Origin of the sequence: Streptosporangium sp. NPDC000396 (genome assembly GCF_042898655.1) — a bacterium.
Classification (GTDB): Bacteria; Actinomycetota; Actinomycetes; order Streptosporangiales; family Streptosporangiaceae; genus Streptosporangium.
In genome coordinates this window covers 279,690-323,174 of sequence record NZ_JBIAZA010000009.1, presented here as the reverse complement: position 1 = coordinate 323,174, position 43,485 = coordinate 279,690, and the positions used below count along the sequence as shown (strand labels likewise).

Below are 43,485 nucleotides of genomic sequence, written 5' to 3'. Positions count from 1 at the left end.
GATGGTACTGCACCGGGGACGGTGTGGGAGAGTAGGTCGCCGCCGGACAATCATTGTGGGAAAGGCCATCCTTCGGGGTGGCCTTTCCTGCGTTTTGGGGGGTGTTCCGGGGAACCGGGACACCCCCCTTTTTTTCGGGGATTATGCGGTCAGCACCTTGCTTATGCGCTCGACGCCCTCGCGCACGACGTCGGGACTGACGGTGTGACAGAGACGGAACCAGCCGGGACGGTGACTGTGAAACACCTTCCCCGGCAACATGTTGACCCGGCCGGTGCGGAACAGGCGTTGCCACAGTGCACGCTCCGCCGCGAACGAGTCGTTGTCGAGCCACGGGCGCAGGTCGGTCCAGATCGAGAAGCCCGCCTCGGCGGTCTCGAACGCGATACCGGCTTCGGTGAGCATGCCCGCGGCGGTGGTGTAGGACGAGGCGAGCCTGGACCGGCTGGTGGTGAGGAACGCGTCGACCCAGGCCTCGTCGGAGAGCATGTCGTGCAGGAGCCACTGCGTGTCGGTGGAGACCGGGGCGAAGTAGGCGAGTTCCCTGGCGGCGGTGCGTACTGCGGAGTGACGCGTGTGCAGCACCCCGACCTTGAATCCCGGCACGCCGAAGTCCTTGGCGAATCCCCAGATCACATGGACGCGCTCAGGATCGATGACGTCGGGGGAGAGACCGAGGGCGCTTGTGAACCGGGTGGTGGAGAAGACGGAGTTGGCGTAGATCTCGTCGGCGACGAGATCAAGACCGAGCCGGGCGCACACCTCGGCGATCTGGCGTAGTTCCACCTCTCGGTAGACCCGGCCGAGGGGGTTGTGCGGTGAGGTGAGGGCCAGGGCCCGTACGGTACGGCCGGCGGCGCGGGCGCGGAGCACGGCCTCCGCTATCTCCGGGGCGCCCGGAGCCAGTTCGTCTTCGGCACATGGGCGAACCGGCAGCAGGGTCGCCCGCGACCGGCCGGTGAGGTCGGTGTCGAACGCCCCGTAGTACGGCACCGGCACGGCGATCGTCTCGCCTGGGTCGCACAGCACCGACGCGATGATGTCGAGTGCCGCCGTCGCTCCTCCCACGACGATGACGTTTTCCGGGTCGACCGCCACGCCTCCGGTCCGGCCGAGGAACGCGGCCACCGCCTCGCGCAGGCCGGGTGTGCCGAACAGCGGCGCGTAGCGGGTGTCGGCGGACGAGACCGGCCGGGGAGCTCGCAGCCGGGGTGCGACCAGGTCCCACACCAGCCGGTTCTCGGCCGTGCCGATGTTGACGTAGCCGCCGGGGTTGCGCCGGAAGTCGTAGGGGTCGGCTTCGGCGGCGAAATGGGCTTCGGAGATGACGGGTGTGCCCGCGACCAGTCTGGCAGCCTGCCGGGATACCATCAGTGACCCCCCGTTTCTGGTTCGAACAGCCCCGGAGCGAGGCCGAGTCCCATCGATGCGTCGATGACCGCGCCGTGCAAGATCGTGGCCTGATTCCCGCACAGCCATTGGATCACTTCGGCGACCTCATGTGCCTGGATCATGCGTCCTTTGGGCAGCCGGGCCTCGAAGGCCTGACGCGCCGGGCCGTTCAGGCCGTTCAGGACGCTGGCTTCCAGCATGGGGGTCTCCACCGCGCCCGGACACAGGCCGAACACCTCCACGGGGGAGTGGGCCAGCTCCACCGCGAGCTGACGGGTGAAGTGGACCACGCTCGCCTTGCTCATGCCGTCGGCGGGGTCGAAGTACGGGAACGGAGCGATCCCGCCCCCGACGCTGGAGACGTTGATCACCTTGCCGTAGCCCTGCTTCAGCATTCCCGGCAGGATTTGCTGGGTCAACCAGAGCGGGCCCAGGCTGTTGATGCGCAACATCGCCGCGGCCCGCTGGTGGGCGGGTCCCCGCTCGTGCTCCTCGACGGTCTTGGAACCGACCGCGGCGTTGTTGACCAGGATGTCGGCGGTGCCGGGCAGGGCGGTGAGCAACTGCTCGTGGCTGTCCCAGTCACCCTGGTCGAACTGGAAGGCGCACGCCTCCACGCCCTCGGCGGCCAGTTCGTCGACGATCGCCTTGGCCCGCTGCTCGCCGGTGGCGTAGGTGAACCAGACGGTGTCCCCGCCACGTGCGAAACGCAGGACGGTCTCCCGGCCGATTCCGCTGGATCCGCCGGTGACGAGGACATTTCTCCTGCGCGGGGTGACGTTCATAACTGGCTCCGTACTTCCCACAACTCGGGATAGAAGTGGCGGTGCTGCCGCGCTCGCAGGTAACCGAGTCCGCCACCGCCGGTGCCCGCCTTGGTGCCGATCTGCCGCTCCACCATGAGGGCGTGCCGGGAACGCCACAGCGACCACGCCTGGTCGTGGTCGATGAGGCTCTCTGCCAGATCCCACAGCTCGCGGTGGGCGGAGGCGCCCTTCGCGATGGTGAGAAGCGCGTCGCGGCGGCGCCCTTCGTCGGTGACGGTGAAGCCGGCCCCGGCCAGGACCGTGAGAAACGCCTCCCAGAGGCAGGGCTCGCCCAGGCGGCATCGCAGCCTCTCCTGGTCGGCGTCCGCCAGTCCGGGTATCCCCCCGGCGTACCTCGCGTCCTTCCAGCCCGACAGGAACTCGATCTCGCGGAACTGGGTCGACTGGAATCCCGACGCGGTGCCCAGCTCGGAACGGAACTCCAGGAAGCCGGTCGGATGGAGGGTGTCGAGGAGGTCGATCTGGCTGACCATGAGTTGCTCGGCCACCCGGCACCGGGCGAGCAGCAGCCGGGGCCGGTGCACCTCTCCCGCCAGCATCGCGTCGCGAGCCGCGGTGAGCTCATGGAGCAGCAGTTTGAACCAGAGCTCGTGCACCTGGTGGGCGATGATGAACAGCAGTTCGTCATGTGCGTCCAGCGGCGACACCGGCTGCTGCGCGTCGAGCAGGTCCGGCAGCCGGAGGTAGCCGCCGTAGGACATCCCGTCCTGTGCCTCCACGGCTCGTCCGTCAGTCATCGGAGATCAGCCCCTTATCCGCGAAGGACTCTCGTGCTCCCGGGACGTCCAGCACACCGGCCGACCTGCACATCCTCACCGTCGCGCTCGCGCTCTGCCGGATGTCCCGCGCACCGCCGTAGGCGTCGGCGATGACCGTCTCGACGTCGGCCGGGGTCAGGCCCGCCAGGCTCAGCGAGCGGCGGACCGGATGGACGTCCCACAGCAGGCAGTCCTCGATGAGGGCGGGCAGGACCGGCGCTGCGCGGTCGCGCAGCCCGCTGTCCAGCGCCGACCACAGGTCATGGAAGAAGCGGGAGAAGAACCGGTGGTGCCGTCCCTCGTCGCGGGCGTGGTCGCGGGCGATGTCCCGGACGGTGGTGACCACGGTGGTGTCATTGGGCAGTTCGTTGAGAACGCCCGTGATCAGGGTCTCGAAGACGACGACCTGAAGGAGCTGTGCCAGGACCGGCTCGCCGGGCAGGAGCCGGCCCGCGGTGGCGTCCAGCCGGTCGGCGAACCCGCCGAAGTCCCAGTCGGGCGCCGCGATCGCGGTGGCCGCCTCGACCTGCCGCACGAGGTCGAGGCTGTAGAGGGAGTGGTATCCCTCGTCGCAGTAGACCTTGAACGCGTCGAGCCGCGTCGCCGGGGACACGTCGATGCCGATCCGGTTGTTGGCGATGCGTTCCGCCCCCCGGTTGACCACTCGGGTCTCCAGGTGGGTGGTGGCCAGCAGGAACTGGTAAAGGTGACGCACGCGTAGCTCTTCCAGCGTCCGAGGTGCCAGGTCGCGGACGAGCGGGTGATCCAGATATGGGACGAGGTTCCCCGGGAAGTAGACCTTTCCCTGCTCGGTCTCGTCCTGCAGCATCCGACGTGCACCTCCGCGCACGCCGGCCCTGTCGTACCAGTCGGCAAACGGATCAGTGCCCATCGTTCTCCTGAGAGTTCCGGCGTCAGGCAGCCGGGCGGTGCCGCCCTTCGTCGCTTTCATTCAACGGGCGTGTGCCATCACCGCTCAATCGAACTTTTGGTAACCCGTCCTATTACTTTTGGGACATAACCGACGCATGGGAGCGGTTCGCGTCGCAGGCGGTTCTTCCCGTGGACGGATACGGCTCGCGCCCGACGGGCCTCCGTGAGCCACCGGGCGCGAGCCGTACGGGGATGTGGTCAGTGGGTGAAGTCGAGGTCCTTGATGCGGGGGTCGCCCTCGTCGGCGAGGTAGTGGTCGGGGTGGGTGAGGTCGGCGCCGTCGACCAGCTTGGCGGCGCGGGCGATGATCGTGCCGAGCGCGGAGACGACCAGGTTGACGGCCAGGGCGAGGACGCCGGCGTAGATGGTCATCTTGGTGTCCAGGCCCAGCTTCTCCAGGGGGAACGCCGACCCGGCGAAGTGCAGCTTGCCGGTGACGGGGTTGCCGATGTTGTAGAGCAGCAGCATCCCGGCGGTCATTCCGGCGACCCAGCCGGCGATCAGGCCGCCCCGGTGGAACCAGCGGGTGTAGAGGCCCAGCGCCACCGCCGGGAGCGTCTGCAGGATGATGACGCCGCCGATGAGCTGCAGATCGATGGAGAATCCGGTGTCCAGGAACAGGATGCACAGGACCGCGCCGACCTTGACGAGCAGCGAGGTGATCTTCGAGACGCGGGCCTCGTCGGCGTCGCTGGCACCCGGCTTCAGGTACTCCCGGTAGATGTTACGGGTGAACAGGTTCGCCGCGGCGATCGACATGATCGCGGCGGGGACCAGCGCGCCGATGCCGACCGCGGCGTAGGCGAACCCGGTGAACCAGTCGGGGAACATCTGGTCGAACAGCTGCGGCACGATCGTGTTGTTGTCGGGCTTGCCCTCGGTCACGATCGGCTTCACCTTGGCCGCGATGGCCATGTAGCCGAGCAGCGCGATCAGGCCGAGCAGCAGGCTGTAGGCCGGGAGCGCGGACATGTTCCGCTTGATCACATCACGGTTCCTGGAGGCCAGGATGCCGGTGACGCTGTGCGGGTAGAGGAACAGCGCCAGCGCCGAGCCGAAGGCCAGCGTGATGTACTGGAGCTGGTTGTTGCCGTTGAGCAGGATGCCGTCACCCGGTGCGGGGGTGGCGGCGAACTTCGCCTGGGCCGCGTCGAAGATCGAACCCCAGCCGCCCAGCTTGGCGGGGATGACGATGACCGCGGCCAGGATCACGACGTAGATCAGGGTGTCCTTGATGAAGGCGATCAGCGCCGGGGCGCGCAGGCCCGACTGGTAGGTGTAGGCGGCCAGGATCGCGAACGCGATGATGATCGGCAGATGGCCGCTCACGCCCATCGACTTCAGCACCGCTTCGATGCCGACGAGCTGGAGCGCGATGTAGGGCATGGTCGCGACGATGCCGGTGATCGCCACCAGCAGCGCCAGCGTGGGCGAGCCGAACCGGGCCCGCACGAAGTCGGCCGGGGTCACGAAGCCGTGCACGTGGGAGACCGACCAGAGCCGGATCAGCACCAGGAACACCATCGGATAGATCACGACGGTGTACGGCACGGCGAAGAAACCCATCGCACCCGCGCCCCACAGCAGGGCGGGCACCGCCACGAAGGTGTAGGCGGTGTAAAGGTCACCGCCGACCAGGAACCAGGTGATCCACGGACCGAAGCTCCGGCCGCCCAGCCCCCACTCGTCCAGGCTGGCCAGGGTTTGCGGTCGCCGCCAGCGCGCAGCCGCGAAGCCCATGCCGCTGACGATCAGGAACAGCACGGAAAAGACGATGATCTCTGTCAGGTGCTCGCTCACCGGGTCACCGCTTCCGCTTCGTCATCTGGTAAACGATCGTGGTGCATATGACACCGACCGCGATGAAGGCGAGCTGGAGCCAGTAGAACCGAGGAAAACCGAAGAGCCGAGGCTCGTCGAAGTTAAAAAGGAAGGGCAGCAAAGGCAGGATGATCGGTATGATCAACAACCAGTTCCACGGGCTGCGATCGCTCCGGTCCTTGTCGGGAGTGGTCAACACGGTCTCCTCGAAGTGGAGAGGGGCAGCCGAGGTCGGCTGACCCCTTCAGCTGACCGGCAGCGTAATTACGCGACCATTTCATTGTGGTCACCGAGCGCCGAGTGGATCGGTTGACGCGACGAACGGTAGGTCAGCCTCTTCCGCCGAAGTCGTCTGCGATGTCACGGGTGCCGTAGCCTTCGGGCGCCGCCACTTCGACGACAGGTTCGGGCCGGTCGTCGAATTCCAGGCGCAGTGCTCTTGACATCGTCGCGTGCATCTCATAGAGGCACGTGATGTAGGTGAGCTCCAGAATCTGCTGATCGGACAGGTGTGCCCGCAGGACCGCGAAGACCTCGTCGTGCACCCGGCCGCCGTCGAGCACCAGGCCGTCGGTGTAGGCGAGGACGGCGCGCTCCAGCTCGTTGAAGTGCGGGCTGACCTGCCAGTGCGCGACCGCCTGGACCTTCTCGTCCGGCACCCCGATCGCCCGCATCTGCTTGCAGTGCTGGGAGAAGACGAACTGGCTCCCGCGCGCCCACCCGGCCCGTGACTGGCCCAGCTCGCGCAGCACCGGGTCGAGCCTGGCCTCCTGATACAGCTGGAAGCCCTTCACGCAGTGCTTGAAGATGGCCGGATCCAGCGCGAAAACCGTCCACCAGTCGCCGGGGGAACCGGTCGCGGTGCCGGGGTCGGCCACCGGGTCCCGGTCCGGGCCGAACAACCGGTCGTAGAAGAACAAGGTCAGGGGGTCGGTCACCTCGGCGCGGGGGACCTGACGCAGCCGCGGCATCACACGGTCCTGTCGGCGGCGGTTCTGGGTTCGTGACGGACGTCCTCGGGCAGTCCGAGATCCCGGGTCCAGGCGGCGAACTCCACCAGGATCCCGTCCGGGTCCTTGAAGTAGATCGACCGGACGAACACCCCCTCCTGCATCTCGGGCGCGATGCCGAACTCGCTGTCGTCGTGGTTGAGGATCACCCCGACGTCCACGCCCTTGGCGATGAGCTTGTCGCGATATTCCTCGATCTTCTCCGGCGCGACGTCGAAGGCGACGTGGTTCATCGAACCGACCGCCGACAGCAGTTCGCCCCGGTCGGGCAGGTTCTTCGGCGCGGAGACGCCGGGGACGGGATCGGGCGCGTCGGGGAACCAGAAGAACGCCAGCGCGTTGCCGCCGCCGCAGTCGAAGAAGAAATGCTGGCCCCAGCCCAGCGGCAGCTCGATCGTCTTGATCAGGGGCATGCCCAGGACGCCGGAGTAGAAGTCGACCGTCCGCTTCATGTCGGAGCACACCAGCGCGAGATGGTTGACCCCGCGAAGCTCGAATTCGGTGTTGTCGCCCATGCTCTCCCCATTCATCTAAGTAATGAATTACTTATCACGCGGGAGCCGGAGGGAAACATGACCCGAAACGTCTGGATGAGATCAGCTGATGTCGATGCCTCGTTTCCACTCGGGCGTCGTCAGGATCCGCCTCGGGTGTCGTCAGGATCCGCCGCACATCGGCTTCCCCGGTCTCCACCCGTCCGATCTCCGCCAGATTGATCGCTTGGAACAGCGCCACCAGGGCCACCAGGGCTGCCAGGTCGCCTGTCGTCGCGGCGCGCATACGCATGCCCGGACTGTTTCAGGAGAGGACGAGTCGCGGCGACATCATTTCCAGTCGATGGCTGACGGGTGGCCGGAAGAGGCAGTCGATCTTCATCGACGACCGGTGCCGCGCGTGTGTACGGCGAGTCGCCGGGCCAGCGCCGTCAGCAGGCCCTTGACCTCGGTGGCGTCGTAGGCCGTCCGGTCGAAGGGGCCGAGGAGTACGGGGCCGTCGGCGGGGTCGTCGGGGAGGCGGCCGTGGCTGCCGCGTACCGGGGCCGGATCGAGGGGCACCACCGGCATCGTTTGACGCGCTTCCCGGGATGAATCCCGGGGATTCCGCCTGTGCCGCATGGTGTCATGCGGCACTTCGGTGGCTTCCTGCTTCATCGGCCGTGCCCCGTACCCGGCGCTTGCGCACTGGGCGTGGGGTCTTGCCAGCCTCCACAGGCGTTTTGGGTCTCCGCTTCCCGCCCATCTCAGGTTCGGGTTTCCGTCCAGCGGCGACCTGCCGCCTCCCGGCGGCCAGGATGTTGATCGCGGCGTTCACATCCCGGTCATGGGTCACCCCACAGACGCACGCCCACTCCCGGACGTTCAGCGGCATCACCTCTGCCAGATTCCCGCACGCCGAGCAGAGCTTGGAGGAGGGATAGAACCGGTCGATCCGCACGAAGGTGCGACCGTACAGTTTCGCCTTGTACTCCAACATGCCCACGAACGCCGACCAGCCCGCATCATGCACGCTCTTGGCCAGCCTCGTGCGGGCCAGCCCCTTGACCGCCAAGTCCTCCACATAGATCGCTTGGTTCTCGCGAACTATCCGCATGGAGGTCTGATGGTGGAACTCCCGGCGCGCATCGGCGACCTTCGCATGCTGAAGGGCCACCCTCACCCGGGCTTTGACCCGGTTGCTGGATCCCTTCTCCTTGCGCGACAACACCTTCTGAAGGCGCTTGAGTTTCTTCTCGGCCCGGCGCAGAAACCGGGGCGAGCCGATCTTCCGGCCATCGGCCAGCACCGCGAAATGCCCCAACCCCAGATCGATACCGGTCTCAGCCTCGACCCGGGGCAAGGGCCGTTCGGTGACTTCGACCACGAACGAGGCGAAGTACCGGCCCGCCGCGTCTTTGATCACCGTCACGCTGGACGGATCGGACGGCAGGGGGCGTGACCAGCGGACCGCGATGTCACCGATCTTCGGCAGAGTCAGTTTCTCCCCGGCCTTGAACCGGGCGTTCTTGGTGAACCGGATCGTTTGCCGGCTGTCCTTACGGGACCGGAACCGAGGCGCGGAGATCTTCGGTCCCTTACGTTTCCCGGACAGACTGGCGAAAAAGTTACGGTAGGCCATGGCGGCGTCCGCGAGAGCCTGCTGGAGCACCACCGCCGACACCTCGCCCAGCCACGCCCGATCGGGACGTTGTCTGGCCTCGGTGATGATCTGCTTGGACAAGTCGCCATCGGTGATGAACGGCAGCCCGTCCGTGTGTGCCTGGCGGCGCAGCGCGAGCGCGTCGTTGAACACCACCCGTGCGCACCCGAACGCTCGCGCCAGCGCGATGCGCTGGGCGGGGGTCGGGTCCAGGCGGAAGGAGTAACGAAGCCGCACGGCCGCATCCTACAGTTGGGCTATGGCCGGATACAGTGATATCAGAACCGGAAGACACTGTGTTTTCCTGCTCCACGCACACTTGGTTTTCGTGACGAAGTTCCGGCACGAGGTGTTCACCGGCACCCACCTGACCCGTATGGAAGAGATCATGAGATCCGTGTGCGTCGACTTCGAAACCGAACTCCGCGAGTTCAACGGCGAGGACGACCACGTCCATCTCCTGGTGAACTTCCCCCCCCAAGATCGCCTTGTCTAAGCTGGTCAACAGCCTCAAGGGCGTGTCCTCCCGGCGGATGCGGCAAGAGTTCCCCGAACTGGCCGCGCACTACTACCGGGCCAGCAAGCTGTGGTCGGGCTCCTATTTCGCCGGGTCCGTGGGTGGTGCACCGTTGTCGGTCGTGCGTCAGTACATCGAGCAGCAGAATCGACCGGTCTGAGCCGAGGGGACGCCGGTCCGCCTGGCGGCGAATCGGCTGTTGTTGCCCCGCTGCGCGGGCTGGTCGGCTTCACCCCCGGCCTGAAGGCCCGGAGCACCGCCAGCGAACCCGGTAGCAGTCGGGCGACTTGCGGCCGTCGGCGTGATAGGCCGGCCGCGGTGTGACGAGCAGATCGGTGGCGGCGCCCATGGCGTACCACCAGCACACGTGGGCGGTGCGCAGGCCGGGCGCCGCGTCCCAGAGCTGGCCGCCCTGGATGAGCGCGTTGTGCTGGCGCCACAGGAGCACCTCGCCGAGGTCCCTGAAGTACCAGCCGTTGCCGACGATCCCGTGATCGCGGGGCATCGTCCCGGTCAGCAGGGTGGCCTGCATGGAGCAGGTGACGGCGGGGAGGACGGGCCGCAGCGCCGCCGCCTGGCCCACCTTCGCCACGTTGGGCATGTGGGCCAGCAGCCGCGGGGTCAGGCCGACCACGTTGATCACGACCAGGGGTGGCATCACAGCTCCTTGAGTCCGAGGGCGGTCAGCTCCTGCCGCATCCAGCCGAGTTCGGCGGCGATGCCCTCGGCCACGTCGACGGGCATGCCGGGGAGCCGGAAGCGCATCGTCAGCCCCGCCTGATCGTGTTGCCCGCGTAGTCCGGCTCGGCCGACGGCGTGCCGAGGTCGAGCCGCCCGCTCTGCCCGTAGAAGGCGATCGGGTTGCGCCAGAGCACCTCGTCCACGTCGGCGGAGGTGAACCCGGCCGCGAGCATCGTGTCGCCGACCTCGCGGGTTTTCAGCGGATCGCTGCGGCCCCAGTCGGCGGCCGAGTTCACCAGCGTTCTCGCCGTGCCGTACTCCTTGAGGATCGCCACCATCCGGTCCGGATCCATCTTGGTGTCGGGGTAGATCGAAAATCCCATCCAGCAGCCGGACTCCGCGACCATGCCGACGGTCAGCTCGTTGAGGTGGTCGACGAGCACGCGCTCGGGTGCCGTCCCCGCGGCCCGGACGACGTCGAGCGTGCGGCGGGTGCCCGCGGTCTTGTCGCGGTGCGGCGTGTGGACCAGGACGGGCAGGCCGCTCTCGGCGGCCATGGCGAGCTGCGCCTCGAAGACCCGCTCCTCGGCGGGGGTCATCGAGTCGTAGCCGATCTCGCCGATCGCGACCACGGAGTCCTTGAGCAGATAGCGCGGCAGCTCGGCGAGCACCTCCGCGCATCCGGGGTCGTTCGCCTCCTTGGGGTTGAGCGCGAGCGCGCAGTGGTGCCGGATGCCGTACTGGGCGGCCCGGTACGGTTCCCAGCCGAGGAGCCCGTCGAAGTAGTCCAGAAAGCTGCCGACGCTGGTGCGCGGCTGGCCCAGCCAGAAGGAGGGCTCGACCACCGCTCGCACCCCGGCGGCGTGCATGCGCTCGTAGTCGTCGGTGGTCCGTGACGTCATGTGGATGTGGGGGTCGAAGATGCGCATCAGAGCCTTTCCAGCACGTCCTGCGGAACCGGGCGTCCCGCCGCCCGCCGCTCGGCGGCGTGGTCGGCGAGCATCCTGGCGAGTTCGGCGTCGAAGCGGCGGTCGAGCCCGGTCACGGACGCGAGCGGGATCGACATGAAGACGCACTTGAGCACGCCCTGGCGGAAGGCGTGGTCGCCCAGCCACCGCGAGCCGTAGGGCCCGAGCGCGGCGGCGACCAGCCTGGCGTCGTTGGTGCGCAGCGCGTCCTCGACCAGCGGCACGGCGGAGGGCCCGAGGGACAGCTCGGGCAGCGCGAGGAGGATCGCCAGCCGCTCGCCCGTGTCGCCGCGCCGGTAGAGCGCGCCGACCACGGCGTGGTCGCCCCGCAGCGCCGCCAGCAGCGCGCGCCGCGCCCCCGGGCCGCCCAGCCGTTCGGCCTGGGGAAACAGCCGGTACACCGACTCGCGATCGTCTTCCACCTGCCGTACGGCTCGCGCGGTCCACTCACGCTCGCTCACGTGCCCTCCTCAGGGAACCTGCTCATATGCCCTCCTCAGGAAGGCGATGGACCTGCGAGCCACCTCGGGGGCGGCGTGACCGTGCCGGGCGAGCTCGACCGCGACGAGGCCCCGGTAGCCGCCGAGCGCGGCGAGCACCGGCGGGAAGTCGATCTCACCCGCGCCGAACTCCAGGTGCTCGTGGACGCCCCGGCGCATGTCCTCGATCTGCACGTGGACGAGGTACGGCAGCGCCAGCCGTACGCACTCGGGCACGTCGTGGGGTTCCAGGCACCGGCAGTGCCCGATGTCCAGGGTGAGTCCGAGGCGGTGGTGGCCGCCGAGCAGGCCGCGCAGCCGCTCGTATCCGGCCAGGTCCTCGACGAGCATTCCCGGCTCAGGCTCGAACCCCAGCGTGACCCCCACCCGGTCCCCTCGTCGGCCAGCCGCTCGCACCAGCGGGCCAGCCGCTCCCACGCCTCCGCCTCGGGCACGTCGCCGGGCCTGACGCCGCTCCACAGATGCACCACGGGAGCACCCAGATCGGCGGCGATCCGCATCGCCCTGGTCAGGAAGTCGGCCCTGCGCCCGGCGTCGTCGCCGAGCAGCGTCGGGTGGTGCTTGCGCCACGGGTCAAGGGTGTAGCGCCCGCCCGTCTCGACGACCGCGCTGAGGCCGAGCTCCCCGAGCCGTCTGGCGATCAGCGTCACCTCGCGGGCGGCTCCCGCGGCGTAGGGGTCGAGGTGGCCGTGGTCGAGGGTGATCGCCGCTCCGGTGTAGCCGAGGTCGGCCAGGATCGCGAGCGCCTCGGGGAGCCGGTGACCGGAGAAGCCGTTCGTGCAGTAGGCCCAGTTCACGACGTCGCCATCCGAGCCGAGAGCCATCGGCCCACCGGGAGCGCCGCCAGCAGCCCGGCGCGCGCGAGACCGCGGCGCTCGTCCGAGAGGGCCGCGACGACCAGGCCCGCGACGGTCATGCCCGCGGCGAGGCTGAGCGCGCGGCCGGGGCTGATCCGCCCCGAGGGGATGGGCCGCTCGACAGTTCCTCGGCGAAGGCGCGCAGCCGGGCGTACTGCGCCGCGAGCCCGTGCTCGTCCGTCGCCAGCGGATCCTTGAAGAAGTATCCGAGCTCGGGGAGCGGGCCCCGCCGCCCCTTCTCGTGCGCCCTGGCGACCAGCCTGGCGAGATCGAGCACGAGGGGCGCGGCGAGCGCGGAGTCACAGCCCTGCCAGGTGAACTGGAAGGCCATTCGCACGCCCAGGAAACCCTCGAACGTGACGTGGTCCCAGGCGGTCTTCCACTCGCCGAGGTCGGGGACGTAGTCGATGTGGGTCCGGCCTTCGACGCCCTGGCCCAGGACACCGGTCACGGCCCGGTCCTTGGAAATCTCCTTGCTCGTCCTGGCGGCCGGATCGGCGAGTGTCGCGCCGTCCCCTCCGCCGAGCAGGTTGAGCCCCGACCAGGAGCGCACCCGCAGCGCCCTGCCCGCGAACATGGGCGCGAGCGTGCTCTTGACCAGGGTTTCGCCGGTCTTGCCGTCCCGCCCCGCGTACGGCACGCCCGCACGGAGCGCGAGTTCCGCGAGCGCGGGCAGGGCCGGCCCGGTGGACGGGGTGAACTCGACGTAGCCGCACCCGGCGTGGAAGGCGGCGTAGGCGTAGAGCGAGCTGGGCGGCAGGATCTCCGCCCCGCTCGCGAGCGCCTTCTCAAGATCGGCCAGACACTCGAACTCGGGGCGCCACACGACGGGCGGCTCGGTCGACGACACGTTGACCACGACGACACGGGCCAGCCCGTGCCTGTCGCGGAACCCGGTGAGGTCGCCGATCAGACGGGCCGCGGCCGCGGCCTGGACGCCGCCACCAGGTGCGTAGCCGGGCCTGATCTCGGCGTCGGCGGCGGCGAGGTCCTGGGCGAGCAGGGAGGGCAGGGGCGCCGGGATCACTCCGGCCTCGCTCAGCCGCTCGGCCCGCTTGCGCAGGGAGGTCCCGGCGATGTCGTGGCCGCCGAAGACCAGGTCGGCGAAGGGGACGAGCACATCGGGGAAGCCGCGAACCTCGGTGACACAGCCCAGGGGTGGCGAGATCCCCGCCTTGAGGGCAGCGGCGCCGACCGCCACGGTGGTCGCCACGGATCCTCTGGCACCGGCAAGCCAGACGCCGATCGTGGGCATTGGACCTCCGAACACGTGCAGGTATCCAGCAAATGAACCGCGTGTTTCGTGATGCTAAGCATCTATTTTGTCGATGGTCAAGGGTAAATATGCCGACAGTCGACCGAACTCGACGTGCTCGGTTTGGATGTCCCATGAGTCCCCGGGACGCGCCTGACGGGCCGCCGTGACGGCGTCGCCCGTCCCGCGCGATCGTCGATCTCGGCGGGCCATCAGCCGGAATCGCCTGGAATCGCGGTGTCCGACTGGAATCGCGGCGCCGAGCTGACAGCCGGGAGTCGGGAACAGGTGATATCGGGGCCCGGCGCGGGCATGATCCCGGTCCCGGGGTGAAGGCGGAAGGCGGGTCGCGCCTGCCGTCCGGGACTGCGACGCCGACGAGCTTCCGGCGAAGAGCGGGCCCCATTATGTTTTCAACTGCTTAACTTTTGCTTGACCGTCGCCATAATCCAGATCTACGATCCCGAAACATGGAGAACATAAGCCGGAAATCACCCGATAGACCCAGGGTGGGCATCATCGGGACCGGTTTCATGGGCGGTGTGCACGCCAGGTCCGCCCGTCTCGCCGGGGCGAACATCGTCGGCGTTGCCGGGTCGAGAGCCGACAGGGCCCGGAACCAGGGCTTCGGGCGGACCTTCCCCTCCGCTGACGCGCTCATCGAGTCCGGCGAGATCGACGTGGTGCACATCTGTACCCCCAACCACCTGCACGCTCCGCTCACGCTCAAGGCGCTGGCGGCCGGGGTGGCGGTGGTCTGCGAGAAGCCCCTCGCCACCGACGCGGAGACCGCCGCCATGATGGCGGCCCGCGCGGCCGAGACGGGACTGGTCGCCACGGTGCCGTTCGTGTACCGCTTCCACGCGATGGTGCGCGAGGCCAGGCAGCGGATCGCGCGCGGAGACGTGGGCCGGGTCACCCTGCTCCAGGGCAGTTACCTGCAGGACTGGCTGCTGCGTCCCGAGGACGACAACTGGCGGGTCGACCCCGAGGTCGGCGGTCCCAGCCGTACGTTCGCCGACATCGGCTCCCACTGGTGCGACCTGGCGGAGTTCGTCACGGGAGATCGCATCACCGAGGTGTCGGCGCAGACCGCCGTCGTCCAGCGGGCGCGGGTGGGCAACGCGCCGGTGCTGACCGAGGACATGGTCACCGTCCAGTTCCGTACCGGCGGAGGCGCGCTGGGGTCCGTCACGACGAGCCAGGTGTCGCCCGGCAGGAAGAACCGCCTCTTCCTGGAGGTGTCCGGCACGGAGGAGAGCCTGGCCTTCGACCAGGAGCAGCCCGAGCTGCTGTGGGTCGGCCGGCGCGACGGTTCGCGGGTGCTCGTGCGCGACCCGTCGACCCTGTCCCCGGCCGCGCTGCCGTACTCGCCGCTGCCCGCCGGGCACGCGCAGGGCTACCACGACTGCTTCGACGCCTTCGTCGCCGACAGCTACGCGGCGCTGCGCGGCGAGCACCGCGACGGGCTGCCGACGTTCGAGGACGGCGCCCGCGCCGCGCGGATCTGCGCGGCCGTCCTCACCTCCGCGCGGACAGGGGAGTGGGCCGAGTGCTGAGCATGACGGGCATCGGCAAGAGCTTCCTCGGCGTGCGGGTCCTGTCGGGGGTGGACCTCGCGGTGGCGGCGGGCGAGGTCCACGCGGTCATGGGGGAGAACGGCGCGGGCAAGTCCACGCTCATGAAGATCCTCGCCGGGGTGCACGCGCCGGACGAGGGCACGATCGAGATCGACGGGCGGCAGGTGTCGTTCAGCCACCCGCTCCAGGCGCAGCGAGCCGGAGTCGCGATCATCCATCAGGAATTCAACCTGCTCCCCGAGCGCAGCGTGGCCGAGAACGTCTTCCTCGGCCGCGAACCCACCCGCAGGGGCCTGGTCGACAGGGCCGCCATGGACACCGCCACCCGGCGGCTCCTCGCGGAGCTGGGCGAGGACTCCTTCGGCCCCCGGGACCCGGTCAGGCGGCTGTCGGTCGCCCAGCAGCAGGTCGTCGAGATCGTCAAGGCGCTCTCGCTCGACGCCAGGATCGTGGTCATGGACGAGCCGACGGCCGCGCTCGCCGAGCACGAGGTCGAACTGCTCTACCGGCTCGTCCGGCGGCTTCAGGAGCGGGGCATCGCGGTGCTCTACATCTCCCACCGGCTGCGTGAGGTGTTCGACCTGGCGGACCAGGTGACCGTCCTCAAGGACGGCCGGCGCGTCGCCACCGTGTCGGCCGCCGAGGTCTCCTCCGACGAGCTGGTCAGGCTGATGGTCGGCCGCGACCTGGGCGCCTACTTCCCGCCGCGCGCCACCTCTGCCGGAGAGGTACGGCTCCGCGTGACCGGCGGCGGCAACGACAGGCTGCACGACATCGACCTGGAGCTGCGCGCGGGGGAGATCGTGGGCATCGCGGGGCTGCAGGGCTCGGGCCGCTCCGAGCTGGCCAAGGCGCTGTTCGGCGCGGAGCCGTTCACCAGGGGAGAGATGACGCCGTGCCGCCCGCGCTCGGTCCGCGAGGGCGTGGCGGCGGGGATCGGGCTGGTCACCGAGGACCGCAAGGCCGAAGGCCTGGCCCTGCGCCAGTCGGTCCGCGACAACGCGCTGCTGGTCGCCCGCGCGGCCGGTCGCCGAGGCCGGAACGGGCTGCGCGAGCTGCTCGAACGGGTACGGCTCACGCCGCCGCGCCAGGAGCAGGAGGTCCGCTACCTGTCCGGGGGCAACCAGCAGAAGGTCGTCCTCGCCAAGTGGCTGACCGTCGCCCCCGCCGTGCTGCTGTTCGACGAGCCCACCCGAGGCGTCGACGTCGGCGCCAAGGCCGCGATCCATGACCTGATGCGCGAGCTCGCCGGCGACGGCATGGCCATCATGATGATCTCCTCCGAGCTTCCCGAACTGATCGGCATGAGCGACCGCGTCGTCGTGCTCCGCGACGGACGCATCACCGGCACCCTTCCCGCAGCCGCCTCAGAGGAGGCCATCATGCGCCTGGCCGCAGGCGAGGTGACACCGTGATCGAGAGCAAACGGATCGAGGCCGCGCCCTCGCGTGCCGTGGCCTTCTCACGAGGCCGCAGCCTGAGCCCGGCGAGGGTCGTGTTCCTGGCACTGGCCGGGGTGATCCTGGCCGGCTGGGTGCTGGTCGCGGCGAACGGCGGCCAGTTCCTGACGCTGGAGAACCTGGTCGGCGTGCAGCAGCGCTCGGCCGCGCTGGGGATCGTGGCGGTGGGGCAGACGCTGGCCATCCTGGCGGGCTCCCTCGACCTGTCGGTGGCCTACCTGATCAGTCTCGCCTCGCTGGTCGCGGCCGAGACCATGGCCGGGCAGGACGGGAACATCCCGCTCGCCGTCGCCGCGGTCGCGGGGATCAGCGCCGCGGTGGGGCTGGTCAACGGGATCGTGATCACGAAGCTGCGCGTGCACGCGTTCATCGCCACCCTCGGCGTCGCGCTCATCATCAAGGGAGTCCTGGACCACCTCTACGACGGCCCGGCGGGCAAGGTGCCCGAGTCGTTCCAGCACCTCGGCTACGACCGGCTCGGCCCGCTTCCGGTTTCGGCGATGCTCTGGGCGGCGGTCGCGGCCGCCGCCTGGTTCCTGCTGCGGCGGACCAGGCTCGGCTACCGGATCTACGCGGTCGGCGGCGACGAGGAGGTCGCTCGCCTGTCCGGGGTCAGGACCGGCCGCGTCCTGATCGCCACGCACGTGCTCTGCTCGCTCTGCGCCGGGATCGCCGGCCTGCTGCTGGCCGGCAGGCTCGGTGCGGGCGCCCCGACGGTCGGCACCGACGGCGGCTACGACCTGGAGTCGATCGCCGCGGTCGTTCTCGGCGGCACCGCGCTGGCGGGCGGCAGGGGCGGGGTCGCCGGCACGGTCGGCGGCGTGCTGCTGCTGGCCACCCTGGACAGCGTCTTCAACCAGCTTGAGGTCAACTCCTTCTTCAAAGACGTCGTGCGAGGCGTGGTCATCGTGACCGCCGTGGCGATCTACGCCAGGCGAGGGCAGGGGAGGCGGGCATGAGACGCGCGCTGCCGATCTTCGGGGTGCTGGCCGTGCTGCTGGCCGCCATCGCGATCATGAACCCGTTCTTCCTGGAACCCGCCGGGTTTCTCGCCTTCGTCAAGCGTGCCGCGCCGCTGGTGATCCTGGCGGCGGGCCAGTACTTCGTGATCGTCTCCGGCGAGTTCGACCTGTCGGCCGGTTCGCTGGTGACCGTCGAGGTGGTCGTCGCCGCCCGCCTGATCGACGGCGACGAGCCGGCCACCTGGCCCGTCCTCGCCCTGCTGATCGTGCTCGGCCTGCTCGTGGGCCTGGTCAACGGGGTGGTGACGACCCGGCTGGGGGTGCCGTCCTTCATCACCACGCTCGGCATGATGCTCGTGCTGTCCGGTGCGGTCTTCCTGTGGACGGGCGGCGCGCCGCGCGGAGCGCTCTCGCCGGGATTCCGGGCCTTCGGCAGGGAGAGCCTCGGGCCGATTCCCTGGTCGGTGCTCATCCTCCTCGCCGTGGGCTCGGCGGCCGTCCTGCTGATGCGTGCCGACTTCGGCCGGACGCTCCTCGCCACCGGGGACAACGAGCGCGCGGCGGCCCTGTCCGGCGTGCGGGTCAACCGGGTCAGGATCCTCGCCTTCGTGCTGTCCGGCCTGGCCACCGCGGTCGCCGCGATCCTGCTCGGCGGTTTCGCGGGCGTCTCCGCGCAGGTCGGCCAGGGTCTGGAGTTCCAGGCCATCACGGCGGTTGTCCTCGGCGGCGTGGCGCTCGGCGGCGGACGCGGCTCGGTCGTGGCCGCCATGGCCGGGGCGCTCACGCTGGAGGCGCTGTTCACCCTGCTCAACCTGTACGGGATCTCGGGGGCGCTGGAGTTCACCGTGCAGGGGGTCATCATCATCGCCGCGGTGGCGGCGGGAGCCGTACGGCTGCCCTTCGGTTTCAAGAGCCTCACGTCAAGCACCTGAACACCCCCCGAGAAACGAAGGAAACGTCCATGTTGCGTCCTCGGCCCGCTGCAGTCCTTCTCCTCGCGGCAGGACTCGCGGCGTTCACCGCGAGCTGTACCAGCGACAAACCGGTCACGTCGGCGAGCGGGCCTCCGGCGTCCGGCGCCACCGCGGCGTCGCAGGCCCCCTCGGCAGGCACGGGAGAGCAGTCCACGTTCTTCGTCCAGGCCGACTACGAGGCCCAGCTCGCCATGCGCTCGCAGACCCCGGTCGGCCCCTCGGGCAAGCCGTGGGAGCAGGCCATCGCGCCGCAGATGACCTCCACCGCCAAGTACAGGAAGGGCGGGCCCTACAACGTCTGCTTCTCCAACGCCGCGGTCAACAACCCGTGGCGGCAGGTCGGCTGGAGGACCATGCAGGCCGAGGTGGCGCTGCACAAGGAGATCGCCAAGCTCACCGCGCTCGACGCCGAGGGCAAGGACGACAAGCAGATCTCCGACATCGCCGAGCTGCAGGCCAAGGGCTGCGACGCGCTGATCATCTCGCCGAACACGACGGCGACGCTCACCCCCGCCGTGAAGGGGGCCTGCGGCAAGGTCCCGGTCATCGTCTTCGACCGGGGCGTGGAGACCGACTGCCCGGTGACGTTCATCAAGCCGATCGGCGGCTACGCGTTCGGCGCCGACGCGGCGGAGTTCCTGATCGACAAGGTGCCGGCCGGAGGCAAGATCCTCGCGCTGCGCATCCTGCCGGGCGTGGACGTGCTGGAGACCCGCTGGTCGGCGGCGAAGATGGCCTTCGACAAGAGTGACCTCAAGGTCGTCGGGGTCGAGTTCACCGACGGCGACGCGGCCAAGACCAAGAGCATCGTCAGCGACTACATCCAGCGCCACGGCAAGATCGACGGCGTCTGGATGGACGCGGGCGCGACCGCGGTGGCCGCGATCGAGGCCTTCGAGGACGCGGGACAGCCGGTGCCGCCGATCAACGGCGAGGACCAGCAGGACTTCCTGCAGAAGTGGAAGGACGGCGGCCTCACCGCCGTCGCCCCCACCTACCCCACCTACCAGTGGCGCACCCCCGTCATCGCCGCCCTGAGGATCCTCAAGGGAGAGGAGGTGCCCAAGGTCTGGAACCTGCCCCAGCCCAAGATCACCTCAGAGAACCTGGCCACCTATCTCCGGCCGAACATGCCGCCGCTGCACTACGCCCTGTGCGGCTGCGAGGACATGCCCGGATTCCCCGAGAGCTGGGGCGGCAGGAAGGGCTGAACGATGTTCCCTGCCGGAGTGAACACCTGGGTGTGGGTCTCGCCGCTGACGGACGGCGACCTCGCACACCTCGCGCCCCGGGTCGCCGCCTGGGGGTTCGACGTCATCGAGCTGCCGGTCGAGCGTCCCGGCGACTGGGATCGGGGCAAGGCCGCGGCGCTGCTGGCCGAGCACGGGCTGAAAGCGTCGGTGGTGCTGGTCATGCCGCCGGGGCGGGAACTCGTGGCGGCCCCGGCCGAGGTGGTCAAGGAGACGCAGGACTACCTGCGGCACTGCGTCGACGTGGCGGTGGCCGTGGGCTCGCCGGTGATCGGCGGGCCCGCCTACGCCTCGGTCGGCAGGACCTGGCGGATGTCGCCCGGCGAGCGCCGGGCGGTCTACGCCGAGCTGCGGGAGAACCTGCGGCCTCTCGCCGACTACGCGGGCGAGCGCGGCGTGAGGATCGCGGTCGAGCCGCTCAACCGCTACGAGACCAGTCTCCTCAACACGGTCGAGCAGGCGCTCGAGGCGCTGCCCGACGGCTGTGACCTGGCGCTCGACACCTATCACATGAACATCGAGGAGAAGGACCCGGCGCGGGCCGTACGGGCCGCGGCGGGCCGGATCGCGCACGTGCAGGTGTGCGGGACCGACCGGGGCACGCCGGGCGCCGACCGCTTCGACTGGCCCGCCTTCACCGGCGCCCTGCGTGCGGCGGGCTACGTGGGGCCCCTCGTCATCGAGTCCTTCACCGCCCACAACCAGACGATCGCCACCGCGGCCTCCATCTGGCGGCCGCTCGCCTCGAGTCAGGATTCCCTCGCCGTCGACGGACTGGCCTTCCTCAGAACGCTCTGATCTCCCGTCCTAGTCACCCCCGGAGATTCGACATGCGTCGATTTCTTGCTGCCCTCATCCTTCCGATCCTGCTGTTATCGATGGGAACAGGTACGGCTCGCGCCGCCGCGCGCCACCACACCTTCCGCGCACTGCTGTTCACCAAGGCCGTGGGGTACGTCCACGGCTCGATCCCGGCCGGCATCCAGATGATCAAGGATCTGGCCGCCGCCAACGAGTTCGAGGTCGTCCAGACCGCCGACTCCGCCGCGTTCAACGACGCCAACCTGGCCACTTTCGACGTTCTGATCATGCTGCAGAACTCCGGCATGGTCTGGGAGAACGACGGCCAGCGCCAGGCCCTGCAGAAATACGTCCGCTCCGGCAAGGGCGTCGTGGGCATCCACAACACCCTCGACATGGGGATCGAGAGCGACTTCCCCTGGTGGGACGACCTGATCAACGGCGGCGCCCACATGCCCGCCCACTCGCCGGGCGTGCTGCAGGGGACGGCCAAGGTCGCCGACCGCGTCCACCCCTCCACCAGGGGCCTTCCGTACCGGTGGCAGCGGGCCGAGGAGTGGTACAACTTCTCGCCCAACCCCCGCGGCAACGTGCACGTCCTGGTTACGGCGGACGAGACCACCTACGATCCCGGGTCCTCGGCCATGGGAGCCGACCACCCGATCTCCTGGTGCCGCAACGCCGAGGGCGGCAAGATCTGGGCGACGGCCATGGGCCACGACACCCCTGCCTACAGCGAGCCGCTCTTCCGCGAGCACGTGCTCGGCGGCATCGAGTGGGCCGCCGGTGAGGAGCCGGGCGACTGCGGCGGCACGGTGAACAGCAGCTTCGAGAAGATCACGCTCGACGACAACACCGCCGACCCGATGGAGCTGGACGTGGCCGCCGACGGCCGGGTCTTCTACATCCAGCGCAAGGGCGAAATCAAGATCTACAAGCCCGACACCCACAGCACGGTCACCGCGGCCACCCTCAACGTCTACACCGGCGGTGAGGACGGCCTGGTCGGCATGGAGCTCGACCCGAAGTTCGCCGAGAACCACTGGATCTACGTCTACTGGTCGCCCGAGAGCAGTGCGGAGGACGTCAACCGGCTCTCCCGGTTCACGGTGAGCGGCGACACCATCGACCCGGCCAGCGAGAAGAAGATCCTGGAGGTGCCCGCCTACCGGGCCAGGACCTACCCCGAGCCGGGCCACACCGGCGGCGCGGTGGAGTTCGGTCCTGACGGCACCCTGTATCTGAGCACCGGAGACGACACCCCGCCGAACCTCTCACCCGACTGGCAGGGGTACGCGCCGCTCGACTGGCGGCCGGGCCAGCAGATGCTCGACGCCGCCCGCACCTCGGGCAACACCAACGACCTGCGCGGCAAGATCCTGCGGATCAAGCCGAAGGCCGACGGCGGCTACGACATCCCCCAGGGCAACCTGTTCCCGTCCGGCACCGCCAAGACCAGGCCCGAGATCTACGCCATGGGCTTCCGCAACCCGTTCAGGTTCACCGTGGACTCCAAGACCGGGTACGTGCACGTGGCCGACTACGGCCCCGACCGCGGCGGCCCGACGACCAACCGGGGTCCCGAAGGGCTCGTGGAGTACAACGTCATCAAGCAGGCCGGCAACTTCGGCTGGCCGTTCTGCCACGGTGACAACCAGCCCTACGCGCCCTACAACCCCGACACCAAGGTGGTCGGGCCCAAGTTCGACTGCGCCCACCCGGTCAACGACTCGCCCAACAACACCGGGCTGACCGAGCTGCCGCCGATCCAGCTGCCCGTCATGTGGTACGGCTACGGCACCTCGCCGGTCTTCCCCGAGCTCGGCTCCGGCGGCTCGGCCCCGATGAGCGGCCCGGTCTACCGCCACGACGCGGACAGCGCCTCCCCGACGAAGTTCCCCGCCTACTTCGACGGGGTGAACTTCTTCTACGAATGGTCGCGCCACTACATCAAGGAGATCCACCTCGACGGCGACGACAAGGTTCTGAAGATCAACAGCTTCCTGCCGAACCAGCAGTTCGCCAAGCCGATGGACCTGACGTTCGGCCGCGACGGCTCGCTGTACCTGCTGGAGTGGGGCAGCTCGTTCGGCGGCGGCAACAACGACTCGGGCCTGTACCGCATCGACTACTCCGCGGGCGCCCGGGCGCCGGTCGCCAAGATCACCGCCTCCCGCGCCGACGGGCCCGCGCCCCTCACCGTCGCCTTCGACAGCGCCGGCAGCTACGACCCCGACGGCGACCCGATCGACTTCGCCTGGGACTTCGACGGGGACGGCACCTTCGACTCCACCGAGGCCAAGGTCTCGCACGTGTACCCCGCCCAGGGGCGGTTCACCGCCCAGCTCAGGGTGAGGGACACCACGGGCAGGGAGGGCTTCGCCAACGTGCTGGTGACCGCGGGCAACACCGCCCCCACGATCACCATCGAGACGCCGCTGAACGGAAGCCTGATCGAGTTCGGCCAGAACGTGCCGTACAAGGTCAAGGTCACCGACCCCGAGGACGGCACGATCGACTGCTCGAAGGTGTTCGTGACCCCGGCGCTCGGGCACGACGACCACGAGCACGAGACCGTCGAGATCCCCGGCTGCGAGGGCACGATCCCGACGAGCGACATCGGCGGCCACCCCGCCGGCGCCAACCTCTACTACGTCATCAACGCGCACTACACCGACAAGGGTCCCAACCCGCTCACCGGGTACGCCAAGGCGATCCTGCAGCCCAGGCGGAAGCAGGCCGAGTACTTCACGGCGATGTCGGGCGTCCGGATCATCGACGAGCCCGGCGCGGAGAGCGGCAAGCGCATCGGCGACGTCAGCAACAACGACTGGATCGCCTTCACCCCGATGGACCTCACCGGAGCCACCGCCGTCAGCTACCGCCTGTCCAGCCCGTACGGCGGAGGCTCGGTCGAGCTGCACGCCGACTCGCCCACCGGCACGCTGCTGGCCACCACCCCCGTTCCCAACACGGGAGGCTGGAACAACTACCAGATGACCGCGTCGGTTCCGGTGAAGTCCGACGTCCGGACCAGGACGCTCTACGTCGTGTTCAAGAACAGCCAGGACAACGCCTTCGACCTGGACGCCGTCCAGTTCGCCGGAGAGGACCAGGGCGGTCTCAAGGCGGGCACCTACACGGTCACCGCCCAGCACAGCGGCAAGAACGTCACCCCGAAGGACGCCTCGACGGCCGACGACGCCCTGATGGTGCAGATGGGCGCGACACAGGGCGCGGAGCAGAAGTGGGAGGCCGTCCCGCTCACGGGCGGCGGTTACCAGTTCAAGAACCTCAAGAGCGGCAAATGCCTGGACGTGCCGGGCGGCTCGACCAGTCCGGGCACCCAGCTCGTGCAGTGGACCTGCCACACCGCCTCGGCGCCCGACCTGGTCAACCAGCGGTTCTCCGCCGTCGCGACCGGTGAGGCCTACAAGGTCACGTCGGCGGCGAGCGGCCTGTGCGTCGACGTGAGCGGCGTCTCCCAGGCCGACGGCGCCGCGGTGATCCAGTGGAACTGCGTCAACGCCGACAACCAGAAGTTCAGGTTCACGCCGGTCGCCGGCGCGGACAAGACGCCGCCGGTGACCACGGCCAAGGCGGGCCGGCCGAACGGCAAGGACGGCTGGTACACCTCCGGCCCGGTCGAGGTCACGCTGACCGCCGTCGATGACGCCTCCGACGTGGCCGCCACCGAATGGCGCCTCGACGGCGGCGCCTGGACCCCCTACACCGAGGCGATCCTGGTCAGCGGCGACGGGACGCGAGGGCTTGAGTACCGCTCCCGCGACGGGGCGGGCAACGTGGAGGAGGCGCGCCCGCTCACCCTGAAGATCGACACCACGGTGCCGCAGACGACCGCGTCGTTCGCCGCGCCCAACGACGCGGGCTGGAACAACGGCGACGTGCCGGTGCTCCTGTCGGCGAAGGACACGGCCTCGGGCGTCGCCCGCATCGAATACTCCCTCGACCAGGGAGAGTGGAAGGCCTACACGGGCGAGCCCGTGGTGGTCGGCGGGGACGGCACCCACGAGGTGCGCTACCGGGCCCTCGACGTCGCGGGCACGACCGAACCGGAGAAGGCCGCCGTCCTGAAGATCGACGGCACCCGCCCGACCCTGATGGTCTCCGGCGTCTCCGACGGAGAGGTGTACGGCGACGCTCAGGACCTGCGCGTCACCTGGCAGGCCGTGGACGGCACCTCGGGTGTGAAGGGCACCTCGGGCACGCTCGACGGTGTCTCGCTCGTGCCCGACTCGGTGCTGCCGCTGTTCGCCCAGACCCTGGCCGCCCACGCGGTAACGGTCACGGCCGGCGACAACGCGGGCAACACGATGACGACGAACGTCCGGTTCGCCGTCACGACCTCGATGCGGGACATGCAGAACCTCATCGACAGATTCCGCGCCGCAGCCTGGCTGTCCCAGGCCGCGCACGACACCCTGACCAGGGAGCTGACCGGCGCCCGCAAGGCGGAGGCGGCGGGCAAGGACGCCAAGGCCCTGCGTCACCTGGCGGCCTTCAAGAAACTGGTGGCCGACCAGGGGCTGGTGCCGCGGGCCGACGTGCGCCAGGTGCTCACCCGTGACGCCGACAAGGTGATCGGGACGATCGGCTGAGGACACGGCTCGCGCCCCCGGTCACGCCGGGGGCGCGAGCCGGTTCCTACGGCCTCTTGGCGAACGTCCAGCGGATCCCCGCGCTGTGGATGGCCAGGGTCAGCGGGTGATGGGGGCCGTGGACGCGGGTGTAGAGCTCCGCGAGCCTGTCGTACTCGCGGATGGCCCCCGTCACGTCGCCCGACAGCCCGATGAGCTCGGCCCGCTCCACCTGGACCTCCAGAGTGAGGGGGGCGTCCGGGCCGGGGGAGACGGTCAGTTGCTGGATTCGCGCGTCGGCGGTGCGCAGCCGCTCGATGAAGCCCGGGTCGACGTACGGGCCGGCGGCCTCCGGGGCGCCGGAGCCGCGGGTGCCGTCGTCGACCTGGGTCGTGGGAGGGTGGATGAGCCTGGAGAGCTGCTCGATCACCTCCCGGGCGTGGCCGGGACGCTCGGCCCGCGACTTGGCGAGCAGGCGGATGACGAGCCGGTTCAGCACGTCGGGAATGCCGGGGCGGCTTTGCGCCGGTGGGACGGGAGGCGTGTGAAGATGCTTGTCCCGAAGGTGCGTCCAGTCCGTGTAGGGCCCCGCGAACCCGAACGGCGGCTGCCCGGTGAGCATCTGGTGGAGAACGCATCCGAGCGCGTACAGGTCGCTCAGATGGTCGCCCGGGTGCTCGTGCCACCTCTCGGGGGCCAGATAGGCGTAGGAGCCGGTGGGACGGCGATCCTCGGACAGGACGGTGAACGTCGAGTCCGTGAACCGGGCGATGCCGAAGTCGACGAGCGTCACGTCTCCCCCGGGGGAGACCATGATGTTGGCCGGCTTGATGTCACGATGGAAGACGCCCTCCTCGTGAGCGTGGGCGAGCCCCTCGCAGATCTGCCTGGTCCAGTGCAGGACCCGCTCCAGCCGGGGCAGAGGTTCGTGGTGCAGCACCTCCTGCAGTGAGTCACCGTCGATCCACCCCATGATGAGGTAGGGGTCACCGTCATGGTCGGCGGTGTCGTGGAGGGCGGCCACCCGCTCGCTGGGCGACAGCAGGCGCAGCGCCCGGATCTCCCGCCGGTACCGCTTCGTGGCACCCACGCCGAGCAGCTTGGCCGCGACGTGGCCGCCGGTCTCCAGGTCACGCGCCTGCCACAGCTCCGCCTGCCCTCCCTTTCCCGCCTTGCGGACAAGCTCGTATCTGCCGCCCAGCACCGTGCCGGCCCTCATGGATGACTCCCTTCCCGTCGTGATATGGCTGGTCAGCGGTGCTTGTCCGAGCGGAGGTCCGCCAGGCACTCCTCAAGTTCGCGCAGCCCGGTGACCGTGGCGGTGTTCCATCTCTCCAGCAGGGTGGCGCTCTCCGCGACCGCCTCGCGCAGGCTGTCTCGCGCCCGGCGCTTGTCGCTCTCCACCTTCGAGCGGATCCGCTCCCGCTCCCGCGGCACCCGGCTGAGCTCCGGCAGCGCCCAGACGACGCCGAGGAGGCCGAAGAGCAGGAGCATCCAGGCGCCCGATCCGCCGGCGGCGAGGAAGGAGACGACGACGGCGAGCAGCCCGACACCTCCGAAGCCGAGCCGGACGGTGTCGTACCGCACCTGTTCGGCCGTCCTCTCGATGTGCTCGCAGAGGTCCTCGGCCAGCCGGTCGGCCTGGTTCCCGCCGGATGCCTCCGCTGCCTCCGCGTCGATCTCGCGGCGCCAATCCGGCCACCGTACCTGCACCCGGACCGGCCGATGCTCGGCCGCCCGCGCCGTGACGGACTGACCCGCGGCGATGATCCAGCCGCCGGCGTAGGCGAGCGCGAGACGCTGGGCCCGCTCGCCGACCCCGCACTCCTCGGGGGCGAACGCGGCACGGGTCAGCAGGGTCGGCAGGTCCACGGTGTCGGAGAAGGGGTCGTCCAGCTCGGAGATCGCCTGCGCGGCCCTTCTGTCGCCGCCGCTCTCGATCACGAGCTGCGCCTGGCGCATCGGCCGGAGGTATCTCAGCTCGTCGGGTCCGGGGTGCTCGATGAGCGCCTCGATCGCCTGGCGGATGTGGTTGTGCTCGGGGCGGGGCACGCTCTCGGCGGCGAAGCGGTCGCGGAAGTGCGTGGCCACGGTTCCGCACGCGGTGGCCTGCCTCCAGTCTTCCTCGATGCGCGCCCACTGTCCCTTGGCCAGCCGCCGGAGCTGGAGGTAGTCCCCGCTGGGCAGCGGGGTGTGGTACTTGAGGAGCTGCTCGCGGCACGCGTCACGCTGGGAGCCGTAGACAGGGCTCGCGCCACCTGTCGCGCAGCCGATCTCCTGTGCCCATATGCTCAGCCTCTCCTTGGCGTAGGTGAGGGCCTTCTCGCCGAGCTCCTCCTCCGCCAGGGCGTTGAGCACATGGAAGAACTCGCCGCCGAGTGCCTGGGGGTTGAGGGACTCCAGGTAGCGGCTCATGCTCCGGGCGGCCGGCTCCTCGTCTCCGCGCAGGGAGTACACGAGGGCGAGGAACAGCGTGCTCCGGCGCCTGTCCGCGGCGGTCGCCAGTCGCCACGCCTGGTTGCGCAGCTCCTCGTCCTCCATCAGCTCCGCGGCGACGGCGACCACGGCCGAACCGAGCCAGTACTCCCCGTTGTTGAGCATCTGCGCGCTGACCACCTGCCGCACCGTCTCCGGGATCAGCGTGCGGTCACGGATCGCGGCGGCGATGAGCTCCGTGATCAGGCTTCTGGCGAGCCGGCGCGCGTGGTTCCGGTGGGCGAACTCCTCCTTCATCGCGGCCGTCAGCCGTTGCAACTCGGCCCGGGCCTCGGCCGCGGCGGCGTTGAGCTCCACCCGCGTGCGCAACTCGTCCAGGGACCGGGCGACGGCATTGAGCTCCTCGGCCAGGAGCTCCTGGCTCTTCTCGACCCGCGCGACCTGCTTGCCGAGTTCCTCGGCGGACCTCGTCATCGACTTCAGCTTGTTCAGGACGCTGGTGTTGTGTTGCGCCCAGCTCAGGGTCAGTGGCTCCATGGAGGACTTCACGGTCCGTTCGACGGCCTCCGTGAGGTCATTCCTGTCGGGGGTCAACGCACTCTCCTGGTCACCGTTGGGATACGACCGCATACACCTATGACGCTTGACGCTATTAAAAAGACGATCAAAGAAAAACATGACGGGAGGCGTCTTGCTTGCGGTCGGCGCCACCTTGTGCGACCGCCGCAGAAAACATGACATGGGATGTCCTGTTTTCTTGCCAGCATCGCTTTCATGAACGAGACGCTGAAGGGAAAGGTCGCCCTGGTCGCCGGGGCGACGAGAGGAACGGGACGGGCGATCGCGGTGGCGCTGGGCGAGGCGGGAGCCACGGTCTACTGCACCGGCAGGACCACGCGGGAGCGGCGCTCGGAGATGAACCGCTCCGAGACCATCGAGGAGACGGCCGAGCTGGTGACGCGGGCGGGTGGAGAGGGCATCGCGGTCCGGGTCGACCACCTGGAGTCCGCGCAGGTGCGCGGGCTGGTGGAGCGGATCGACCGCGAACGGGGAAGGCTCGACCTCCTCGTCAACGACATCTGGGGCGGCGAGATGCTCGCGGCGTGGGACACCCCGCTCTGGGAGCACCCGCTGGACGACGGCCTGCGCCTGCTCCGGCTGGCGATCGACACCCATCTCATCACCAGCCACCACGCCCTTCCCCTGCTGATCAGGAACCCCGGGGGCCTGGTCGTCGAGGTGACCGACGGCACCGCGGAGTACAACGCCGCCAACTACCGGGTCTCCTTCTTCTACGACCTGGCCAAGGTCTCGGTGAACCGCCTGGCGTTCTCCCAGGCCCACGAGCTGCGCCCGTACGGCTGCGCCGCGGTCTCGCTGACACCCGGCTGGCTGCGCTCGGAGATGATGCTCGAGCACTTCGGCGTCACCGAGGAGAACTGGCGCGACGCCACCGCCGTCCAGCCGCACTTCGTGATCTCGGAGTCGCCCGCCTACACCGGCCGCGCGGTCGTCGCGCTGGCGGCCGACGAGGACCGGGGCCGGTGGTCGGGCCAGTCGCTCTCCAGCGGGCAGCTCGCCCAGGTCTACGGTTTCACCGACGTCGACGGCAGCAGGCCGGACGCCTGGCGCTACCTCGTGGAGGTCCAGGACAGGGGCATGCCCGCCGACGCGACCGGATACCGGTGATCACCGGACCGGGCCGCACGCGGTGGACGGTCACCGACCGGTCGCGCATCGGCCGGGCGACGGCGCCGAACCGGGCGCACGCGGGGGATGGGGGCGAGCGGCGTCAGGCCCGGCCGTACAGGGCGCGCAGCCTCGCCGCCGCCTCGGCCAGGGCCTCGCGCAGCTCGGGCGGGTCGATGACCTCGGCCTCCGGGCCGAACCGGATCATCTGGCCGTAGGCGACCTCCAGGGACTCGACGGGCAAGGACACCGTGACCCAGCCTTGCCCGTCGGGCTCCCCGGCGGAGGCCCTCGCGTCGCCGAGGGCCGCAGGGTCGGCGAAGACGGGAAGCCGGCGATAGCCGGCGGGGCTGAGCCGTACGGTCACGCGCATCCTGAGCAGGGAACGGGCGAACTCGGCGGAGCGCTCGCCCCAGAACGCGGCCAGATCGAAGTCCCGGTCCCGCTCGAAACGCCGGTCGGAGTGGATCTCGACCTCGGCGAAGCGGTCCACCCGGTAGATCGCGAAGCGGGTCGCCAGATACCAGACACCGGCCTTGAGCACGAGCCCGTACGGTTCCAGGGTCCGTTCGGCCCCCCGGTAGAGCGCGGTGACCGGACGGTCGTCCCATACGGCCCTGGCCAGCGGTGCCAGAGCCTCCGGCGGGGGCTTCTCGCTCGCGAACCAGCCGGGCGCGTCGAGGTGGAAGCGCTGCGCGGCGGTCGCGGGAGCGTCGCGCATGCCGGGTGAGAGCGCGGCCGAGGCCTTCAGCCGGGCCGTGGCCGCCACCTCGCCCAGCCCCATCTCCCGCAGGGCCTCCGGCACGCCGGACAGGAACAGCGCCTCGGCCTCGGCGCGGTCCAGCCCCGTCAGACGGGTGCGGTATCCGTCCAGCAATCGGTAACCTCCGCCCCGGCCGCGGTCGGCGTAGACCGGCACCCCGGCCTCGGACAGGGCCAGCACGTCCCGGTGGACGGTCCGCTCGGAGACCTCCAGCTCCCGCGCGAGCTCCGCGGCGGTCATGCCTCCCCGTGCCTGGAGCAGCAGCACCAATGACATCAACCTGGCCGCGCGCACCCACCGACCCTAACCCGCCGGGCGCCTTCCCCTCACCGGGCGCCCACGGCGTGACGTCCCGGCCTTCCGGGACGGCGGGAAGGCGCGGGGAGGACGTCAGCCGGACACGAGCGGCAGCACGATCGCGGAGGGGTGGTCCGGGTCGTGGAAGACCTCGTTGTCGGCCGCGACCATCGTCCTGCCGGTGCCGAGCGGTTCACCGGTGCCGAGGTTGCGGGCGATGCGCGGGTAGGCGCCGCCGGCGACGTGGACGCGGATCCGATGGCCGCGGCGGAAGCGATGGCCGATCGGCCACAGGTCCACCTGGACGCGGCGGATCCCGTCGGGGCCGGCCGGGGGAGCGCCGGGGGCCAGGCGGCGCACGCCCTCGCACACGTTGTAGGACGCGCCCGTCGGATGAACGTCGCAGACCCGGACCACCACGTCGGTGTGCTCGGTGCTGGAGCGGACGTACAGGTCGGCGGAGACCGGGCCGATCATCTCCGTGTCCTGACGGAACTCGGGGCCGGTGTAGACGAGCACGTCGCGCCGGGCCTCCAGGCGGCGGTTGTCGCGCGGCTCGGAGTTGCCCAGCAGGACCGGCCCGCCCAGCACGGGGGTCGGGTGCGAGGGGTCGTAGCGGTAGCGGTCGGGGACGCCCTCCCGGGGGTTGTCCGGCGCGAGCGCGAAGCCCGGCTGCAGGTGCCAGCGCTGCTGCCGCATGCCCGGCACCGGCCAGTCGGGGTAGTCGCGCCACTCGCCCGCGCCGGTGACGTACAGCTTGACCGGCAGCTCCCGCACCCCCGAAGGGTCGCCGAGCAGATGCGCCCTGAACCAGGCCAGCGCGTCGGCGTTGGCCGCCCGGCCCTGCCGAACGTCCGCGTGATACCACGGGCCGATCGTCAGGTACGGCCGCCGCCCCGCGGCCCGCATCTCCGTGTAGTCCTTGACCTGCCACGGCAGGAACACGTCGTACCAGCCGCCGACCATGGTGACCGCCGCCTCCACCTCGCCCACCGAGGCCGAGAAGTCACGCCTGCCCCAGTAGGCGGTGGGGTCGGCGTGATGGGCCAGCAGATCCTGGAAGAACGGCATGCCCCTGCCCGCGGACAGGACGTCCAACTCGCCGAGCGGGCGGCCCGACAGCGCCGCGCGGCGGGTTCTGCGCGGCGCCAGCAGCGCACCGGCCCCGCCGAAGGGGCCGTCGATCGAGGCGGTCAGCGTGGTCCAGATCAGTGAGGACTCCAGCGCGAACGCTCCGCCCACGTAGGCGGCGTCCCGGAACTGGGAGGCGGTCACCGAGGTGGCCATGGCCTTCAGGTCGGGGCCGGCGAACGGGGCGATCGCCCACTGGGTGTAGCCCAGGTACGAGGGCCCGTGCATCGCCAGGCTGCCGCCGTACCAGGGCTGCCTCCGTAACCAGGCCAGCGTGGCCAGCCCGTCCTCGTGCTCGTCGACGAGCGGGTCGAGCAGGCCGCCGGAGCCGAAGCCGCCCCGGCAGCTCTGCAGGACGACCTGGAAGCCCTGCCGCGCGAACGCCCGGCCGTAGGCCAGCCCGAACACGCCGCGCCTGCCGTACGGCGAGCGGACCAGGATCGTGGGCGGCCGATCGGCGCCGACCGGCGCGTATCGGTCGGCGAGGAGGGTCACCCCGTCCGGCATCGGGACCGGAAGGTCACGCTGGATCGTCACTCGATGGGTGGTCCGTGGCCGTGTCATCGTCATGCGCTCTCCTCGCGCCGCCGCCTCCGTGTTCGCGCCGCTTACTACTTACTGGTAACAGAACATGGCTCTCCATGGCCAGGGGTCACGGGTGTGACGCCCCTCATTGTCGCCGAGCCGGTCCCGGGGACCGCCGGAACCCGGCCGTCCGCTCCGGCGACCCGGCCGACACGCCGCACGACCGGGCGGATGACATTGCATGATCACGGCTGCCACCGGTAGTCTGTGCAGCATGCGATACCTCGACACCCTTCAGTGGTGGCGCCGCTTCTAGGCGGCGCGGGTTTCGCATTTGCGAGTAGACAGACGGCCGCCCGGAGAGGTGGCCTTCTCTGTGTCCGCCCCCCTCTGGGCATCAGGAATTACAAAAGGGGCGAGGCTGCAGTGGAGACGAGTGGATATACCACCGCCGGTGGCGTCGAGGTTGAGGTAACGGCCTCCGACGTGCCCGAGACGGTGCTTGAGGACGTCGTCACGACGCTCGGCGAGCGCCGGGGAGGCGTGCTCTCCTCCGGGATGGAGTATCCCGGCCGCTACAGCCGATGGCACCTGGCCTATGTCGACCCGTGCCTGGAGATCGTGGCCAGGGGCCGCAGGATCGCCGCCCGCGCCCTGAACGCGCGGGGCAGGGTCGTGCTGCCCGCCGTCACGTCCTGCCTGCTCGCCGCCGGCAAGCTCACCGAGGAGCCGACCGCCGACCACGTCGAGGTCTACGTCGCCGAGTCCGAGGACATCCTCCCCGAGGAGATGCGCAGCCGCCGTCCCACGGTCTTCAGCGCGATCCGCGAGGTCATCGCGGCGTTCAAGGGCGAGGACGGGCACCTGGGGCTCTACGGCTCCTTCGGATACGACCTGGCCTTCCAGTTCGAGCCGATCCGGCAGGTCCTCACTCGGGCCGACGACCAGCGCGATCTCGTGCTGCACCTGCCCGACCGGGTCATGGTGATCGACCGAAAGCGGGAGACCAGCAAGGAATACCGCTACGAGTTCACCGTGGACGGCGTCTCCACCCGCGGCCTGGCCCGCGAGGGGGAGACCATCCCGCTGCCCGCCGCCCCGGCGGAGATCCCAGCCAACCCCGAGCGGGGCACCTACGCCAAGGTCGTCGCCGCGGCCAAGGAGAGGTTCGCCCGGGGCGACCTGTTCGAGGTCGTCCCCGGCCAGGTCTTCCACGCCCCCTGCACCGACCCGGCCGCCTTCTACCGGACCCTGCGCAAGGTCAACCCCGCGCCGTACGAGTTCCTGTTCAACCTCGGCGAGGGCGAGCACCTGGTCGGCGCCTCCCCGGAGATGTACGTCCGGGTCAACGGCGACCGGGTCGAGACCTGCCCGATCTCCGGCACCATCGCCCGCGGCAGCAACCCGATCGAGGACGCCGAGGCGATCCGTACCCTCCTGACCAGCGTGAAGGAGGAGTCGGAGCTGACCATGTGCACCGATGTGGACCGCAACGACAAGTCCCGCATCTGCGTGCCGGGCACCGTTCAGGTCATCGGGCGGCGCCAGATCGAGATGTACTCCCGGCTGATCCACACCGTCGACCACATCGAGGGCCGCCTGCGGCCGGAGTTCGACGCGCTGGACGCCTTCCTCACCCACATGTGGGCCGTCACCGTCACCGGCGCCCCCAAGACCTGGGCGATGCAGTTCATCGAGGACCACGAGGCCACCACCAGGCGCTGGTACGGCGGAGCGGTCGGATACATCGGCTTCGACGGCTCGATGAACACCGGCCTGACCCTGCGCACCGCGCAGATCCGCAACGGCGTCGCCACCGTCAGGGCGGGAGCCACGCTGCTGTTCGACTCCAACCCGGACGCCGAGGAGCGGGAGACCGAGCTCAAGGCCAGTGCCCTGCTCGGTGCCCTCGCGGCGGTCGGCGCCGCCCGGGAAGACCGGGAAACGCCGAAGCAGGCCGGTGACAAGCCCGGCGAGGGCATGAAGGTGCTGCTCGTGGACCACGAGGACTCCTTCGTCAACACCCTGGCCGACTACTTCCGCCAGCAGGGCGCCGAGGTGATCACGCTCCGGCACGGTTTCCCGGTGAAGATGATCGACGAGATCGCGCCGTCGCTCGTGGTGCTGTCCCCCGGGCCCGGCTGGCCGTCGGACTTCGGCCTGTCCGAGCTGGTCGGGGCGCTGTACGAACGCGACCTTCCGGTGTTCGGCGTCTGCCTCGGGCTGCAGGGCATGGTCGAGCAGGCGGGCGGCACGCTCGAACTGCTGACCTACCCCGAGCACGGCAAGCGCGGCCAGGTGAAGCGGCTGGGTGACAGCGTGCTGCTGGAGGGGCTCCCCGAGGAGTTCACCGCCGCCCGCTACCACTCGCTTCACGCCAAGCAGCCGGGGGTGGCCGGCTTCACCGTCACCGCCCTGACCCCCGACGGCGCGGTGATGGCGATCGAGGACGTGGCCAGGCGGCGCTTCGCCGTGCAGTTCCACCCCGAGTCGATCCTCACCGCCGAGGGCGGGGCCGGAGCCAAGATCATCTCCAACGTTCTCAGGCGCTGCCGTACCTCTGCGTAAAGACACGCGAGATCACACTCCGTGGTCGTAGAGTGCTCCCTGGTGTGAAATCGCGGGCGGACCGGCCAGGCCGGTCCGCCCGTAGCCGTGGGAGGAGCCGGCATGAGACCGCAGGACGCGCTGCCTGTCGAGCTGCCCGACGTGGTGCGGGAGGCCCTGCTCGCTCCGCTGGTCGACCATCACTGCCACGGGGTGCGCCGGGACGACCTGACCCGCGCCCGGTTCGAGATGATGATCACCGAGGCCGGCACCCCGGCGCCCCCCGGGACCACCCATTTCGACACTCCCGTCGGCGCCGCGGTCCGCCGCTGGTGCGCGCCCGTTCTCGACCTGGACCCGCACGTGCCGCCGGCCGTCTACCTGGCCCGCCGGGCCGACCTCGGCGCGGCCGAGGTGAACCGGCGGCTGCTGCGCGCGGCCGGGATCGTGGCCTTCCTGGTCGACACCGGTCCCAACGGGCCGGAGCTGCTGTCGGCGGCCGAGATGGGCCGCCTGGGCGGCGCGGCGGCCGATGAGATCATCCGGATCGAGCAGGTCGAGCAGGACGTCGTCCAGGCCGCCACCTCCGGGGTCTCCTACATCTCCCTTCTCGACGAGTGCCTCGCCGCCAAGGCCGCCCGCGCCGTCGGCTTCAAATCGATCATCGCCTACCGGCACGGTCTGGACTTCGACCCCGCCAGGCCGAGCCGGGGGTCGGTGATCGCGGCGGCCAACCGGCGCCTGGCCGACCCCGGCGAGCGGCTCACCGATCCGCTGCTGCTGCGCCACATGCTCTGGGCGGCCGTGGACGTGGCCAGGGAGCGCGGCCTGCCGCTGCAGTTCCACACCGGCTACGGCGACCCCGATCTGGACCTGCACCGGGCCGACCCGGCGCTCATGACGGGCTTCATCCGGGCGCTGCAGCCGATCGGCGTGCCCGTCATCCTGCTGCACTGCTACCCGTTCCATCGCCAGGCGGCCTATCTCGCCAACGTCTTCCCGCACGTCTATGTGGACGTCGGTCTCGTGCTGACCTACACCGCCGCCGGATCGGCCGCGGTCATGGGGGAGCTGCTGGAGCTCGTCCCCTTCCACAAGCAGCTGTTCAGCTCCGACTGCTACGGGGTGGCCGAGACCTGTCACCTGGGTGCCCTGTACTACCGGCGGGGCCTGGCCAGGGCGCTGGCCGTACGGCTGGCCGCCGACGAGTGGAGCGCCTCGGACGCGGCACGGGTGGCCCATATGATCGGCTCCGGCAATGCCCGCCGGGTCTACCGGCTGTAGGCCGCCCTCCCCGCGCAGGATCGGGCACCGTCACCGGCCGCCCGGGATCGAGCGGTGTGAAACGGCCGGCGGTGTCCGGCCATGGCCGGACACCGCCGTGAAAGGTCGGCGCTAGGCTTGCCTACGCCCGAATCCCCGACACCGGAAGGTCTATGCCCATGGACGACAGTCAGCCGCGCTTTCTCAACGACGTCACCGTTGAGCTGGTCAAGCACAGCGCCTCGGACTCCGATGTGCTCTGGGCGGCGCGGGTGTCGACCGCGGGGGAGCAGTCCCTGGAGGAGATCCACAAGGACCCCGAGCGGTCCAAGGGGTTGATCAACTTCCTGATGCGCGACCGGCACGGCAGCCCGTTCGAGCACAACTCGATGACCTTCTTCGTCAGCGCCCCGATCTTCGTCTTCCGCGAGTTCCACCGCCACAGGGCCGGCTGGTCGTACAACGAGGAGAGCGGGCGGTATCGCGAGCTCCAGCCCAACTTCTACATCCCGGGCGCGGAGCGGAAGCTGGTCCAGGAGGGGCGTCCGGGCAAATACGTCTTCGTCGAGGGCAGCGAGGAGCAACACAAGATCACGGCCGAGGCGATGGAGGCGGCCTACCGGCAGTCCTACGCCGCCTACCAGGAGATGCTGGAGGCCGGGATCGCCCGTGAGGTGGCCAGAGCCGTGCTGCCGGTCGGGTTGTTCTCCTCGATGTACGCCACGTGCAACGCCCGCTCGCTGATGCACTTCCTCTCTCTGCGCACCAAGAACGAGCAGGCCAGGGTGCCGTCGTTCCCCCAGCGTGAGATCGAGATGGTGGCCGAGAAGATGGAGGCCGCCTGGGCGGAGCTCATGCCGCTCACCCACGCCGCCTTCGTCGCGAACGGCCGGGTCGCGCCCTAGCAGTGCGTTGTCAGGTCAGTCACAACAGGCCGGCCTGACAAAGCACTACCGGCCCGCGCGACCGGCGGTGGCGTGCACCGAAGCCGTGCTGAAGGAGGCGGGCCGGGGCCGGCACTCATCGGCCGTGCACTGCGGCGACGACCGTCGGCATTCATCGGCCGCGCGCTGCGGCGACGACCGCCGGCACGATGGCCAGTGCCAGGATGCCGCCGCCGATGGCCAGGAGAGGGTAGCCGGCGGCGGCGACGACGAGGCCCGAGGCCATGCCGCCAGTGGCGCCTGCGATGGCGATGGAGACATCGACCAGGCCCTGGGTTCTGGCGCGGGTGGCCAGCGGGACGGCATCGGTGATGATCGCGGTGCCGGTGACGAGACCGAGGTTCCAGCCCAGACCCAGCAGCGCGAGGGCCACCGCGAACAGGGCGACGGAGTCGCCGGGGGCGTTGGCGGCGACGATTCCGGCGGTCAGCAGGGCCAGCGCGGAGGCGGCGGCGATCGTGAGGTGGCCGTAGCGGTCGACGAGCCAGCCGGTCAGGGGCGAGGGCAGGTACATCGCGCCGATGTGGATGGCGATGACGAGGCCGGAGGCGGCGGTGCCGTGGCCGTGATCGTGCATGTGGACGGGCGTCATCGTCATGATCGCGACCATGACCAGCTGGGTGAGCACCATGACCAGCGCGCCCACCAGCACGCCGGAGCGGCGGCTTTCGGCCGCCCGGCGCGGCCGGCCGTCGGCATCGCCCGGTTGCGCGTACGCTGCGGCGGTGCGTTCGGTCTCCAGGGCGCGGGCCAGCAGCAGCGGGTCGGGGCGCAGCCAGATGGCCAGGACCAGGGCGGCTATCGCGTAGGCGGCGCCGGCGAGAAGGAACGGCCCGGCCAGGTGGGGGATGCCGAGGGTGTGAGCGAGGTCGCCGGTGGGTGCGGCGAGGTTGGGGCCGACCACGCCGCCCAGGGTGGTGGCGACCAGCACGGTGGACACGGCGCGGGCGTGGTGCGCGGGGGCCGCCAGGTCGGCTCCGGCGTAGCGGGCCTGCAGGTTGGTGGCCGTGCCGGCGCCGTAGACGAACATCGCGATGAACAGCAGGACGGAGCTGCCGGCGACGGCGGCGGCGATGACGCCCGCGCTGCCGACGGCACCGGCCAGGTATCCGGCGGCAAGGCCGAGGCGGCGGCCGCGCGCTTGGGAGATGCGCCCGACGGCGATGGCCGCCAGCGCGGAACCGGCGGTGGACAGGGCACTGAGCAGACCGGCAAGGCTGGTGGAGCCGAGCATGTCCTGCGCGAGCAGGGCACCGGTGGTCACGCCGGCCGCCAGTCCGGCGCCGCTGAGGACCTGAGCGGCGATCAAGACGATCAGGATGCGGCGCTGTGCCTGAAAGCGCGGGAGATACTCGATCCGGGCAGGCACGGTAGTCGTCACGAGAGAGTTCTTTCGATAGGCGTGACCCGGCCGGGCGGCGCACTGACGCGGTTCCGACAGGTGAGGTCGACGAGAGACGAAGGGGCGGCCTGACGGAGAGCACCCCACGGGCCGGCGAGCTTATGGATGGAGCCGAATTCGGAAGGCGTGCGGGCGCCGCTGTGGCAGGCCGAGCCGGTGGCGGCCGCGAGCCGACCGGCCCTGCCAAGGCATCGGTCGGCGCCCGGCCTGCCCGGCAGCGCGGTCAGCCCCGGTTACCCAGGTCCAGGCGGTCAACCAGCCCGGCGTCGGTGAAAGCGGCTATCAGTTCGTCACGGCCCTCGGTGAAGTGCGCCCAGCTGTCGTAATGGACGGGAACCACCTGGCGGGCGCCGAGGATCTTGGCAGCTGCGGCGGCCTGCGCGCTGTCGAGGACGATCAGCGCGCCGTTGAAGAGGATGGGGAAGCGGGGAGCCCCGACGAAGAGGATGGCGGTGTCCACCGGGCCGAAGCGTTCGGCGATCTGCTTGACCAGGTCGAGCGAGGCGTTGTCGCCGCTGACGTAGACCGTGGGCAGGCCCTCCCCGGTCAGGACGAATCCGACGACTTGGCCGGTGATCGGTTCGACCTCCTCGCGCGCGCCGGGCCCGTGGATGGCGGGCACGCCCGTGACAGTGATCGTGCCGCCGCCGGGGCGGTCCAGCTCGATCGACTCCCAGTCGGCCAGCCCCTTGGCCCCGTTCCCCAGGCGCTGCCCGCCCCCGGGCGTGGTGAGGGTGAGCGGAACGTCGGCGAGCAGTGCTCGGCCGGAGTTGTCGAGGTTGTCGGGGTGCTCATCGTGGGAGAGCAGGACCACGTCGATACGGCCGAGGCCGGCCGGTGTGGCGGAGGAGGGCGCCGTCTTGGTCAGCCGGCCGCCCGGCACCAGGTAGTCGCCGGGAGCGTCGAAGGTCGGGTCGGTCAAGAATCGCAGGCCACCGTATTCGAAAAGGGCGGTCGGGCCGCCGAAGACGCGGACGGGGATCTGCTCAGTGGTCGTACTGGTACCAGCCATCAAAAAACCTCACGGATGGGAATCGGTTTATCCGTGAAGGACGGTAGCGGTGTCTCATGGATGAATGCAAGCCGTACCATGAGAGCCATGAGTGAGCCCATGACCGCCGAGTCTGTGTTGCCGCCCGCGCCGGGGGCGGAGGAGTACCTCGCCCTCGACTTCGTCAACAGCGCCATCGCGCTGCCCGGAGGGCAGTTCATCGATCTCCTCGGCACCCCTGAGGTGACGAATCAGTGGCTCACCGAACACGGCCTCGCTCCGGCCGATGCCGGAGTGCAGGAGATGTGCACGACGCAGCTGCGCTCGCTGCGCGAACACATCAGGGCATTGTTCGCCGCCCGTGTCGCCGGGCTGCCCGCCTTGCCCGCGGCTCTGTCCGCCGTCAATGACGCGCTGAGCAGGGCCCCCACGGCCGCCCTGCTGCACTGGGACGAGAAGAACGGCCCCTACCGCGCGACGCCGTGCCCCACCAACGAGATCCTCGACCGCGCTCTCGCGACCCTTGCCGCCAACACGGCCGACCTCCTCACCGGCCCCGACGCCGACCGCCTCACCACCTGCGGCTCCACCCCCTGCAATCGCTACCTGTTGCGCCATGGCCGCCGCCACTGGTGCTCCACCCGCTGCGGCGACCGCGCCCGCGCCGCCCGCGCCTACGCCCGACGAACCCAGCCGAAGGCAGACTGACGAACCCCCGCACCCCGGGCCGGCTGCCGGAGCGGCTGTCTGTTCCGCGCTGCCCGGACGAGCGGTACGCCTCGATCGGTATCCGCAATGGTGGGCGCAGCCACGACTACGACTTCGACCTGATCGACGATACGACGGGCGACGACGGCGCCGAGCGGGTGGCGCCGCTACTGGCCGTACAACTCGCAGGCGAGCACCGCGCCGCGAGCCGCAGGACGGGCCCGTCGCCGCCACGGTGTCCATTCGGCGACGACATCCCGTGTCTCCCTGAGACACGTCGACCCTGCCGCCCGCGCCGGAAGCCCGGCGCGGGCGGCAGGGATGTGATGCTGCGGATCCGGGGGCGGAGGCCGGTCGTTACCGGACTCGCCAGGTCACCGTCTGGGACAGATACGTGCCCTGATAGGCGGGGTCGCGCACGTCCGCCGTCAGGTCGCTCACGGTCACCGAGATCCGGTCGCCGGACGCGAGGGCGCTGGGCACGGTCACCGACGTCAGGCCGTTCCACGCCGTGTTCTGGGTGCCGTTGACATACCACTTGATCGACAGCGGGCTGAGCGGCAGCGTGGTGATCGTCAGCGTGCTGCCGCGGGCGACGCGGCTCGCGGTGGAGGTGTGGGAGTCCAGGGGCTTGGCGACGGCGTAGAAGGACTGGATCATCTTCTCTTTCGAGACCACGTTGAACTGGCGCTGGAGAGAGCGCATCATCGAGTTCTCGCTGGGCCGGTAGATGCCGCGGTCATAGTAGTGGGCGCCCTCGAAGGTGCCGACGACGCCGCCGTCGGGAGTCGCGGCGCCCAGCCAGCGGTACCACTTCCTCTGCTGCGCCTGCATCTGGGCGGCCGTCTTGATGGAGACGTTGACCGCTGTCGGCTCCGGGCCGGTGTAGCTGGTGGTGTAACCGCCGTACTCGTCGGCCAGATCGCCCAGCGAGTGGCCGAGTTCGTGCGGGAAGATCTCCGGGCCCAGGCTGTGGCCACCGGAGAAGGTGACCAGTTCGTCGTCGGTGTAGCCGGCTCCGCCGTACTTGGTGGTGTTGGCGACGACGGCGATCTGGTCGGCGTCGGGCGCCAGTGCGGCGTAATCCTTGGCCGCGTTCACATCAACGCAGATCAGCCGCTCCGTGCCGTCGCACCAGAAATAGGTGCCGAGTGGCGTGTCCTTCACCACGTCGCTGGTGGGGTCGCCGCTGACGCCGGAGACGGGGGAGGTGATGTCGACTCGCCAGACATTGAACATCTTGCGGTAATTCGTGAACGGCTCGTAGGAGATCAGTTTCGCCCACGAGGTGGCGACCTGGTTGGCGTAACCGCCGAGTTCGCCGGAGGTGTAGCCGTCGCCGAGGTAGACGATGTCGATGCGGTTCTCGCTCGGTCCATTGATCTCGACAGGCGTGACGGTGACGGCGGCGGCCGCGAGGGCCTTGCGGGCGGAGGTCTTGGCCACGTGGGCATGCCCGGCCGGCCCCCGCTCAGTGAAGACCTCGACCTTCGCGGTCTCGGGGTCGGCCTTCGTGGTCTCGGGGCCGGCGTGGGCCGGAAGGGGCGCGAGTGACAGCAGCGCCGCGGCGATGGCGGCCGCCAGGGGGAGGGGGCGCATGGGGGGTCCTTTCGTGATATTTCACGAGATGCGCCCGATGGTGGCACTGAGGGCGATCAACGTCGATACCCGTCGCGCCGCCCCTCCTGACATCAGCACAGGTGAAGGGCACCCATCTCACCAGAGTTATGGAAGATGGGATGGCCCTCACCGGGTGGCCGTGACATTGCCCTCACGGCCACGTCGTCCGGCGGCCGGGCAGATCGGCCGGCCTCCGCAGGGGTGCGGACGCCGCATCGGCTACCGGTCAGAGCGGGGCGGCGCGCACGACCAGCACGTCCGGCAGGTGCCGGGCGACGGGGAACCAGCTCTCCCCGTCGTCGCGGGAGCCGTACACCTCGCCGTCGCGGGTGCCGAAGAAGATGCCCGAGGGTGAGGTGTGCATCGCGTCGCGCAGGACGGAGGTGTAGACCGGGCCCTCGGGCAGCCCCGCGGTCAGGGCCTGCCACGACTCGCCCGCGTCGTCGCTGCGGAAGACCCGGCAGCGGTGATCGACGGGCGTGCGGTCCTGGTCGGCCTGGAGCGGGAAGACATACAGCGTGTCGGCCCGGTCGGGATGCACGGTCAGCGGGAAGCCGAAGTCGGAGGGGAGCGAGTCGCCGATGGAGGTCCACGAATCGCCGAAGTCGTCGCTGCGGTAGACGCCGAAGTGGTGCTGGAGGAAGAGCCGTTCGGGCCGGGACGGATGCATGGCCACCTTGTGCACGCACTGCCCGAACTCCGGATACTGCGACCCCTCGGGGAGGAACGGGGCGCGGATCCCCCGGTTGGCGGCCTCCCAGGAGGCGCCGCCGTCGCTGCTGCGATAGACGCCGCCGGTGGAGACCGCGACCGCCATGGTCTTCGGGTCGCTCGGGTGAGGCAGCACGGTGTGCAGGCAGAGGCCGCCGCCACCGGGGTGCCACTGGTCCCGGTGCGGATGGTTCCACAACCCCTCCACCAGGGAGAAGGTGGCGCCGCCGTCTTCGGAGCGGAACAGCGCCCCCGGTTCGACTCCCGCCCAGACCACGTCCGGCTCGGACGGCGAGGGCTGGAGCTGCCAGACGCGTGCGAGCGCCGTTCCGGTGTCCTCGGGGAAGGCGATCGGCGCCCTGCCCGCCTCCTGCCAGGTCTCGCCGAGATCGTCCGACCACATCACGGACGGGCCGAAGTGGCCGTATTCGATCCCGGCGAGGATGCGAGGCACCGGGCCGCGGGTGTCGATCGCCACCGAGTGCACCCCGATGGTGGAGAAGCGGACCGGCTCGACCTCGAAGGGGCCGCCGTCGGAGGAGCGGGCCAGGAACAGGCCTTTACGGGTGCCGACCGCGAGAAGTGCGTCGCGCATGACATTTCCTTCCGAATGCGTTCGCGTGTTCGAATGCATTCCCATGGTGCCACCGTACGGCCTGCCTGCCTGGGATTTCGTGATTCTCCTCGTGCGATGAGCACCGGTGGCCGATGCCGGCCGCCGTCTCAGGGCTCGCCGTGGACGAGGTCCCTGCGGATGTCGGTCAGGGGCACCCCGCTCCGCTGGAGCCTGCGTACCGTCTCGTTGACCATGGGCGCCGGGCCGCAGACGTAGACCTCGTGGTCGGCCCAGGAGTGGAACCGCTCCATCACCTCGGGCACCCGGCCCCGTATGCCGTCGTAGCCGGGCTGGTCGGAGACCACGGGTGTCACCTTCAGCCAGGGGAAGTCCGACTCCATCCGGATCAGGTCGGGCAGGTCGTAGAGCTCGCGGGCGTTGCGCGCGCCGTACAGCAGGTGGACGCCGGGCCGCCGGCCCGATCCGATCACATGCTCCACGATGGCCTTGAGCGGGGCCAGCCCGGTGCCTCCCGCGACGCACAGGATGTCGCGGCCGGATTCGGCGGGGGTCATCGTGCCGACCGGGGGGCCGAGCATCACGGTGTCGCCGATCCGGGTGT

35 protein-coding genes and 3 pseudogenes (1 of these 38 cut by a window edge) are annotated in these 43,485 nt (G+C 70.0%); 13 read left to right on the top strand and 25 right to left on the bottom strand.

Going from position 1 to position 43,485, the window contains the following annotated elements:
• Window positions 1-141: 141 nt before the first annotated feature.
• The 10 genes from ACFY2X_RS17435 to ACFY2X_RS17390 form a co-directional block, all read right to left on the bottom strand.
• On the bottom strand, window positions 142-1,371 hold the full coding sequence (locus ACFY2X_RS17435; protein ID WP_389939210.1) for an aminotransferase class I/II-fold pyridoxal phosphate-dependent enzyme: 1,230 nt from the start codon (window positions 1,369-1,371) through the stop codon (window positions 142-144).
• Complete coding sequence (locus tag ACFY2X_RS17430; RefSeq protein ID WP_389939208.1) at window positions 1,371-2,177, bottom strand: SDR family NAD(P)-dependent oxidoreductase; 807 nt, start codon at window positions 2,175-2,177, stop codon at window positions 1,371-1,373. The genes ACFY2X_RS17435 and ACFY2X_RS17430 overlap by 1 nt, the downstream gene beginning before the upstream one ends.
• Window positions 2,174-2,956 carry a tryptophan 2,3-dioxygenase family protein gene (locus tag ACFY2X_RS17425; protein ID WP_389939206.1) on the bottom strand — a complete coding sequence of 261 codons (783 nt, stop codon included), beginning with the start codon at window positions 2,954-2,956 and terminating at the stop codon, window positions 2,174-2,176. The genes ACFY2X_RS17430 and ACFY2X_RS17425 overlap by 4 nt, the downstream gene beginning before the upstream one ends.
• The gene (locus ACFY2X_RS17420; protein WP_389939204.1) at window positions 2,949-3,806 is read right to left on the bottom strand and encodes a diiron oxygenase; all 858 of its coding nucleotides are present in this window, start codon (window positions 3,804-3,806) and stop codon (window positions 2,949-2,951) included. Before ACFY2X_RS17420 ends, ACFY2X_RS17425 begins: the two co-directional genes overlap by 8 nt.
• 302 nt (window positions 3,807-4,108) lie before the next feature.
• Entirely contained in the window at window positions 4,109-5,710 is a 1,602-nt protein-coding gene (gene mctP / locus ACFY2X_RS17415; protein WP_389939202.1) for a monocarboxylate uptake permease MctP, read from the bottom strand.
• Between the two features lie 4 nt (window positions 5,711-5,714).
• Window positions 5,715-5,927 (bottom strand): DUF3311 domain-containing protein, encoded by a 213-nt coding sequence (locus tag ACFY2X_RS17410; RefSeq protein ID WP_389939200.1) that lies wholly within the window; start codon window positions 5,925-5,927, stop codon window positions 5,715-5,717.
• Between the two features lie 133 nt (window positions 5,928-6,060).
• On the bottom strand, window positions 6,061-6,702 hold the full coding sequence (locus tag ACFY2X_RS17405) for a carboxymuconolactone decarboxylase family protein (protein ID WP_389939198.1): 642 nt from the start codon (window positions 6,700-6,702) through the stop codon (window positions 6,061-6,063).
• Window positions 6,702-7,256: a VOC family protein gene (locus tag ACFY2X_RS17400; protein ID WP_389939196.1), complete on the bottom strand. Its 555-nt coding sequence runs from the start codon at window positions 7,254-7,256 to the stop codon at window positions 6,702-6,704. The genes ACFY2X_RS17405 and ACFY2X_RS17400 overlap by 1 nt, the downstream gene beginning before the upstream one ends.
• A 357-nt stretch (window positions 7,257-7,613) precedes the next feature.
• Window positions 7,614-7,796, bottom strand: a complete 183-nt coding sequence (locus ACFY2X_RS17395) for a hypothetical protein (protein WP_389939194.1) — start codon at window positions 7,794-7,796, stop codon at window positions 7,614-7,616.
• A 64-nt stretch (window positions 7,797-7,860) separates the two neighbouring features.
• On the bottom strand, window positions 7,861-9,114 hold the full coding sequence (locus ACFY2X_RS17390) for an RNA-guided endonuclease InsQ/TnpB family protein (protein ID WP_389939192.1): 1,254 nt from the start codon (window positions 9,112-9,114) through the stop codon (window positions 7,861-7,863).
• 22 nt (window positions 9,115-9,136) lie between these two features.
• Here ACFY2X_RS17390 and tnpA point away from each other — a divergent pair.
• Window positions 9,137-9,554: pseudogene (tnpA, locus tag ACFY2X_RS17385) on the top strand (IS200/IS605 family transposase).
• A 111-nt stretch (window positions 9,555-9,665) separates the two neighbouring features.
• Here the strand turns inward: tnpA and ACFY2X_RS17380 are convergent.
• The 6 genes and pseudogenes from ACFY2X_RS17380 to ACFY2X_RS17355 form a co-directional block, all read right to left on the bottom strand.
• A pseudogene (locus tag ACFY2X_RS17380) lies at window positions 9,666-10,052 on the bottom strand (alkaline phosphatase family protein); the annotation flags it as partial.
• Window positions 10,053-10,161: 109 nt separating this feature from the next.
• A complete protein-coding gene (locus ACFY2X_RS17375) occupies window positions 10,162-11,004 on the bottom strand; it encodes a TatD family hydrolase (protein WP_389939190.1) in 843 nt (280 codons plus the stop codon).
• Entirely contained in the window at window positions 11,004-11,504 is a 501-nt protein-coding gene (locus ACFY2X_RS17370) for an EboA domain-containing protein (protein WP_389939188.1), read from the bottom strand. Before ACFY2X_RS17370 ends, ACFY2X_RS17375 begins: the two co-directional genes overlap by 1 nt.
• A 9-nt stretch (window positions 11,505-11,513) precedes the next feature.
• Window positions 11,514-12,367, bottom strand: a pseudogene (locus ACFY2X_RS17365) (sugar phosphate isomerase/epimerase family protein).
• A complete protein-coding gene (locus tag ACFY2X_RS17360; protein WP_389939187.1) occupies window positions 12,337-12,459 on the bottom strand; it encodes a hypothetical protein in 123 nt (40 codons plus the stop codon). Before ACFY2X_RS17360 ends, ACFY2X_RS17365 begins: the two are co-directional and overlap by 31 nt.
• Window positions 12,456-13,655, bottom strand: coding sequence for an inositol-3-phosphate synthase (locus tag ACFY2X_RS17355; RefSeq protein ID WP_389939185.1), 1,200 nt, complete (start codon window positions 13,653-13,655; stop codon window positions 12,456-12,458). Before ACFY2X_RS17355 ends, ACFY2X_RS17360 begins: the two co-directional genes overlap by 4 nt.
• A 470-nt stretch (window positions 13,656-14,125) precedes the next feature.
• On the opposite strand from ACFY2X_RS17355, the gene ACFY2X_RS17350 reads away from it, so the two are divergent.
• Genes ACFY2X_RS17350 through ACFY2X_RS17320 form a run of 7 tightly spaced genes read left to right on the top strand, consistent with a single transcriptional unit; the run spans window position 14,126 to window position 25,301 of the window.
• Window positions 14,126-15,214, top strand: coding sequence for a Gfo/Idh/MocA family protein (locus tag ACFY2X_RS17350; RefSeq protein WP_389939183.1), 1,089 nt, complete (start codon window positions 14,126-14,128; stop codon window positions 15,212-15,214).
• A gap of 2 nt (window positions 15,215-15,216) precedes the next feature.
• Window positions 15,217-16,650 (top strand): sugar ABC transporter ATP-binding protein, encoded by a 1,434-nt coding sequence (locus ACFY2X_RS17345; RefSeq protein WP_389939224.1) that lies wholly within the window; start codon window positions 15,217-15,219, stop codon window positions 16,648-16,650.
• Window positions 16,647-17,654, top strand: coding sequence for an ABC transporter permease (locus ACFY2X_RS17340; RefSeq protein WP_389939181.1), 1,008 nt, complete (start codon window positions 16,647-16,649; stop codon window positions 17,652-17,654). Before ACFY2X_RS17345 ends, ACFY2X_RS17340 begins: the two co-directional genes overlap by 4 nt.
• Window positions 17,651-18,589 (top strand): ABC transporter permease, encoded by a 939-nt coding sequence (locus ACFY2X_RS17335; RefSeq protein WP_389939179.1) that lies wholly within the window; start codon window positions 17,651-17,653, stop codon window positions 18,587-18,589. The genes ACFY2X_RS17340 and ACFY2X_RS17335 overlap by 4 nt, the downstream gene beginning before the upstream one ends.
• A 29-nt stretch (window positions 18,590-18,618) precedes the next feature.
• Window positions 18,619-19,842, top strand: a complete 1,224-nt coding sequence (locus ACFY2X_RS17330; protein WP_389939177.1) for an ABC transporter substrate-binding protein — start codon at window positions 18,619-18,621, stop codon at window positions 19,840-19,842.
• Window positions 19,843-19,845: 3 nt separating this feature from the next.
• Entirely contained in the window at window positions 19,846-20,679 is an 834-nt protein-coding gene (locus ACFY2X_RS17325) for a sugar phosphate isomerase/epimerase family protein (RefSeq protein WP_389939175.1), read from the top strand.
• Window positions 20,680-20,711: 32 nt separating this feature from the next.
• A complete protein-coding gene (locus ACFY2X_RS17320; protein ID WP_389939173.1) occupies window positions 20,712-25,301 on the top strand; it encodes a ThuA domain-containing protein in 4,590 nt (1,529 codons plus the stop codon).
• A 46-nt stretch (window positions 25,302-25,347) separates the two neighbouring features.
• Here ACFY2X_RS17320 and ACFY2X_RS17315 read toward each other — a convergent pair whose 3' ends face one another.
• The gene (locus ACFY2X_RS17315) at window positions 25,348-26,499 is read right to left on the bottom strand and encodes a serine/threonine-protein kinase (RefSeq protein ID WP_389939171.1); all 1,152 of its coding nucleotides are present in this window, start codon (window positions 26,497-26,499) and stop codon (window positions 25,348-25,350) included.
• Between the two features lie 32 nt (window positions 26,500-26,531).
• Window positions 26,532-28,310 carry a hypothetical protein gene (locus tag ACFY2X_RS17310; protein WP_389939169.1) on the bottom strand — a complete coding sequence of 593 codons (1,779 nt, stop codon included), beginning with the start codon at window positions 28,308-28,310 and terminating at the stop codon, window positions 26,532-26,534.
• Window positions 28,311-28,490: 180 nt separating this feature from the next.
• Between ACFY2X_RS17310 and ACFY2X_RS17305 the strand changes: the two genes are divergently transcribed.
• Complete coding sequence (locus tag ACFY2X_RS17305; RefSeq protein ID WP_389939167.1) at window positions 28,491-29,405, top strand: SDR family oxidoreductase; 915 nt, start codon at window positions 28,491-28,493, stop codon at window positions 29,403-29,405.
• Between the two features lie 103 nt (window positions 29,406-29,508).
• Here ACFY2X_RS17305 and ACFY2X_RS17300 read toward each other — a convergent pair whose 3' ends face one another.
• Both ACFY2X_RS17300 and ACFY2X_RS17295 read right to left on the bottom strand, forming a co-directional pair.
• Window positions 29,509-30,462 carry a helix-turn-helix transcriptional regulator gene (locus tag ACFY2X_RS17300; RefSeq protein WP_389939165.1) on the bottom strand — a complete coding sequence of 318 codons (954 nt, stop codon included), beginning with the start codon at window positions 30,460-30,462 and terminating at the stop codon, window positions 29,509-29,511.
• A gap of 96 nt (window positions 30,463-30,558) precedes the next feature.
• On the bottom strand, window positions 30,559-32,166 hold the full coding sequence (locus ACFY2X_RS17295; protein ID WP_389939163.1) for a CocE/NonD family hydrolase: 1,608 nt from the start codon (window positions 32,164-32,166) through the stop codon (window positions 30,559-30,561).
• Between the two features lie 381 nt (window positions 32,167-32,547).
• On the opposite strand from ACFY2X_RS17295, the gene ACFY2X_RS17290 reads away from it, so the two are divergent.
• The 3 genes from ACFY2X_RS17290 (at window position 32,548) to thyX (ending at window position 36,836) form a co-directional block, all read left to right on the top strand.
• Complete coding sequence (locus tag ACFY2X_RS17290; protein WP_389939161.1) at window positions 32,548-34,689, top strand: anthranilate synthase component I; 2,142 nt, start codon at window positions 32,548-32,550, stop codon at window positions 34,687-34,689.
• Between the two features lie 102 nt (window positions 34,690-34,791).
• Window positions 34,792-35,952, top strand: coding sequence for an amidohydrolase family protein (locus ACFY2X_RS17285; RefSeq protein WP_389939159.1), 1,161 nt, complete (start codon window positions 34,792-34,794; stop codon window positions 35,950-35,952).
• Window positions 35,953-36,110: 158 nt separating this feature from the next.
• Complete coding sequence (gene thyX, locus ACFY2X_RS17280; protein ID WP_389939157.1) at window positions 36,111-36,836, top strand: FAD-dependent thymidylate synthase; 726 nt, start codon at window positions 36,111-36,113, stop codon at window positions 36,834-36,836.
• Window positions 36,837-36,987: 151 nt separating this feature from the next.
• Here the strand turns inward: thyX and ACFY2X_RS17275 are convergent, their stop codons facing one another.
• Both ACFY2X_RS17275 and ACFY2X_RS17270 read right to left on the bottom strand, forming a co-directional pair.
• Window positions 36,988-38,256, bottom strand: coding sequence for an MFS transporter (locus ACFY2X_RS17275; protein ID WP_389939155.1), 1,269 nt, complete (start codon window positions 38,254-38,256; stop codon window positions 36,988-36,990).
• Window positions 38,257-38,500: 244 nt separating this feature from the next.
• Window positions 38,501-39,289, bottom strand: a complete 789-nt coding sequence (locus tag ACFY2X_RS17270) for an MBL fold metallo-hydrolase (protein ID WP_389939153.1) — start codon at window positions 39,287-39,289, stop codon at window positions 38,501-38,503.
• Between the two features lie 87 nt (window positions 39,290-39,376).
• On the opposite strand from ACFY2X_RS17270, the gene ACFY2X_RS17265 reads away from it, so the two are divergent.
• Entirely contained in the window at window positions 39,377-39,976 is a 600-nt protein-coding gene (locus tag ACFY2X_RS17265) for a CGNR zinc finger domain-containing protein (protein ID WP_389939151.1), read from the top strand.
• 357 nt (window positions 39,977-40,333) lie between these two features.
• On the opposite strand, the gene ACFY2X_RS17260 is transcribed toward ACFY2X_RS17265, so the two are convergent.
• The 3 genes from ACFY2X_RS17260 to ACFY2X_RS17250 all read right to left on the bottom strand — a co-directional run.
• Window positions 40,334-41,575, bottom strand: coding sequence for a M64 family metallopeptidase (locus tag ACFY2X_RS17260; RefSeq protein ID WP_389939149.1), 1,242 nt, complete (start codon window positions 41,573-41,575; stop codon window positions 40,334-40,336).
• A gap of 247 nt (window positions 41,576-41,822) precedes the next feature.
• On the bottom strand, window positions 41,823-42,902 hold the full coding sequence (locus tag ACFY2X_RS17255; RefSeq protein ID WP_389939147.1) for a WD40/YVTN/BNR-like repeat-containing protein: 1,080 nt from the start codon (window positions 42,900-42,902) through the stop codon (window positions 41,823-41,825).
• Between the two features lie 128 nt (window positions 42,903-43,030).
• On the bottom strand, window positions 43,031-43,485 hold the end of the coding sequence (locus ACFY2X_RS17250) for a globin domain-containing protein (RefSeq protein WP_389939146.1). 661 nt of this gene lie beyond the right edge of the window; the window shows 455 of its 1,116 coding nt (coding positions 662-1,116); the start codon falls outside the window, past its right edge — the gene reads right to left on this strand; the stop codon is at window positions 43,031-43,033.

Bases quoted from the DNA above. Each gene is read 5' to 3' on its own strand.
- ACFY2X_RS17260 (WP_389939149.1), bottom strand. From the start codon at position 41,575: ATGCGCCCCCTCCCCCTGGCGGCCGCCATCGCCGCGGCGCTGCTGTCA.
- ACFY2X_RS17360 (WP_389939187.1), bottom strand. From the start codon at position 12,459: ATGACCGTCGCGGGCCTGGTCGTCGCGGCCCTCTCGGACGAGCGCCGC.
- ACFY2X_RS17420 (WP_389939204.1), bottom strand. From the start codon at position 3,806: ATGCTGCAGGACGAGACCGAGCAGGGAAAGGTCTACTTCCCGGGGAAC.
- ACFY2X_RS17345 (WP_389939224.1), top strand. From the start codon at position 15,217: ATGACGGGCATCGGCAAGAGCTTCCTCGGCGTGCGGGTCCTGTCGGGG.
- ACFY2X_RS17320 (WP_389939173.1), top strand. From the start codon at position 20,712: ATGCGTCGATTTCTTGCTGCCCTCATCCTTCCGATCCTGCTGTTATCG.
- ACFY2X_RS17335 (WP_389939179.1), top strand. From the start codon at position 17,651: ATGAGACGCGCGCTGCCGATCTTCGGGGTGCTGGCCGTGCTGCTGGCC.
- ACFY2X_RS17295 (WP_389939163.1), bottom strand. From the start codon at position 32,166: ATGACGATGACACGGCCACGGACCACCCATCGAGTGACGATCCAGCGT.
- thyX (WP_389939157.1), top strand. From the start codon at position 36,111: ATGGACGACAGTCAGCCGCGCTTTCTCAACGACGTCACCGTTGAGCTG.
- ACFY2X_RS17285 (WP_389939159.1), top strand. From the start codon at position 34,792: ATGAGACCGCAGGACGCGCTGCCTGTCGAGCTGCCCGACGTGGTGCGG.
- ACFY2X_RS17435 (WP_389939210.1), bottom strand. From the start codon at position 1,371: ATGGTATCCCGGCAGGCTGCCAGACTGGTCGCGGGCACACCCGTCATC.
- ACFY2X_RS17350 (WP_389939183.1), top strand. From the start codon at position 14,126: ATGGAGAACATAAGCCGGAAATCACCCGATAGACCCAGGGTGGGCATC.
- ACFY2X_RS17330 (WP_389939177.1), top strand. From the start codon at position 18,619: ATGTTGCGTCCTCGGCCCGCTGCAGTCCTTCTCCTCGCGGCAGGACTC.
- ACFY2X_RS17375 (WP_389939190.1), bottom strand. From the start codon at position 11,004: ATGCGCATCTTCGACCCCCACATCCACATGACGTCACGGACCACCGAC.
- ACFY2X_RS17355 (WP_389939185.1), bottom strand. From the start codon at position 13,655: ATGCCCACGATCGGCGTCTGGCTTGCCGGTGCCAGAGGATCCGTGGCG.
- ACFY2X_RS17315 (WP_389939171.1), bottom strand. From the start codon at position 26,499: ATGAGGGCCGGCACGGTGCTGGGCGGCAGATACGAGCTTGTCCGCAAG.
- ACFY2X_RS17400 (WP_389939196.1), bottom strand. From the start codon at position 7,256: ATGGGCGACAACACCGAATTCGAGCTTCGCGGGGTCAACCATCTCGCG.
- ACFY2X_RS17425 (WP_389939206.1), bottom strand. From the start codon at position 2,956: ATGACTGACGGACGAGCCGTGGAGGCACAGGACGGGATGTCCTACGGC.
- ACFY2X_RS17405 (WP_389939198.1), bottom strand. From the start codon at position 6,702: ATGCCGCGGCTGCGTCAGGTCCCCCGCGCCGAGGTGACCGACCCCCTG.
- ACFY2X_RS17255 (WP_389939147.1), bottom strand. From the start codon at position 42,902: ATGCGCGACGCACTTCTCGCGGTCGGCACCCGTAAAGGCCTGTTCCTG.
- ACFY2X_RS17325 (WP_389939175.1), top strand. From the start codon at position 19,846: ATGTTCCCTGCCGGAGTGAACACCTGGGTGTGGGTCTCGCCGCTGACG.
- ACFY2X_RS17270 (WP_389939153.1), bottom strand. From the start codon at position 39,289: ATGGCTGGTACCAGTACGACCACTGAGCAGATCCCCGTCCGCGTCTTC.
- ACFY2X_RS17305 (WP_389939167.1), top strand. From the start codon at position 28,491: ATGAACGAGACGCTGAAGGGAAAGGTCGCCCTGGTCGCCGGGGCGACG.
- ACFY2X_RS17430 (WP_389939208.1), bottom strand. From the start codon at position 2,177: ATGAACGTCACCCCGCGCAGGAGAAATGTCCTCGTCACCGGCGGATCC.
- ACFY2X_RS17265 (WP_389939151.1), top strand. From the start codon at position 39,377: ATGAGTGAGCCCATGACCGCCGAGTCTGTGTTGCCGCCCGCGCCGGGG.